Raw genomic sequence first — 57,671 nt, forward strand, 5'->3', positions numbered from 1 at the left:
CTTGGTGACTATATGATGACTCATCTAGAACAGGACATTGCTCGAATTGAGGGTATTGGTGAAGTCGATGTTTTTGGTTCGCAATTTGCCATGCGCATTTGGCTCAACCCACTGAAGTTAAAGCAATATAGCCTTATGCCCAGTGATATCCGTGCGGCTGTTGAATCACAAAATACGCAGGTTGCAGCCGGCGCAGTTGGTGAATTGCCGAGTGTATCGGATCAATATCTCAATGCAAAAGTCACTTCAGGTTCACGTTTAAAGTCAGTTGAAGAATTTGAAAATATTATTGTCAAATCTGCACGAGACGGCAGTTTTGTCTATTTAAAAGACGTTGCACGTGTTGAATTGGGTGCGGAAAATTATTCAGGGGTGAATACCATTAACGGGTATCCATCTTCAGGGATGGGGATCTCATTGGCTTCTGGGGCAAATGCACTTGAAACCTCAGCCTTAATTAAGCAAGAAATTGAACAGTTAGCGAAGCAATTACCTGCCGGTTATAAAATTGTTTATCCACGGGATAACACGCCATTTGTACAAGAATCGATTAAAGAAGTGGTGAAAACATTATTCGAAGCCGTTTTATTGGTAGTTTTGGTGATGTTTATCTTCTTACAAAATTGGCGAGCAACGCTGATTCCTGCGATTACGGTGCCTGTGGTGATTCTTGGGACTTTAGCGATTTTATATGCTTTGGGCATGACCATTAATACGCTCACATTGTTTGCATTGGTACTGGCCATCGGTCTGTTGGTCGATGATGCGATTGTTGTGGTGGAAAACGTCGAACGTTTAATGCATGAACAACAGTTAACAGCAAAACAAGCGGCTATAGAGTCGATGCATGAAATTAGTGGGGCATTAATCGGGATTACTTTGGTATTAACCGCTGTATTTATTCCTATGGCGTTCTTTGGTGGCTCAACGGGCGTGATCTATAGACAATTTTCCATCACACTTGTGGCTGCCATGGGCTTGTCACTGATGGTTGCGCTGATTTTAACTCCTGCATTATGTGCCTTAATTTTAAAACCAAATCCGAAACCACAGCGCTGGGCGATTTGGTTTAATGCCAAATTAGAGATTTTAAAAACCAAATATCTAGCACTTGCACAAGCCACGGTTCGTTATCGCTTATGGACGGTGGTTTTGTTTGCGGGGCTCATTACGGTATTTGCTTTGTTTTATCGTGCTTTGCCGACCAGTTTTATTCCTAGTGAAGACCAAGGTATTTTGAGTGTGCAACTTAAATTACAAGAAGGTGCACCGATGTCGAAAAGTCGTGAGGTCGGTGAACAAATTCGGCAGTACTTTTTAACTGAAGAAAAGCAAAATGTTGATTTGGTGATGATTCGTTATGGACGAAATTTTTCTGGTACGGGTCAAAACTTAGGGCAAGGCTTTATTGCACTGAAGCATTGGGATGAACGTTCAGGACAACAAAATTCAGCGCAAGCGATTCGTGAACGTGCTATGAAACATTTTAAAAAATTTAACAATGCACAAATCAATGTCAGCATGCCGTCCTCTGTCAGTGGCCTTGGGCAAACCGATGGTCTGGAATTTTGGCTACGAGATATGAATGGTGAAGGCCGTGCTTATCTCGATGCGCAATTTAAAAGCTTGCAAGAAAAATCTTCACAATTCAGCAGTTTCGAAAATTTAGACAAACGCTCTAACCCAGACAAAGCTGAACTAAAAGTGGATATTGATCAAAAACAAGCAATGGCCTTGGGGTTAACTCAAAATGCGATTAATAGCACCATGAGTAGCGCATGGAGCGGTAGCTATATCAACGATTTTATCGACCGTGGGCGCATTAAACGCGTCATGATGCAGGCAGATGCCGAATTCCGTTCTAAACCAGAAGATTTAGCTTATTGGCATGTACGTAATGACCAAAATGAAATGATTCCATTTAGTAATTTTTCAACCATTGGTTGGAGTGGTGGTCCAGAAGTTGTTAACCGTTTCATGGGCTATACCGCATTACAAATGGAAGCGGATACAGCCAAAAATGTCTCAAGTGGACAAGCCATGCAGGATGTTAAAGCTTTAGTTGATCAAGTGCCGGGTGTGGACGTGGCATGGAGTGGGTTATCCTTTGAAGAGCAAAAATCAAGTCATCAAGCGTTTTGGCTATATTTAGTCTCGATTGGATTTATTTTCCTCTGTCTTGCTGCCCTATATGAAAGTTGGAGTATTCCAACTGCAGTCATGAGTGCGATTCCACTTGGGATAGGCGGTAATATTTTGTTTAGCTACATGGCCGGTTTTCCAAATGACATCTATTTCCAAATTGCTCTACTGACAACAATTGGTTTGTCCTGTAAAAACGCGATCTTGATTGTAGAGTTTGCAGCGATGGCACAAGAAAAAGGCAAACATGTAATCGAAGCTGCAATGGAAGGCGCAGCACTTCGTTTACGTCCTATTTTGATGACCTCTTTGGCTTTTGGTGCGGGAGTGGTTCCTTTAGTTCTTGCTTTTGGTGCAGGTGCAGCCAGTCGCCAAGAGATTGGGGTGAGCGTACTCGGTGGGGTAATATTCGGTACGGTTTTGGTGCTGATCTTTATTCCGTTTATGTATGTCATGGTTCGTTCCATTTTTAAAATCAAACCGGTGTCTGAGTCTATGAAATAACCGTTAGACAGTATTTAGTTCTACAGAAATCCACCGTTAAAGCTTGGATACTTGACGGTGGTTTTTTATTCTGGAGAATTTTTTAGCGGGGAAGAAATTCCACTGATAACTTTTAAAGATATAGAGATCATATTGAAGTGATTTGAAACTCTTCATTTTATCCTTCAAAATGTGTTTAACAAATAAAGATTAAAATTTGAGTGAGTTGAATGGCGGATTTAATACAAAGACAGCGTGATATTTCCGCTTTATTGCAACAACAAAATTATACAGAGGCCGTTGGTGTTTTACAGCCTCTGAACTATGCTGATCAGGCCCGTTTAATTCAGCAATTTCCAATTGAATATCAAATTGAGTTACTTTCAGGTTTAGCGCATCAAGGTTTGGTTTTTGAGTTTTTCCCTTTTGAGTCACAGCGACAGCTGATTTCGCGTTATCCACTGCGTCTACAAATTGAATTATTTGATGACATGCATTCTGATGATGCAACGGACTTATATAAAAGCTTAACATATGCAGAACAAGATCGAATTTACCAACAACTTGATCAAGATACACAAGAGCATTTAAAGGCGTTATCTGCTTATGCAGAAGAGTCTGCAGGCGCAATCATGAGCTCAGACTATGTCAGTATGCCTGCTGACTTTACCATGCAACAAGCCATAGAGGCCTTGCGCCATGAACCGCATGACCGTGAAACCCTGTATTTAATTTATGTCACCAATGATCAGTCTCAATTAAATGGGGTGATTTCACTGCGGCAAATTTTGCAAGCCGACCGTGATGCACGGATTCAAGAGGTGATGACCAAAGATGTAGTGACTGGTTGGATAGACGAAGACCAAGAAAGTATTGCACGTAAACTGGCTGAATATGATTTTATGGCCTTGCCGATTGTGGATCATGCCAAGCGTTTGATGGGGATTGTCACCTATGATGATGCGATGGATGTGGTACAGGCTGAAACTACCGAAGACTTTTTAAAAGCTAGTGCAGTGAGTACCGAACCAGGTATGAGCATTAAGAAAGCACCGATTTTAAAGTTGTATCAAAAGCGGGTGTTTTGGTTGGTGATATTGGTCTTTGGCAGTTTATTGTCCGGTTTAGGTATTTCCTATTATGAAGATATCATTGCCGCACATATCGTCTTGGTTTTTTTCTTACCCTTATTGGTCGGCAGTGGTGGAAATGCCGGCTCTCAATCTGCAACGCTGATGGTGCGTGCATTGGCAACGGGCGATGTACATTTTAGGGACTGGTTTTACTTGCTGGGACGTGAAAGTTTGGTTGCCCTGTGTCTGGGCGGAACCATGGCCATTGCTGTATCTATTTTAGGCTACTACCGTGGTGATGCAACCGTGGCCTTGGTCTTGGCACTGAGTATGATGGGTATCGTATTGCTCGGTTGTTTAATTGGCATGAGTTTGCCTTTCATACTCAATAAGTTAAAGTTCGATCCTGCAAGTGCTTCTGCACCCTTGGTAACCTCGATTTGTGATGCGACAGGCGTGGTGGTGTATTTGATGATTGCTTCACAATTGCTCAATTTATAGAGATTAGCATTTTGCTAGAGATTGAAGACTTCTAATATGTGTTAATCTCAGTGATTTACACGGTTTTTATTGGATAAAACATGACTGAACCATTAAAACAAAAAATGTCAAAGCAAGAAGTCATTCGTCTCGAACGCGATCTCGCAAAGTTTGCCAATATGATGGACTCCGTGGTTCGGATTCCATTTACTCGACAGGGGGTAGGTGCGGACGCAGCGTTGAGTACCATTCCCGTAGCTGGTGATATCGCAGGATTTGTCTTGACCTGTTATGCCGTCTATAAAGCCAAACAGATTGGCGTACCACAAGCCAAATTAAATGGTGTGATGAAACTCGCAGTTATAGATGCTGTCGTGGGGTTTATTCCTGTTGCAGGGACGATCTTTGATGTGTTTATTCGACCGAGCCGTAAAGCTTTAGATGTTGTACATACGCACATTCGTGAAGAATATCGAATCAGTACAGATCAACATGTGGTACATCCGTTTTTACATGAAAAATTAGAACAGAAACAACAGCAATCTGCTTTTTGGCGCAACCCTGTGGTTGCATGGATATGGATCCATATCCCAGATATACTCGGGATGATTTTCTTATTAGTCTTTATCTTTGCAATTTATATGGGTGGTTCATTGCTTTGGCAATGGTTAAAGGCCAATGGAGTATTGTAGATAGAAATGCCTTGTTGCTTGAACGCGATCACTGAGAGGCTATTCAATTGAAAGATCGTTCAACTGAAAGATTATTGATAAGACAGTAAATGTTTGGAAAAAATTAGACGTAAAAAAGCCTCCATAGGGAGGCTTTTTTACGACATATATTAGATGCTCGATTATGGGCAATCTAATTGTTGTAATGCCGCAACACGTTGTTCAATCGTTGGGTGTGTTTGGAACAAAGCAGCTAAACTGAAACCTTGTTCTTGACCCGCAGAAATTGCAAAGGCTTTCATTTCTTTTGGCATTTGATCTGGCATTTCAGATTCTGCTTGTAAACGTAACAGGGCAGAAATCATCGCTTGTTTACCTGCTAAACGCGCACCAGCTTCATCGGCACGGTATTCACGGTAGCGAGAGAACCACATCACAATGGCAGACGCTGCGATACCAAAAACAATATCTAATACAATCGTAATGACAAAATATGCGATACCCGGTGCTTCACCATCTTCACGACCAAAAACATTACGGTCAATGAAGTCACCTGCTACACGCGCAAAGAACATCACAAAGGCGTTGACTACACCTTGCACCAATGCAAGGGTTACCATATCACCATTGGCTACGTGACCAATTTCGTGAGCGAGTACGGCACGGAGCTCGTCTTTGTTCATACGCTCAAGTAGACCGGTAGAAACTGCTACTAAAGCATCATTTTTATTCCAGCCTGTTGCAAAGGCATTTGACTGGTACGATGGGAAAATACCCACTTCTGGCATTTTGATACCAGAACGTTGTGCTAGTTGCGCAACTTCGTTAAGTAACCATGCTTCAGCTTGGTTACGTGGTGCATTAGGGTCAATCAGCTCTGTACCCGTGGTTTTCTTCGCCATCCATTTTGACATGAATAGTGAGATCATTGAACCCACCATACCGAACACAAAACAGATTACGAGCAAGTTGCCTAAGTTTAAGCCGCCTGCACCATGGTAACTACCGACACCGAAGAGTGACAAGATTATGCCAGCTACAACCAGTACCGCGAGGTTGGTCAGCAAGAACAAACCAATCCGCATCATTGGGTAAATCCTCTTATTATAGAAAAATGATCTGATTTACAAATAAAAATCATTAAACTCAATATGAGGTGAAAGTCTTAAAATTTCAAGGAAAAATTAGTAAAACAGATGCAATTTTACAAAATCAGTGAATTTATTCATTGAAATAAATACGCGCTGAAGCAGACGCATTTGCTGTGGCAAATGAACCTGAAGGTGCGTCGGTAAAACTACCATTGTCTGTTTGAATAATTTGACGTGCCGATGATTTAGCAACCGTAGGGGCAGCAGCATGATAATTATCCGAACTGGCAATAATCCGACCACTATTTGAAGCGATATTGGAATTACTCGAACCTGATACACTTAAACTACCAGCATATAGGTTGTTGTAGCGGCTAGTGACACGGCGGACATAATCTTGTGTTTCGCGAAAAGGTGGGATACCACCATATTTTGCGACATTGCCTTCACCTGCGTTATAACCTGCTAAAGCAAGAGACGTATTGCCATTAAAACGTTTCAGTAGCCAAGATAAATATCGAGCACCAGCCATAATGTTCTGATGAGGATCATAAGCATTTGTTACATTGAAGCGACGTGCTGTGGCAGGCATGAGCTGCATTAAACCTTGAGCCCCAACAGGTGAACGAGCATTAGTGTTAAAGCCTGATTCGGTATGCATCACCGCTTTGATTAGACCTTCGGAAACACCATGTTGGGCCGCTGCTTGTTTAATAATATTGTCAAAGGCATTTTTATTCCTACTATAGCTGGGTAACACAGACGCTTCATTTGAGCCCCAGTTACTATAACTATGGATATTACTGTCCGGATAGTAGGTTTTTTTCTCAACTTTTAGATTGCTATAGCGGCCTTGTTTATTGGTCAGTAACGTTGTGCCATTACTTTCACGCAATTGATAAATCGTTTGGCCAGCAAAAATGTTTGGTGCTGCTAAACTGATAGCCACACTTCCACCTAATAACAGCCCCAAAGTCCAAGTAATGTTTTTCATTTTATTGTGAAGAAAAATTCTGTCCCCAAACAGTTAAAGAGAGTTTATCAAAAAAAAATTAGATGAAAAGGCTTCATAGACTGATTTCTTCTTTACTTTGTAAAAATCAAGTCATTTTGATGATTCAATAATCAAAAAAAATATTTATTTTTTTTTATTGAGCTTAACTTGACACACTTAAGTCATTGATAATTAAATTTTTATAAATTGATCAAAAAATGATCAATTTAAATAAAAGCCTTAAAATAAGGGCGGCTCACCTTGTCAAGTCATTTAGAATCCACAAAGTTATCCACAGCTTTTGTGGACAACTGTGGAAAAGTCCAAAAGATAAGCATTTGGGCTAAATAATGAACTGTACCGTATAGAATATTGCACTGAAGATTACGTGATCATGACAGTATTTCTACTTTTTTCGGAAATTACATTCTTTTGATGCGAGAAGTCTGCGAATCGGATAAAATTGCGCGGTATTTTTTTTTAGGTTTAACTCGTCTATGTTCTCGCCAGTTGAGTCCGAACAAGGATTTAATTTCAAACCAGAACTACCAACTAGCTCTGCGTATTATCGTTTATTGAAAAAGCTACGCCGTCAGGTCGGTCATGCCATTCGTGATTTTAAAATGATCGAAGAGGGTGACAAAGTGATGGTCTGTATTTCAGGCGGTAAGGACAGTTATACCCTGCTCGACATTTTGTTGCAGTTTAAGCGTATTGCGCCGATTAATTTTGATGTGGTTGCGGTCAACCTTGACCAAAAACAGCCGGGTTTCCCTGAAGACGTATTGCCACGTTATTTAGAAGAAAACAAAATTCCGTATTACATCTTAGAAAAAGATACTTACAGCATTACCAAACGTTTAACACCAGAAGGTAAAACGTACTGCGCAGTGTGCTCGCGTCTACGTCGTGGTTCGTTATACGGCTTTGCTCAAGAAATTGGGGCGACGAAAGTGGCTTTAGGTCATCACCGTGATGATATTTTGGCGACGTTCTTTTTGAACTTGTTCCATGGCGGCAGCTTAAAAGCCATGCCACCGAAATTATTGTCTTCTGACAAAAAGAACATTTTGATTCGTCCACTGGCTTATGTGGAAGAAAAAGACATTATCAAATATGCAGAAATGCGTAAGTTCCCAATTATCCCATGTAATTTGTGTGGTTCTCAGGAAAACTTACAACGTGCGATGCTAAATGACATGCTGCGTACTTGGGATAAAGAATTTCCAAAACGTTTACACAGTATTTTTGGTGCTTTGCAAAATGTTTCGCCCTCACAACTGGCTGACCGTGAGTTATTCGACTTTGAAGCCCTAGATGAACAACGCGAATTTGACTTTAAAAATAGCGAAAGTTGTTCAACTGAAGAAGGTGAGTCAGAAAGCAAACGCATTAATATGGTGAACTTAGGGTTTATGGCAGATTAAGTGGAAAACCTCATCACGCAAAAGGCATTCTACGGAATGCCTTTTTTATGCTTATGATTTTTCTCATTTTGTTATTAAACAGTTAAATATTGAACGGTGCGTACAAAAAACTTTAGCCTTTTAACAAATGATCATGCTATAACAAACCTCAAGCAAAATATGCTTGCACTGATGTTGTCCGGAACGGCAACACACACGAACAAAATAAATTGAGGAAAGATCATGCCTGCTTTTTTAACTGATGATTGGTTTTCAACTGTAGAAACTCTGACAGCTCAAGCTGGTGATTTAAACTTACCACCTGCATTGGCTAATCTTGCAATTAACCTTGTGGTTGCTGACGCTGCAGGCAATACTGAATTGTCATTAGACGGTGGTGCAATTAAAAAAGGTTTATCTTCAAACGCGAAAACAACTTTGAACATGGATGCTGAAACTTTACGTAAAGTATTCCTTGAATTTGATATGGCTGCAGCGATGCAAGCGTTTATGACGGGCAAAATAAAAGTACAAGGTGATATGTCACAATTGATGGCATTGCAAACAGCAAAACCAAGTACTGAGCAAAAAGATTTATTCAAAAAAGTACTTGAGCAAACTGCTTAAGTCTAAAACGAAAAAAGCTTACCCGAAGGTAAGCTTTTTTTTGTGCGCTCACATGTAAATGTTAGGTGGACGCATATTAGATATTCACCAGTTGAGGTGTGGTTTTAATATGTTCCAAATAAGCACGAATACGCGTGACATATTGCACAGCTTGACGATAACGACCATTGCTGGCCTTGTTACGGTCTAGATAAGCATATAAATTCACCCACTTATTCGGGTTTTTACCCTGAGATTGGATGCGCTTTTGAATCTGACTTACAGCACCAGGACCCATGTTATAAGCCACTAAGGCATACCAATTACGATCAGGGTACGGAATGTTACTATAACGGTTTAGCATTTGGTCATAGTACTTTGCACCACCTTGAATGCTTTGAGTCGCATCTGTACGGTTGCTCACACCCATGGCTTTTGCTGTACTGTTGGTCAGCATCATAATGCCACGAACACCCGTTGGGGATACCGAGTCAGGTTTGAGGTAAGACTCTTGATAACCAATCGCTGCCAATAAATGCCAGTCTAGATCGTATTGCTTGGCCGTGTTTTTAAAACTTGCCTTATAGATCGGCATACGTTTACTTAAATCACGTTGAATCACATTCCAAGAATCTTGTTTGACCACATTACGGTTGTAGAATGATGCCAACTGTCCAATTGCGCCATTTTGTTTGGCACGGCAAATAAAACCACTCGCGGTTTGGCTTAATGGATCATCTGCATTTTTAAATACCCAGTTTAAGTTGCTGTTTAAACCATTCTTTTTCAAAGAAAGGGTATCACCACAACTGGCTGAAAATGACGTCAAATGCTTGGCTTCAATGGTACTCATTTCGGCAGTGGTCATAGCAAAATTGGCTTGACCTTTGGCAACCATTTTTAAAGCAGTGGCATTGTCATTCACTGTTTTAAAATCTAATTGGACATTTAAACTTTCTGCATAGTTACGTGCAAGGTCGTAACCAAAACCATGTCGATGTTTACCATCCTGAAAAACAATGGCAGGATTGGCAACTGCAACAACAGTGAGTTTATTACTGTTGACGACAGCATCATATTGATGTGCTGTTTTGCTGGCATTAATACTGTGAAAAGGAATTAAGATAGTACTAAGTGCAAGCGCTTTAAATGGGAGAGAGTTAAAAGAGTTAAGGCAAAGCCTCGACCCAGAAGTTGAACTACTGTGCATGTTGTCTCCGCTACAAGTAATTTATGCCCTAAAAAGCAAAGGCAAACAGGCCTCAGACTTTTTCAAGTTTGATAAATTCAATAAGGGTTGGGCAGTCATGACGTCATTCAAAAATGACTAGGGGGTTTCGGGAAATATGTAGAAAATCTACACTGGATAAAAATTAAACAAGCCTAAAAGATGTGCGCATAATAATGAGCAAAAAAATACTTGTCAAATTTTGTACGAAAAAATATTAAAATATGTAACATAAACAATTGATTTTGTTTGGGAATAAATTTTATATACTTTGCCTGTGTAGAAATGGAGGATAAAATAGGCATGTTTTGTAAAAATCAGCACTTGCTCAAGGCCTAAAAATCATCATGAAATCTAACTTAATTACCCGTGGTGGACACGATTTATTGGTCGCTGAACTTCAACATTTATGGCATGAAGAGCGACCTGAAATTACCAAAAAAGTGAACTGGGCGGCTAGTCTTGGAGATCGTTCGGAAAACGCGGATTATCAATATAATAAGCAATTGTTACGCAAAATTGATCGACGTGTACGCTACTTGGGAAAACGTTTGGAAGAGCTTCGTATTATCGATTACTCACCCGAACAAAAAGGGAAAGTTTATTTTGGGGCATGGGTTGATATTGAAAATGAAGACGGCGAACACAAAACGCTAAGAATCGTTGGGGTGGATGAAATCTATGATCATCATCCGCAGCATATCTCAATTGATTCACCTATGGCTAGAGCACTCTTGTCGAAGCAAGTGGATGATGAGGTCGAAGTGCTGACCCCGCTGGGGAAAAAATGTTGGTATATCAATTCAATTCGTTATGAAATGGGCGAAAGCACTGAAAAACAATAAACTGCTTTTATTTTGTTCAATTGGACGTGTTTTTTACAAAATAATTTGCCATTGCTGAATTTTATTTATATGATGGCGGCCATGGAAGCGTGGCAGAGCGGTTTAATGCACCGGTCTTGAAAACCGACGAGGGCGCGAGTCCTCCGTGAGTTCGAATCTCACCGCTTCCGCCATATTCAAAAAACCCTGATGTTTTTTAGCATCAGGGTTTTTTTATGTGTGTAAATCTAGGCAATGCAATTAGTTTTGATCTTAATTCAATACATATTGATTCAGCTTCTATTTTTCTGACCTAAACCAAAATTTTACAATCGACTAAATTTTGTATGAACGATTCGTCAAGTAGTCAAAATAAGGCAAAATAATTTGCCAATCTGAATTTTTATTTATATGATAGCGGCCATGGAAGCGTGGCAGAGCGGTTTAATGCACCGGTCTTGAAAACCGACGAGGGCGCGAGTCCTCCGTGAGTTCGAATCTCACCGCTTCCGCCAAATTCAAAAACCCCAATGTTTTACATTGGGGTTTTTTTATTGCCTAAATTTTTTGAATGATTTTTTCGACAGGCGAACTGATATACAGCATGGATATGACGTGCTATTAATTATTCACAATAAACAGAAAACATAATTAATCGATTTAGAAAAGGAATTCATCCATGCAAAAACCAGAGCTTATTCATGAACTGGAATGGCAAGCGCGTTGTCAATTGGCGGCACTGTATCGCTTGGTGGCTTATTATAAAATGACCGACTTAATTGATACCCATATCAGCCTGCGTTTAGGTCATGAACCTGAGCATTTTTTGATTAATCGCTATGGTGTGACCTTTGACAAAATGACGGCTTCGGATTTGGTCAAAATTGATCATGAAGGTAAAATTGTTGAAGCCTATGATGCAGGGAAGATGGTGAATGTCGCAGGCTTTGTGATTCATTCGGCCTTACATCATGCACGTGCAAATATTAATTGTGTGATTCATACGCATACTGCCGATGGCGTGGCCGTTTCTGCACAGGAACATGGTTTATTACCAATTTCACAACACGCGTTAAAGTTCTATCAGAACATTGCTTATCATGAATATGAAGGTATTGCCTTTTCAACTGAAGAGCGTGAAAGACTGGTACAAGATATGGGCCATTATCGCTGCATGATTTTACGCAATCACGGCTTGCTTGCGACTGGAGATAGTGTGGCACGGGCATTTCATGAAATTTACTTTTTAGAACGGGCTTGTCAAATTCAAGTAAAAGCGTTGTCGAGTGCTACATTGCATTATCCGAGTCCGAAGGTTTGTGAACATACGTTGCAGCAGTTTGAAAATCCGATGGCCGAGCCCATTATTCAAGCGGCTTGGCAGGCGGCCTTGTCTTTAATTGAAGATCAGCAGTCAGATTATTGTCGCTAATATAATTTTCTATCATCTAGCTTATAAAAAAATGGCGCTATGCTTTATGTGCAGAAGAATAGTCATGGCATGAGCAACGCGTTATCATGTTCGTAGTGGAATTATGAGATGAACTATGAAAATCGTTGCAGATGAAAATCTGGCATTTACTGAGTATTTTTTTACCGAATTTGGTGAAATAAAGCAAGCGGCAGGTCGAACATTGACCCATGCAGATGTCAAAGATGCCGATGCATTATTGGTGCGATCGGTGACTCAGGTAAATGCAGAGTTAATTCAACAGACCGCACTCAAATTTGTCGGTAGTGCTACGATTGGAACAGATCATTTAGATATTAATGCTCTAGAAAAGCAGGGCATTGCTTGGTCAAATGCCACAGGTTGTAATGCACAAGCGGTTGCTGAATATGTGATTACTGCATTGCTCTTCGTTAAACCTGAATTATTGAATGCAAATGAACAATTTACCTTGGGTATCGTTGGTTTAGGTAATGTCGGTTCACGTTTGGCTGTCATGGCAGAATTATTCGGTTGGAATGTCATTGGCTATGATCCATTTGTGCAATCTGATCAGGTGAAACAAGTTGAATTTGCAGAACTGTTAAAAAATGCAGATGCGATTAGTATCCATGTGCCACTAACTAAAGTGGGGGAATATCCAACCTGTCATTTAATTAATGCTGCTGCACTTGCCGCTATGAAGCCTTCAGCGATTTTGATTAATTCCGCGCGTGGGCCAGTGGTCGAAGAAGCTGCCTTAATTGCCGATATTCAACAGACTCAGCGTAAAGTGGTCTTAGATGTTTTTGAACATGAGCCAGAGATTTCAGCAGCGTTGTTAGATTTAATTTACGTGGTGACACCGCATATTGCCGGCTATAGCTTGGAAGGTAAAGCACGTGGCACACAGATGATCTATGAAGCATTCTGTCAAACTTTCAATCAAGCTATAAATAAAGCCTTTGAAAGTCAGTTGCCCGTATGTGAGCAGTATTTTACTGGTGCTGACTTTAAGATGGTATTACAGCGATACTTAAAAGATATTTATGACATCGCTCGTGATGATGCCAACTTACGTGCTTGCCTAAAAGACGGCAAGGTGGATCAAAAAGCCTTTGATTATTTACGTAAAACCTATCCTTTACGCCGTGAATGGGCTGCACATGGAGGCCCAGCAGCATGAGTCAAATGAACTTTCAGCCGAGTTGTGAACTCACTGCACTTCGTGCACGTGCCACGATGTATGCTCAAATTCGCCAGTTTTTTGCTGCACGTGATGTGCTTGAAGTGGAAACACCTGTGCTTTCACAAGCGGGTGTCACCGATGTGCATTTAGCATCGGTACAAGCTCAGCGTCATGTGAATGGTCAAAAGCAAACGCATTATTTGCAAACTTCACCTGAATTTGCCATGAAGCGTCTGTTGGCAAGTGGCAGTGGGCCTATCTACCAAATCTGTAAAGTTTTCCGTGATGATGAACATGGACGTAAACACAACAGTGAATTCACCATGTTGGAATGGTACCGTCCGGGTTTTAGCTTAAAAGACTTGATGTTTGAAGTGACGGATTTATTGAATGAAACCTTGAAACAACGCTTTGGTGAAATTCGTCCGACTATTTTGAGCTATAAGCATGCCTTTATGGATCGTTTGGATTTGAACCCGTTACAAGCTTCTTTACAAGATCTAAAAGATTGCTGTCGTCGTGTGGGGCTAAGCTTAGATTTGGGTGAAGACCGTTTAGGCTATATCGATTTATTGTTTTCGCATTATGTTGAGCCGAGCCTCGGTTTTGATACGCCAGTGTTCCTTACAGATTTTCCACCTGAAATGGCTTCTTTGGCGAAAACCCGTGTGGACGAAGATGGGGAGTTGGTTGCAGCACGATTTGAGCTGTATATCGAAGGTTTAGAGTTAGCGAATGCTTATGATGAACTGATTGATGCGGATGTTTTACGCAGTCGTTTTGAGGCAGATAATGCAGAGCGCGCTAAACTTGGGTTGCATGTGATGCCGATTGATGAATATTTGCTTGCTGCATTACCGCATATGAGTGAGTGTGCAGGTATAGCTTTAGGCATTGATCGATTACTAATGGTGGCAACGAATCAGTTAAAACTTGAAAAAGTCATTAGTTTCCCAGCCGATATTTCTTAAAAAATGTCCTCCGGATCGGCTGATGGTAAAATTGGCCGATCAATTTAAATATTTAGTAAAATCCAAACCATATAGGCTTCAAACCCTAAATTATGATAATAGGAATGTGCGGCATATCGTTCTGAACGATTCCCACTATTGAGTAAAATACGTTTTAGATCTTATCGCCGTGCGCTTTGCTCAATGGCTTGCATGAACCATCGCCTTAAACCTTGATCGCGATAACTCACATCAATGACAAAAGCCTAAATCCGAATTATTCATTCCTCAAACTCCTAACTGTATTGTTGGATAAAATCTGCATAATCAATGACGCGGTCATTAGCCGCTATCACTAAGGTTTGATAGTACTTATTCAAATGAATCAACTGCCAATGCTGTTGGAGTCGCTCTAGTGGTATTTCATAACCCAATTGAAGTGTAAGTTGATGAATATTTATGAGATTTTCTTGGAGTTGTGGTGGGCGAATTTGGGGATGCATATTGTCAGCTCGATGGTTTTCCTTAGAGCATAGATGAATGAGCCTTGATGTGAGTGCAGATATTTTTCAAAGCATATCTATATCTGAAAGGGCAAGGTGAAATATTGCAAAAGTTAAAGTTTTAAGAATATAGAAAAGGTAAATTAAAAAAGCACCCGAAGGTGCTCTAATTAAGCTTCGACTGCATATTGACTGGCTTTAAGTGCAGCAATGGCTTGAATACGTCGTTCAATCAACATTTCACCAATATCCGGCCCGGATACATCAGGTGGAAGGTCGGCAGCTTTAATATTACGAACCACTTGCATGGCATCTAAAACGTATTGAGCTTGTGGATAGGCGCGATCCTCTAAACCTAAACGACCACGTGAATCACATTCACAGGCTTGTACAAAGGCCTCTACGCGTTCAGGACGGCGTAGCACATCCATACGTTGTAACAGGCGCCACAAGGTACCCGGTTTTAAACTCAAGGCTTGATGGCATTTTAAATGTTCTTTACAGACTGAGATAGCCAATTGTTTGGTATTGGTGGGAACACGCATACGGTCACAGACATCAGTAACTGGTTTTACACCACGCTCTTCATGCATGATATGGCGCGGTAACTCATCTACTGGAGTAAGTGCTTTGCCTAAGTCGTGTACCAGTACAGCAAAACGAACATCCAAAGAATAATTTGCACGACACGCTTGTTGTAGCGACATCATGGTATGAATGCCACAGTCTATTTCAGGATGATATTCAGGACGCTGTGGAATACCGTATAACGCATCAATTTCAGGGAACAAGACTTTTAAAGCGCCACAGGCTCTTAATACCTCAAAATATTCATCTGCGTGGTCTTCCATTAAGGCACGAGACGTTTCCTTCCATACACGTTCAGGTGTAAGGGTTTCAAGCTCACCCGATTGAGCAAGCTCTTGCATCAGTTCCAGTGTTTCATCAGCCACTTTAAAACCTAAAGCTTTATAACGTGCCGCAAAACGTGCAATACGCAAAACCCTTAATGGATCTTCGACGAAGGCATTAGACACATGACGAAGGATGCGGCGCTCTAAATCTTGTTGACCATGGTAGGGATCATAAATTTGGCCAGCATCATCCATAGCAATCGCATTGATCGTGAGGTCACGTCGAATGAGATCTTGTTCGAGTGTGACATTGACGTCGGTATAAAATTCAAAGCCATGATACCCATGTCCAGACTTACGTTCTGTACGGGCTAAGGCATATTCGTCTTTGGTCTCTGGATGAAGAAAAACAGGGAAATCTTTACCCACAGGTTGATAACCTTGAGCAAGTAATTGTTCCGGCGTTGCACCGACAACGACATAATCTTTTTCGTGATAGGGGTGCCCGAGCAAGTGATCTCGAACTGCACCGCCTACTAAATAAACTTGCATGAAAAAACCTCTATTCTTAGAGCAATCATGCTACAGAACAGAGGTTTTCTCAAGTCACAAAGTGTGTTCAGGTCAACTAAATTAGAGTGCTAGTTTTTCGTTTTCTTGAATCTCTGCAACTGTTAATGCAGTCATATTCACTAAACGGCGAGTTGTCGCTGTTGGTGTTAAAATATGAACAGGTTTTGCAGCACCCAAAAGAATTGGGCCAATCGTCACGTTACTGCCAGATGTTGATTTCAGCAAGTTGAACGAAATGTTCGCTGCATCCAGATTAGGCATAATCAGCAAGTTTGCAGAACCTTTAAAACGTGAGTTCGGGTATGCGAAATGACGAATATTTTCATCCAGTGCGGCATCACCATGCATTTCACCTTCAACTTCAAGTTCTGGTGCAATTTCTGACAAAATATCATAAACCTTCCGCATTTTTTGTGCGCTAGGATCATTTTGGTCAGAACCGAAACTTGAGTGAGAAAGCAATGCTACACGCGGTGTAATACCAAAACGGCGTACTTCTTCAGCCGCTAAAATAGTCATTTCAGCAAGTTGTTCAGCTGTTGGATTACGGTTAATGTAAGTATCAGCAATAAACAAGTTACGATCTTCAAGCATCAATGCATTCAGCGTGAAGAAGTTATTGCGGCCTTCTTTTAGTCCAATCACATTGCTGACAAAGTCTAAGTGAATGTCATAGCTAGAATAAGTACCACATAACATACCGTCAGCTACACCATGACGAACCAGCATTGCCGCGATAAGTGTTGAGCGACGACGTGCTTCACGCTGAGCGTATTCAGGCGTTACACCTTTACGCTGCATGATGCTGTAGTAATCATCTGCAAACTTATCGTAATCAGGATTTTTCTCTTGATCGACGATAGTGATGTTCACGCCGTCTTCAAGGCGAAGGCCTAATTTCTTGATGTTTGCTTCAATGACTGCAGGACGACCGACAAGAATTGGTTTTGCCAAACCTTCATCAACAGCAATTTGTACTGCGCGAAGTACACGTAAATCTTCACCTTCAGCATAGGCAATGCGTTTTGGATCAGTTTTTGCTTGCGCAAAAATTGGTTTCATCATGAATGCAGAGTTATAAACAAACTCAGACAAACGTTGACGATACGCAGAGAAGTCTTGAATTGGACGAGTTGCAACACCTGAATCCATTGCTGCTTGTGCAATTGCGGGTGCAATCTCAAGAATCAAACGTTGATCTAATGGGCGCGGAATGAGGTAATCACGACCAAATGAAGCAGATTTTTCACCATACGATGCAGCGTCTGCTTCAACATGCGCCATGCGAGCAATCGCATGCACACAAGCGATCTTCATCTCTTCATTAATTGTTGTAGCACCAACATCGAGTGCACCACGGAAGATATAAGGGAAGCAAAGCGCATTGTTCACTTGGTTTGGATAGTCTGAACGACCAGTTGCCATAATCACGTCTGGACGTGCTTCATGTGCGTGTTCAGGAAGAATTTCAGGGTCAGGGTTAGCAAGGGCAAAGATGATCGGATCTTTCGCCATGACTTTAACCATTTCTTTGGTCAAAATACCTGCTGCAGAAAGACCAAGGAACATGTCCGCACCTTCCATTACATCAGCAAGCTGAGAGCCTTCGATGTCTTGAACGTATGCCTTTTTCGACTCATCCAAGCCTTCACGTTTAGTCGTCAATAAACCGCGTGAATCTGCCACAACGATGTTTTCTTTTTTCACGCCAAGTGCGCAAAGTAAGTTCAAACATGAAAGGGCAGCAGCACCTGCGCCAGAAGCGACAATTTTGATTTCTTCAATTTTTTTGCCATTGAGTTGAAGTGCATTCAGTAATGCCGAACCCACAATGATCGATGTACCGTGTTGGTCATCATGGAACACAGGAATATTCATGCGTTCACGAAGTTTTTGCTCGATGTAGAAACACTCTGGGGCCTTGATGTCTTCAAGGTTGATACCACCGAAAGTTGGTTCTAATGCTGCAACGATATCTACGATTTTGTCTGGATCGTTTTCAGCAATTTCAATGTCAAAAACATCAACACCAGCGAATTTTTTGAATAGAACGCCTTTACCTTCCATAACAGGTTTTGACGCTAAAGGACCAATGTTACCTAAGCCCAGTACGGCTGTACCGTTACTGACTACAGCAACAAGATTACCGCGCGCTGTGTAAAGTGCAGCAGTAGATGGGTCGCGTTCAATTTCTAAACAAGGTGCAGCGACACCTGGCGAGTATGCGAGGGCTAAATCGTGTTGGTTGACCAATTGTTTGCTTGGTGTAACGCTGATTTTCCCCGGAGTTGGAAATTCGTGATAATACAAAGCCTGCTGTTTTAAAGATTGATCGTCCATCTGTATCTCGATTGTGTTTTGTTTATCCAATATAAAGCTGCAATGCTTGCTTTATCCGCTTGAATATAACATTAGTTGCACAGTTGGGACAGTCGAAGTCGCGTCTTTTTCAGACAATCTTATAGCTCAGGCATAGTGACTTATATTAAGTAAGTATAAGCAGGCGAAGAGATATTATTTTCAAGGAACACGGTTGCCTCTTCTTGTGGCAATGGTTTAGAGAAAAAATAGCCTTGAGCAATGTCACATTCTAAGTCTTGTAGATACTGTAACTGCTGTTCAGTTTCAATCCCTTCAGCGACTACCGTCATGCCCATCGCTTTACCCATGGCAATCATGGCACTAACGATGGCCAATTGTTTATTTTCACCAATTTTAGAGATAAAACTGCGGTCTATTTTTAAGATATCAATTGGAAAATCAGCTAGATAGGATAGAGAAGAATAGCCCGTACCAAAGTCATCAAGTGAAATATTGATCTTACGTTTTTTTATTTCATTTAACAGTTCACGTACTGAATCTAGATTTTCGACCAAAGAAGATTCTGTAATTTCTAGTTCCAGACTGGCACCATCAATTTGATTGGCATCTATCGCTTCATCTAGATCATTTAATAATTGTCCACGGCGCAGTTGCTGCGCAACAATATTGACGGATACACAAATATTTTGATAACCCAAATTGTTCCAAAAACGAATTTGCTGTGCAGTTTTTTGCAAGACAAAACGCCCGATATCCGAAATTAAACTGGTTTGTTCTGCTAAAGGAATAAATAAGCCTGGTGGTATTAAGCCTTTTTCAGGGTGATTCCAACGCACCAAGGCTTCAAAACCATAAATATTTTTATCACGGAAATTGATCTTCGGTTGGTAATACACCACCAGCTCATTATTTTGAATGGCTTTACGCAAGTCGCGTTCCAAGAAGATTCCTTGCTCTAATAATGCGGTATTTTCATTGGAATAATAACGAGTGGTGTTGCCACCCAAATTTTTTGCTTCGCTCAGCGCTTGTTCTGCGCAATTATTTAGATAATCTAGCTGACGGCCATGCTCAGGGTAGAACGCGACGCCCATCGATAAAGTGATGACATGATCTTGGCCAAAAATATTAAATGGAATGCTAAAGGCTTTATTGATGCGTTCACAATGCTCTTGCACAGAAGGGCGGATGTGTGAAATTTCATACACAATCGCAAAATCATCGCCATTTAAGTGTGCAACAAAAAGAGCTTCGGCATTGGTCAGACGCAAACGCTGTGCGACTTGGCGTAACAGTTCGTCACCACCATTGTTGCTGAGATATTCATTTAATGGGCGGAAACGGTCGATGTTTAAACGAATGACAGCCAACTGTTTAATCGAATCTTGCTGTGAAACTAAATATTGATGCAGTTGATAGTTGTAATAAAAACGGTTCGGTAAATCCGTTAAGGTGTCATAATTTTCTAAATAAGATAAACGTTGTTCTTGCAATTTACGTTCGGTCAGGTCTGAGACAATCCCGATATAATGTGTGACGCGGTTTTGATCATCAGTAATAGCATTAATATGCATCCACAGCGTCAGTTCTTTACCTGAAAGAAATTTTTCGTGCAATTCACCATCATATTCACCAATTTTCAGCACTTGTTTAATGATCGAGTAGTGCATACTGCGTTGAATTGATTTGTAATTTGCTGTGATATCAAATAGATGTTTGCCAATAATTTGGTCGTAGTTAAATCCGGTCAATTGTTCGTAAAACGGATTGACTTCGATATAGCACAGCTCTTCATTTAAAATGAAAATCCCTTCAGCGGCTTGTTCGAGTACGCTGGCTGCAAGTTTTAAACGTTCTTGAGACGTCCGTTCCTGATGAATGTCACGACGAATACCGACCATGCGCAAGGGCTTACGGTTATCTGGATCGCGTTGAATGACGCGCCCAATGTCATGTACCCAACTCCATTTTCCTTGACTGTTTTGAATCCGATAGGTGGCCTCATAACGGTCTTTAAATCCACGTAGATGTTGAATCATCGCTGATTTAAAATGTGGGATATCATCAGGATGGATCACATGTTGTAACTGTTGCTGATGCTCTTTCGAATGTCTAAGGGTTTTTTCTTGCTTATAGTTGGTGACAACGATTTTACGGTCTTTGATATTCCAATCCCAAGGACGTAAACCGGCAATTTCATGCGCAAGGACTAAATTGGCTTGTTGGTTTTCTAAATCCTTGTTCATTTGTTCAATGTCGAAGGTCCGCTCTTTGACTTTCTGTTCAAGGATTTGGTTACCTAGCTGTAGTTGTAATTCGATGTCTCTTGATTTGTTGACTTCTTCTTGGAGCTGCTGACACAGTTCATCAGTCCATTTGACTTGTTGCTTGGCACTATCGACCAATAGGTTGTTTTTAGCATGTAAAGTCGATACACGACGATGAATGCGATATGACGTCATGGCGCACATTAGAATCACAATAAGCCCAAAATTAATACTCAGGCTAAATAAGTGATTTGAACCATCTAAGAAAAAAAACTGTGCAATCAGATAGGGCACAATAGATGGAATAAATGCCAAACAAAAATAATTGAGTTTTTGCGTTAAATAGGTCAAACCAAAGGTTTGTGTCACGATCAAGAGTAGGGCAGAGAGCGTCAGGGCTTGAATTGGTTCAAAGCTTTGATTGGTCGCAGGCAAATAATAAAAAATTAAAAAAATACCGCTCGCAATCAGTGTGCCGACAGAAAAACACTGAAATTGTAGCCAACGATGCGCAATCATCAGTGAATATTGTTCGGGTTTAAAATAAACGGTGCTCATCAGCCAGCATAAACTGACAAAAACTTCGGTAAAAATAAACCAAATATTGAAATACAAAGATGGCGATTTATAAAAAATTTGATATATCGAAAAAATATATAAGCAAATAATCAGAATACTGACTAAAAAATAGCGGCTATGGCGAATCGTGTTCGCAATTTGAGCAGTATGATTGTACTGCTTGATATATTCATCTTGTTTATACGTCATGAATATAAAAACCCTGCCTTAACTTAATCTAGATCGTTGTATTTGTATTGTTCCTGAGAGTATTTGTTTATTCTTGGTAACAAATCATTTGTTTTTATTGACTCTAGGGTAATTGCGTTACAAATAAAAAGCAATATCAAGGATGCCATCATTGATGCTTTCAGATGAACTATCGAGTAAAAATTAAATAAATTTATAATTTAAAATTGAAAGTGCAACTACAGGTGCAGTTTCTGTGCGAAGGACACGTTCACCGATACACCAGTTCACGAAACCTTTCTCATTTGCTGCGCTGATCTCTGCTTCGCTCAAGCCACCTTCAGGGCCAATCAGTAAGGCAACGTGCGGGTCAGCATCAGCTAATACATCAACTTCATCTTTATTGGGTGCGAGCACCAATTTTGTTGTCGGTAGGTCACTTTCCAACCATTTTTCAAGGGAAAGAGGCGGAAGTACTTTAGGAACAATGTTGAGTCCACACTGTTCGCAAGCAGCAATAGCGATGCCTTGCCAATGGTCAAGTTTCTTTTGATCACGATCGTACTTCAAACGCATCTCACAACGTTCTGAAGTGAGTAGTTGAATTTCAGAAACACCGAGTTCCACCGCTTTTTGAATCGCATAATCCATGCGGTCGCCTTTGCTCATCACTTGACCCAATAGTGTCGTAAAATGTGGTGTGCGATTGCTTGGATTGAATTGCAAAACTTGGACGGCAGCCGACTTTTTAGCGATTTCAACCAATTCAACATGGTATTCGCCACCTTGCCCATTGAACAAAGTGGCGGTTTCGCCCACTTGAGCACGTAAAACTTTTACCCAGTGATGAAACACTGTTTCCGTTAATTCAACAGTCTTATCAACAGTTAAATCAGCTTCAATATAAAAACGTGGCATTAAAGTTTTACTCTCAAAAAGGTCGAAATGTCTTATGCAAGACCAAGGTCTTTCACAAGTTGACGTGTAGGGTCAGTGGTGTTCATGGTGTAGAAGTGCAGGCTTGGCGCACCACCAGCAATCAGGCGTTCGCAAAGTTTTACAATCACTTCATGACCAAAGGCTTTGATTGACGCTGTATCGTCGCCATAAGTCGCAAGCTGTTTGCGAATCCAACGTGGAATTTCTGCACCTGTACCATCAGCAAAGCGAATTAAATTACTTGCATTGGTAATAGGCATGATGCCTGGAGCGACAGGAATGTTCACGCCTTCTTTTTGAATGCGCTCTACAAAGTAGAAGTAGGCATCTGGGTTAAAGAAGAACTGTGTCAAAGCTGCATTTGCGCCCGCATTGGCTTTATCGCAGAAACGTTTGATGTCGAGATCAAAACTGTCTGCTTGCGGGTGCATTTCTGGGTATGCTGCAACTTCAATTTTGAAATGATCACCAGTGTGCTCACGAATGAAACGTACCAAGTCCGTTGCATAAGGTAATTCGCCTAAACCCACCTGACCTGAAGGCAAGTCACCGCGAAGCGCAACAATACGGTCAATACCTTGTGATTTATATAAATCCAGCAATTCAGCAATACGTGCTTTGCTATCACCAATACAAGACAGGTGAGGGGCAACCGGTGTGCCTTTACCGTTGAAATCATTCAATGTAGACAAAGTGCGTTCACGGGTAGAACCGCCTGCACCATATGTTACAGAGAAAAATTCAGGATTTAATAATTGAAGTTCTTGGTGTACAACTTTAAGTTTTTCCGCGCCCGCATCAGTTTTGGTCGGGAAGAACTCAAAGGAAATAGGAATCTGTTTTGACATGTTCAAATCCTTTTTTATAAATACTTTTATTTAAAAAAATCCCCTCATCCTAACCTTCTCCCAGAGGGAGAAGGGACTTCCATTATGAAAGTAATAGTGATTTGGAGTTAACATCAAATTTGCTTTCACAATGAAGAGTTCCCTCTCCTTTTAGGAGAGGGTTAGGGAGAGGTATTTATAAAACTTAGTATTTATAAGCCTCAGCTTTGAACGGGCCTTCAACTTGAACACCGAGGTAATCCGCTTGTTCTTGAGTCAAAGTCGTTAATACGCCACCGAAACCTGCAACCATTGCAGCAGCAACTTCTTCGTCTAATTTCTTAGGAATAAGTTCTACGCGGATCGCAGCTTGTTTTTGATCTTCAGGAAGATCAGCAAATTTTTCAGCGAACAAGTGCATTTGCCCCAACACTTGGTTAGCAAAAGAACCATCCATAATACGTGAAGGGTGACCGGTTGCATTACCAAGGTTCACCAAACGGCCTTCTGAAAGAAGAATAAGGTAATCATTTTCATTTTCTGAACGATACACTTGGTGAACTTGTGGCTTAACTTCAACCCACTTATAACCACGTAAGTAATTTGTGTCGATTTCAGTATCGAAATGACCGATGTTACAAACTACAGCGCCAGCTTTTAATGAATCAAGCATTGCAGCGTCACATACGTGGTAGTTACCAGTTGTTGTTACGATCAAGTCAGTATTTTGAAGAAGATCAAGGTTGATGTCTTCTTTCTTACCCGTTTGAATGCCATTTTTATACGGAGCAACAACTTCGAAACCGTCCATGCATGCTTGCATTGCACAGATAGGGTCAACTTCAGTGACACGTACAATCATGCCTTCTTGACGAAGTGATTGAGCAGAACCTTTACCTACGTCACCATAACCGATTACAAGTGCACGGCGGCCAGATAAAAGCATATCTGTACCACGTTTGATGGCATCGTTTAGTGAATGACGGCAGCCGTATTTGTTGTCGTTTTTAGACTTAGTGACAGAGTCATTTACGTTAATCGCTGGAACTTTTAAAGTACCGTCGCGGTGCATTTCGTAAAGACGTTGAACACCTGTAGTGGTTTCTTCTGTAATACCGTGGATTTTAGCAATCACTTCAGGATATTTTTCGTGAACAAGCGCAGTTAAGTCACCGCCATCATCCAGAATCATGTTGGCATCCCAAGGTGTACCGTTCACATTGATTTGCTGTTCAAGACACCACATGTATTCTTCTTCAGTTTCGCCTTTCCAAGCAAATACAGGAATACCCGCAGCAGCGATTGCAGCAGCAGCGTGGTCTTGAGTAGAGAAGATGTTGCATGAAGTCCAGCGAACTTCTGCACCTAATTCAACTAGAGTTTCAATTAAAACTGCAGTTTGAATGGTCATGTGGATACAGCCAAGGATTTTCGCGCCAGCAAGCGGTTTAGCCGCTGCATAGCGTTTGCGAAGACCCATTAGGGCTGGCATTTCTGCTTCTGCGAGTTTGATTTCTTTACGGCCGTAGTCAGCTAGTGAAATATCGGCAACTTTGTAATCTGTAAATGAAGCATTAACCGCGTTCATCACGATCTCCTTAATAAAAACAATTGATCATTCAGTTCGCGGATGCCGTTGTTGATTGGAACGAGTGTCCAACCGAATCGTCGAGCCTAGCGATCTTATATTTAGTGCCTATAAGAAAGTCGCAGCATCCCTCGACTAGGGCAGTATTGTACTTGGAAATAGAGTGAGTTCCAATCAAAAATTGGTTAATATGTAGATGAATAATCTGATAATAAAAAGATAATAACGTACATATCATGAATATATTAAAATTTAATATTTTCCTAGCTTTACTCGTATCTTCACAAGCTGTCTCAGCAAGGCGAGGCGACTTTTCACCACAAGATATTTTTTTTCTGCCTTTAATTTTGATTGGGGTTTTATCCTTATTTAAATTTTCAGGCTTTATTGAAAATTATACGAAAGGCTTAAATTTAACCCTTAGAGTAGTCATAAAAGCAGTGAGTTTTATTATTTTGATTGGCATCATTGCCCTTATAATTATCGGGATAGGGCTAATTTCTGAGTATATTCCTGAAAAATGGTCGATGATATTCTAGTGCAATTTTAAATATAAAAAATTGGAAGCTAATAATGAAAAAATTAACTGCATTCATATGCTTGTGTTTTTCAGCACTAACATATGCCAACGATTCAACAGGCTATGTGGCAACGGGAGGGGTGCAGTACCTTAAAAATAAAGACATTCAAATGTTCAGTGAAGACCTATTTATTAGTAAAAAAATGATCAAGGTCGATTATCAGTTTAAAAATCTGAGCAATAAAGACGTGACTGAAACCATACTCTTTCCACTGCCAAAAGTTGAAAACTTCTTTGAATCTGATTTTGCCAATACTGAAAAATTGCTAAAAAGTTTTAAAGTTCAGGTGAATGGAAAAATGATTCAGCCTGAAATGCATGTGCGCACTTTTATTCAAAAAGATGAAAAAACAGCCCCGATTGATATGACGGAGAGTTTTAAGCAATGCGGGTTTACGGAAAAAGACATGCTGAATCCGTGGAGCAGGCAAGATGATGAATATGAAACACTCGAGACAAAGCTTAGAAACTGTAAAAATGCAGCGCTGCAAAAAGTATTGCCCAATGATTCGAGTGAAGAAATTTCATGGTCATCTCAGGTGATTTACAGCTGGAAGCAAACCTTTAAAGCCAATGCGCTCACACGTGTACAGCATCAATATGCACCGCTGGTGGGCGGGTCTGTGGCTTTATATCCTGATGAATATAATCAAAGTTATTGTATGGATCAAAAGTTTAAGGCAGGACTCAGAAAGGCCAAATCACAGCATGCACCATTTCAAGCACTGGGCTATATCTTAAAAACTGGCGCCAATTGGGCAAAGCCTATTCAAGATTTTAAACTGACTATTGAGCGGGATGCTAACGAACTGGTTTCATTTTGCTGGGCAGGTAAAGTGAAGAAAATCAGCGCTACGCAGTTTCAAATGGTTGAAAAGAATTTTGTACCGAAACAAGATTTGGACATTATTTTTGTGAGTAAACGTCCGTCATAAGACACAATCCAGCAAGAGATATAACCAAAGTAATGAGCCTAGAAAAATTTAAATCATATGTTGCATATTTCTTGGGAATGTGTGCCTGTTTATATGGTTGTTATACTTTTTTCTATGAAAATGACAAATGGCATTTGTTGCTGTTTTCAATAATGTTGTACGGCTTGCTGTATGCAGTATTTAGATTTATCAGCAAAAAATCATGGAGCTGGTTGTGTCATGGCCTCAGTTTTATTGTTTTGTATAGCACTGTTTTAGCCATATTTTTTAGTTCAAGTTTTTTACAAATTAAAGAATTTCAACTGACTCATCCCAACTGGATTTTGGCAGATCAGGTTCATATTAATCAAGTTGAAATTGATGATTATAGGCAAAGGCGTTCACTGCAATATGCGTATACGCGAGTGCAATACCAATACATGCTGAATGAGCAAATAAGTACAGGTGTTGCAGATAAACTTGACCCGCAATATATGCTTTGGTTTCTTGAAACGTCGCAGGATTTAAAAAGTCAGAGCAGCACTCAAACTTAGCATGCAATACATCAGCAGCAGTATTCAGTGTATGTAAATACTCAAAATCCGAATCAATCACGATTTTTTCTTAACCAAGACTATTTTGAACTTCGTAATTCAGGGTTTGCATGGCTGATTTACGGCCTTCAAATGCTGTCCTTGGTTTTAGTTCTTATCGTTGTCATTTTGCTGTGGGATGCCTTTTCTGATTCGAAAGAATCTAAGACCGCTAAAAAAAGTAAGACTAAGCCTAAGGCAAAGGTGTAAAAAGCTAAACCTGATATAGAGTAAACATCTTCGTCCTAAAAAACTTCTGCACTAGGGATAAATTTTTTTTGATGCGGCATAACTATGTTTATAAAAATTGCCGTACAAATCGCGCTGATTTGTTTATTATCACTGCAGATTTAAGTTGTGAGTTCTTATTATGTCTTTGGAAATGCCTGAAGAATTAGCCAATCTTGAAGCCAATGGCGGCATTTTTGCAGTATGGATGCTGTTGCAGCATTTAGGCATTGATGCGGATGTTCAACAGTTGGTCGAAGTCTGCGGCTATGAGGCAGAGCATGGCACAACCACCATTGGTTTAGCTGTAGGACTGAGAAAGTTTGGCTTTCAAGTAAAGTTTTACACAGAGCATGATCCTGAGTTGCAAGACAGTGAAAAACGCAGCTATGCGGAAGCTGACCAATTGGAACTGCCTATTATATTGCCTGCAATTGGCTATGCACAAATTCAGCAGGCTTTTGAACAAAATCAGTTTGTGATTGTGTATTACGATACTCTAGAGGGCGTGGGGAATCATTCTTTGGTGTATGACATTGACGAAACTGAAATTAGTTTCTTTGACAGTTTTGATGCCATGCCAGCAGAGGTATTTGAACAGCAACGTGGGGCAGAGGGCATTTGCCGACAAGTGATTACTGTAGACGTAAATAATTATGTGGCGAGCTGAGCCATTTTGTTAAAAGCAAAAAGCCCATCATGAGATGGGCCTTTTTCTTTGTGATTTAAGCTTTGGGCTGTTCGGCCGCATTGGCTTTTTCATTCCAAAAATCTGCTTTTTCTTCATCAGCGTCGATGCCTAATCCATTAGCATAAATAAAAGCCAAATCACGCATAGCTTGAACTTCACCTAATTTTGCAGATTGTTCAACTAGTTCAATGGATTTAGCGACATCTTTTTCCACCACATCGCCGCGACGGTAAAAAGTGGCGAGTTCTAAAATTGCAGCAGGATGGTCATGTTTTGACGCTTGTTCTAACCAGCGGTGCGCATGCTCAAAATAGGTTTTAGATTCTTCAGGATCTTCTTCGAGCATGTCTTTGGCATAGACTGCATAGCCTTCACCCAGCCAATACATTGCTTCTACATGACCTAACTGAGCTGCTTTGAGTGCCCATTCTTCAGCAAGTTCAACATGCTCATCATTTTCACATTGCATATAAATTTCAGCCAGTTCAAATTGAGCATCTTTATTGCCTGCCATAGCGCGGTTATATAAAGCAGGAGAGATTGAAAGTTCAGACATGTGTAATCCAAAAGAGCAGAATAGGCATAGCCTAATCGGTTGGCATGAAAAAAGCCAATCCGAAGATTGGCTTTCAATGTTTAGAGATCGTTGTCTAAAGAATTAAAATTTCAATAACACTGCAGACAATACAAATATGATAACTAATGCACCAATAATTTTCCAAAAATACTCAGCGATATAACTAATACATAGCCCGACAAATAAAGCCGCAATGGTCAGCGCGCCAAACCAATAACTGATGTTATTGCTCGGCGTGCCAAGTGAGAGGCAAAGTAGTAAGGCGATGATCAATAGCGCCCAACCGACTAGCGTGGCTAATCGTGTTTGGCCCACACTTAACTCTTTGCTGTGAAACTGCTTTTGATGTTTAGACATGCTGCATGCCAAGGCAAAAAAACCTAAGCTACTCAGTGCCCAAATCAGAAGAAAGAACATCATGCTTCAACCTCCTTTGTGCCACGTACTTTTTTAACAGGCAGTCCTTTATGCTTTTTCACTTTGTAAAATGAATAGGCAAACAAGATAGCCAAAAGCCACATTGCAAGATCAAAGGATGCAATCATCCATTGGCCATTTGCCATGGTATTCCAAAGCGCTTGACCACCAGTCATGAAGTTTACAATCGGCAGTAAAGCAAAAATTGCTGTGGCAAAAGCTAAAAGTTCTAGCCACGCTTGACGATGCGTACGGAACATCGCATAAACGAGCGTCAGTAGCCAAACAATAAAGAAACTACGAATTTCTAATTCCGAACGGTTTTCAAGCTGTGTGGGAATAAAACGGTTGGCATAGAAAAATGCTGCACAGGCAATGGGTAAACCAATAATCGCTGCAATATTGGTCACTTCAACCGTGCGGTAGCCAAATGATTTAAAGCCTTGTTTTTGCTGTTGCGGCGCACGTTTTACACACCACAGAATGAGACCTGTAGCGACCATCAGGGTGCCTACAATCCCTGAAATAAACAGCAGCCAACGTAGAGCTAAGTCTACACCACGTGCTTCATGTAGCGTGGTGACTACATTGTAAATACCCATCGGTACAGAAGGGTGCTTTAATTTGGCACTTTCGTCAGTTAAGTCTTTGCCTGTTACGCCATCAAATTGTTTGCTTGCATAGACATTTCGATATGCAACACTTTCACCATGTAATGCGCGTAGCTCAATTTTAGCTTGGTCTGTATTCGGTGCAATGATGCTAACGGTACTAATAGGATTAGTTCTCAATTCAGCCTGAACCGCAGTTACTATTGGCGCTAAGTTGGTCAGCGGCGCAGCAACAACAGGTTGCTCTTCACGTTTAGAGCGACGATCTCCTCGACCTTCACCACGGCCCTCAGCACGATTTTTGCCTTGGTTTTGTGCAGAATTGGCACGGGCTTGCTGTGGGCGTTCGCCACGTTCTTGAGCAGATTCACGTCCTTCAGGTTTATTTTCCTGAACTAAGGCACGATTTTGTTCTTGTAAAAATTGTCCACGGTTTTCATAAATACGCTCAATCCCCCAAGGCATGATCGTAAATAACAGCAGCAACAGGCCACTAAAGGTGATCATGATGTGGAAGGGAAGCGCAAATACTGCGGTTGCATTATGTGCATCGAGCCAAGAACGTTGTCCTTTACCTGAACGGAAGGTAAAGAAATCTTTAAAGATTTTTTTATGAGTAATTACACCACTAATGATGGCAACTAACATAAACAGTGTCGCTATCCCGACAAACCATCGCGTCCACATACGTGGCATGCCATACAGTTCGAAATGGAAACGATAGAGAAAATTACCACCACGCGTATCGCGCGGCTCAAGCACTTCACCTGTAGCACTATCAATGTAGATTTGTTTACCACCACGGCGTGCGCGAGGGTCTTCACCTTGTTCACGTACGATAATTAAGGTGGCATTTTGACGCGTATTCGGCAGTAAAATATTCCAAGCACCTGCATTTGGATGATTTTGTTGTAAATAATTCAGTGCAACTTGAGTTTGTTGGACTTGTGAACTGGCTGGAACAGATTGATGCAGCTCAGGAGTCATCCAGACATTGATTTCATTTTTAAAGAAGCTTAGGGTTCCGGTCAGGAAAATAGCATACAGCAACCAACCTAAGATTAGGCTAGCCCATGTATGCAGCCAAGACATGGACTGGCGAGGCCCCTCTACTTTTGCATCAACACGCATTTTAGCTTCCCATCATCATGTAAATGGCATACAAACACACCGCAGGGATCACAATGCCTAAAGTTGCTTTGAGGGTTTTATTCACCATAAAGACCCAAATAAATGCACAGCTCCACAGGATAAATGAAATTAAAGTTGCACTCATGGCTGCACTTCCACGGTCTTCGCTAAATACATCTGCAATTACGATGGCAGATAGCATTGCGACAACATATCCGCCCACTAAAGCGAGGGCAAAGCGATAGAAAATCATCAAGCGATAGGTCAATAGAGAAGGAGTGTCTTTACGCGTTTTAGGCAGCGCAGATGTGAGGGGTGTCACAAGTGCCTCAGGTGGTGAGCTATTCATAAAATACTTAAGCGCTTGGAAATTGTATTAAAGTTAATCTAAATGATAACAATTATTATTAATAATTAGAATAATGTATTCACAAAATTATTGATATTTCAGCATGCTGAGTAGAAATTGATTTAAAAAGAGGGGAAATAAAGGCAAAAAAATAGCGACCGAAGTCGCTATTTTAGAATGCAAGAATGCTTATGTGTCTACATTATTGCTCTTGTTGAATGCCTGCAACTAACCAGTCTTGATCAGAACCCGCAGGTTTAACAAAATGCCATACTTCAGCAAAAGGCTGTGGCAGGCTATTTAAGTCTTCACTTACAGTACCTGTAAAACGCACACTTACAACGTATTGACCATTTTCGTTAGCAGAATCGACCACCATAGCATTTAAGTTAGAAAACTCAGCAACGTCTTCATCTTTATTCGCCATAATGTCGTTATACATAGACTGGTAAAGATCAGGCGTTAAGTAACGCTGAATTTCAGAAATGTTGCTTGCCGTATTCATCGATTGAATGTGGTTAAAACGCTGACGTGCAACACGTAAAAATGTTGCTGGTTCTGTACCATCAGGCAATTGATTGCCGCTGTTGGTATAGGCAGCACCAAAAGGCGCATTCGTTGCAGCAGCTGCACCAAATGGAGCATTTGAAGCTGCTGAATTACCGCCTACAGAATTACCAAAAATATTCGTATTGTCATTACCTGCACGAGGTGCGGCATTTTGCTGGCCAAACGGTGCATTGTTTGCACCGCTGTTTGGCGCATACGGATTGTTAGTGGCTAGTTTTTTTTTTGCGCCCATCTTACGGAAAATGAAGAAGGCAACAGCAGCGGCAAGTAAAATCCAGATCCAGCCTGGAATACCACCTTTCTCTTCCTGTTGTTGAGCTTGCGCTTCAGAAGCTGCTTGACCGTTATTGTCATCGGCCATCGCATTTGCAGCGACAGCACCAATTGCAGCACCAGCCACACCTGCAGCAACCATTCCGCCCACATTCGAGCCAGATTTTGCTGGAGCGCCAGCAGTTGCAGGCTGTTGAACAGGAGCAGATTGACGAGGTTGCTGATAAGACTGAGTTGGAGCAGCTTGACGGCTCATACCATGGCTTTTACCACCACCGGCACGTTTCGCTTCTGCAATCGGCGCTACCAAAAGGGCTGCTGTTAAAAGAGCAGTCATCAAACCACGCTGTCGAACTTCCATCAAATTTTCCTATATCTATATAAAATTAAAATAGCCATCTAGTTATGCCGCCATTTGTACTGAATTTCAATAGAACATCGGTAAAAAATTGAAAATTCATTCAAAATAAACGATTCAACGTAACTAAGACTCATCGGTCAGCGTAATTGCCTGACTCAACGCCTCATGTAAACGTGCGACAGAAATAATTTCTACACCTGAAATGGGTTTTTGCGGTGCATTCCCACGCGGTAAAATAATGGTTTTAAAACCATGCTTAATGGCTTCTTTAAGTCGTTCCTGTCCATTGGGTACAGGACGGATTTCGCCTGAAAGTCCGACTTCCCCAAATACTGCCAAATGTTGTGGCAGGGCTTTAGCTCTTAAGCTAGAGGCACAAGCTAAAAGTACCGCAAGGTCAGAACCTGTTTCTGTGATTTTTAAACCACCCACGACATTGACATAGACATCTTGTCCAGCGGTTTGTACGCCACCATGACGGTGCATAACGGCTAAAAGCATGTTTAAACGGTTTTGTTCTAAACCTAAGGCCACGCGTCGAGGTTGTCCATGCGCATCATCCACCAAAGCCTGAACTTCAACTAAAAGTGGGCGTGTACCTTCACGGCTAATCATGACAATGGAACCCGGAATGGCTTGATCATAACGACTCAGGAAAATAGCGGAAGGGTTTGATACCTCGCGCAGACCTTTATCAGTCATGCCAAATACACCAAGCTCGTTGACCGCACCAAAACGGTTTTTGACCGCACGAATCATACGGAAGCGAGAGTCAGACTGACCTTCAAAATACAAAACACAATCGACCATGTGCTCAAGCACGCGAGGGCCTGCCAAAGAACCTTCTTTCGTTACGTGACCGACAATAAACAGTGCAGTGCCACTATTTTTGGCAAAGCGAGTCAGGAGTGCAGCCGATTCACGAATTTGGGAAACACCGCCCGGCGCAGACTGGAGTGTCTCGGTGTATAGGGTTTGGATCGAATCTAAAATGGCAACGGCAGGGCGTTCATGTGCCAAAACTTCACAAATACGCTCGACACAGGTTTCGGCCATGACTTTGAGTTGATCGGTCGGCAAATCTAGGCGCTGGGCACGTAGAGCCACTTGAGACAAAGATTCCTCACCAGTGACATATAAGGCAGAACTTTTACTCGCCGCCATATAGGTTGCGGTTTGTAGCAAAATAGTGGATTTACCAATGCCGGGGTCACCACCGATGAGTACAACTGAACCTGTGACCAGTCCACCACCGAGCACACGGTCAAATTCACCAATACCTGTTGCCATTCGAGTTTCATGCGAAACGGAAACTTGATTTAAGGTAGTCACAGCAGCGGCTTGACCTGCATAGCCACCGCCCATTTTAGGCTGCGCACGGTGTGTAACAGCGGGTGCAATACTGACTTCGACTAATGAATTCCATTCACCACATTCGGTACATTGACCGGCCCATTTGGGATGATCAGCACCACATTGTTCACATCGATAGACACTTTTTGCTTTCGCCATAATATTTACTGTGCACAAACTCAAATTGAGTCACAGCATAGCGGTGAATACATCGAAAAACCAAGTTTTTATCGCATGAAATGACTGATGAAGGTCAATTGATGTCGTTTTATTTTCTATAGCTGCACTTTTACATAGTAAGCACTTTATAATAGCGCATTATATTTTTTGAAATGGGTCACAACATGACTGAACTATTACGACATATCGATGCCATCGCACGTGAAAAAAATCGTGATGTGTTATTTGTGCATTTTGAAGAATATGATCATCAACATCCTGAAAAAAATACGGTGCGTAATGATGTTATGCACTGGTTTGACCTGCAAAATATCGACTATTTCCCTTGTATGGGGCTAGAAGGTGAGTCTTTAATCGATAGCTATACAGGTGATTTATACCTTGACGTACCTTTTGATGAAAGCAGCCCTGCATATAAAACTCTCAGTGAATATCTTGAAGATGAACAAGGGAACATGAAAATTCAGGGGGTATTGTTCTTTTCTTTATCCTTGGAAATTGCCCTAGAAATCGAAGCTGATCTGATGGAAGTTAGTGCTGTAGATTCTGAATATGCTGAAAATGAGTTTGGTGACCAATTTGGTGAAGGCTTTATTGAAGATGCTGAAGCAGATCCAAAAGATGAAGCAGCCAATGAAAGCAACACGAAAAACGACAAATTTGATGATGGTCAAATTGGTACGATTCAATAAGTAAATATTGATTTTCAGTCCGAATAAAAAAGCCACGTGAATTCACGTGGCTTTTTGTTGAGCAGGATGGAGGTATTAGTACAACTCACCTGATTTACGACGTTCAATAAAATCTTTCGATTCTTTCACAATGATGCCTGAGAGCAATAACAGTGCAATACAGTTTGGTGCAGCCATCAAACCGTTAAAGGTATCGGCAAATAACCAAACGAGATCAAGTGTTACGACACAGCCGACAAAGACTGATGCGATGTAAATAATTCGATAAATCAGTACTGACTTTTCACCTAAGAGGTATGTACAGCATTTTTCACCATAATAGCTCCAACCCAGAATGGTTGAATAAGCGAAGAAAATAATACCGAAAGTCACGACCCAACCACCGAAGCCTGGCAGTAGTTTGTCAAAAACACTAATCGTCAGTACGGCACCCGTTTGATCACCAAAGCTTTGTCCCGCCATGATGAAGCCCATCACCAGTACGATACCTGTAATTGAGCAAACAATGATGGTGTCTAAGAACGTACCTGTCATAGAGACAAGACCTTGACGTGCTGGATGGTCAGTTTTTGCAGCCGCAGCGGCAATGGGTGCTGAGCCCATACCTGCTTCATTAGAGAATACACCACGTGCCACACCATAACGAATCGCGGCACCAATCGCACCACCCACAGCAGCTTCGCCCGTAAATGCATAGCTAAAGATCATTTTTAGTGCAGGAATCACCAATTCAAGGTTGTTGAAAATAATGATTAAGCCACCCAATACATAACCTACCGCCATAATTGGAACAATAAATGAAGAGGCTTTTGAAATGGATTTGATGCCGCCTAAAATAACGAGGGCAGAGAATATGGTGATGACGATTGCAGTGGTGAGTGTGCTGATCCCTAAGCTGTTTTCCACAGCAAGCGCGACAGTGTTGGACTGTACTGAGCTACCAATACCAAAGGATGCCAAAGTACCAAATAGGGCAAATACCACTGCCAACCATTTCCACTTAGGTCCAAGTCCACGTTCGATGTAATACATTGGACCACCGTTCATTTCGCCATTTTCATTTTTATGACGAAACTTCACAGCGAGTACACCTTCACCATATTTGGTTGCCATACCAAAGAGCGCGGTTATCCACATCCAAAACACTGCGCCCGGACCACCGAGCACACAAGCGGTGGCTACACCGGCAATATTACCTGTACCAATGGTGGCAGAAAGTGCGGTCATAAGTGAGGCGAAATGAGAAATATCGCCATCATGTTGATTGGCTTTAGGATGCTTGCCAAAGACTTGTTTGAATGCGAAAGGCAACATGCGAAATTGCCAGAAAAGTAGTCGGAAGGTGAGGAATACACCTGTTCCGACAATGAGGACCAACATGTACGGGCCCCAGACCCATCCACTGAGTGTTTCCATGATATTTTGAATTTCTTGCATAGTATCTTCTTCTTATCGGCCCTGAGTGAGTGAATGCTACATTTTTGATATCTGTAGCAATTGATATGCCATTGTTAGAAACTTCCATGATTTTTGGCATAAATTTTTATCGTTGGTAAAATATTTTTTGCATAAAATTTAAGTTATTACAAGTAAATTGTTGTTTTATTAGTCGCTTTAAAATGTGAACTGGCGCTAAGATTTTTATATATAAGAAAAATAAATTAACTTTGTCACTTAATCCGAAAATATAGATGATGAGAAATAATTTTGTATTTTCTGAAATTTTTACGTTAATTTGTCGCAATTGGAACGCGAAGTTGAATTAAATAATGTCAAATGAAATTCATGGATCGCACGCTGATAGCGGCGATTTGAAACGAAGCTTGTCCAACCGACACCTGCAATTGATTGCGATTGGTGGTGCGATTGGTACAGGTTTATTTATGGGGTCAGGAAAGACCATCAGTTTAGCTGGTCCGTCCATCCTTATTATCTATATGATTATTGGTTTTATGGTTTTCCTCGTCATGCGTGCATTAGGCGAGTTATTACTATCAAATCTTGAATATAAATCTTTTATCGATTTTGCAACCCACTTAATTGGCCCGTGGGCAGGCTATTTTGTGGGTTGGACCTATTGGCTGTGCTGGATCACTATAGGGATTGCTGATTTATCGGCCATCATTTATTACCTGCAATTCTTTAATGGAGGTAACCCGTTCTCGCCCGAAGAAGGGGTGATGATCAGTGTTGCCGCCATTGTCTTTATCATGGGGTTAAACCTTGTTACGGTTAAACTTTTTGGTGAATTAGAGTTCTGGTTTGCACTGATTAAGATTATTGCAATCGTGGTGCTTATTGGTGTCGGTCTTTGGATGATCTTTACCGGTTTTACCTCATCGACAGGTGAAATCGCATCATTCACACATTTATGGTCACATGGTGGTCTATTCCCAACAGGAGTAACTGGCTTCTTGGCAGGTTTCCAGATCGCCATTTTTGCCTTTGTCGGCGTAGAACTCGTTGGTACTACGGCAGCAGAAACCAAAGATCCAGAACACAACTTGCCTAAAGCTGTGAACTCGATTCCGATTCGTATCATTATTTTCTATGTGCTTGCACTTGTGATTGTGATGTCTGTTACGCCATGGAATGCCATTGACCCAAGCATTTCACCATTCGTGAACTTGTTTAGCCAAGCCGGTATTGCTGCTGCTGCGATTATTATGAACTTGGTGGTGTTGTCATCAGTTATGTCATCGATGAATAGTGGTGTGTTCTCGACTTCACGTATGTTGTTTGGTTTATCTCGTGAAGAGCAAGGTCCAAAAGCGTTTGGCCGTCTAAACTCACGTGCAGTTCCGGCAAATGCGTTATATTTCTCGGCAGTTTGTTTGCTGTTGGGTGCTGCATTACAGTATTTCGTTCCGAACACGGTTGAAGCCTTCACTTTAGCAACCACACTTTCGACGATTTTATTTATCTGTGTATGGCTCATGATTATCTGGAGCTATATCGTTTACTATAAAACTCGTCCTGAGTTACATGCGAAGTCAACCTTTAAATTACCAGGTGGCTTATATACTTGCTGGCTCGTGATTATCTTCTTCATCGGCATGATTTATGTTTTGTCATTAGAAGCAGATACCATGAAAGCGCTCATGGTGAGCCCAATTTGGTTCATCATTTTGATTATTGGTTATTTCGGTTTTTATAAGACAAAGCACCATTAATTTACATTTTTGAAATGATGTAAAAACATAAAAAGCTGCTCCTGAGGGGGCAGCTTTTTTATTTGAATATGGATTTATTTTAAGTTAAAACAGACTGTTTATTAGCGTTTCGATTTGTATTAAACAGCATTCAAATTGATAAGCTATTTCAGTGAAATCAATAGCCTGATCGAGCTAGAAATAAAGACAAATAAGGATTGAAAACAGCACCATCAAATTTTGCTTAAATTTAGTGCAGAATGGCAAAAAGCTCACTTGGAATTACAGGGCTTTTCTTTTATCCGCGGGTTGATCACGTTATACTCGGAAAAATCTTTTCATTAGGTACGTTTATGTATCGTTTTATGAATTATAAAATTATTGTATTAGCAAGTGCTGTGCTGCTGACCGCTTGTGGTCAGTCTGGTGCATTGCATTTACCTTCAGATGCAAATGCAGATAAGCGCGCTAAATATCTGATTTATCCAGATACGCCTGCACAGCAAAAGCAGGAAAAACAAGCGGCTCCTGTTGCCACTGAATTGGAATCATCAAATTCTAACCCTACACCTTAATGCTTTTATAGAAAGGATACTTTCATGAGTTTCACCCGTACGAATGGGGTATTGCATGCAGAGCAATGTTCTTTACAACAGCTTGCACAGCAATATGGCACACCGCTTTATGTTTATTCAAAAGCTACTTTTGAAAAGCATTATTCAGATATGGATCGTGCATTTAGCTTTATCGACCATCAAATTTGTTTTGCGGTAAAGTCAAACTCTAATCTTGCGGTGTTAAACGTACTTGCCAAGCAAGGCGCTGGTTTTGATATCGTGACGGGTGGTGAACTCGCACGTGTATTAAAAGCCGGTGGTGAAGCTTCTAAAATTGTATTCTCAGGTTTGGGTAAAACTGAAGCCGATATCCAAAAAGCATTGGACGTGGGTATTGCATGTTTTAACGTTGAATCACATGCAGAGTTGGATCGAATCCAAAAAGTTGCTGCGGCAATGGGTAAGAAAGCACCGATTTCATTGCGTGTAAATCCAGATGTGGATGCTAAAACCCATCCTTATATCTCTACGGGTTTAAAAGAAAATAAATTCGGTATTCCTTCAGACAGTGTTTTTGAAACTTATGCTTATGCGGCATCATTGCCAAATCTTGAGATTATCGGGATTGATTGTCATATCGGCTCACAGTTGACTGAAACTCAGCCTTTTGTTGATGCACTTGATCGTGTCATTGTGATGATCAATCAACTGAAAGAGATGGGTATTCATCTAAAACACATCGATATTGGTGGTGGTTTAGGCGTAACGTACAAAGACGAAGTTCCGCCAACCGTTGAAGAATATGCTCAGGCAATGCGTCCGGCATTAGAAAAATTAGGCCTTAAGGTATATATGGAGCCGGGGCGTAGTATTTCTGCAAATGCAGGTGTGTTGTTAACTAAAGTTGATTTGCTCAAACCGACCAATCATCGTAATTTTGCCATTATTGATGCTGCTATGAACGACTTAATCCGTCCTGCTTTATATGAAGCATGGATGGATATTCAGGAAGTAACGCCTCGTACTGATACAGATAAGAAAGACTGGGATGTTGTTGGCGCGATTTGCGAAACCGGTGATTTCCTTGGTAAGCAACGTCAGTTGGCGATTCAAGAAAATGACGTGCTTGCAGTATTGGGTGCGGGTGCTTATGGTTTTGTCATGAGCTCAAACTACAACAGCCGCGGACGTGCTGCTGAAGTGATGGTTGATGGTGATCAGTCTCATTTGATTCGTGAGCGTGAAACCATTGAATCATTATGGGAACGTGAACGTTTATTGCCTTAAGGAGAAATTCGAGATGTTATTAGAATTTACCAAAATGCATGGCCTTGGCAATGACTTTATGGTGGTCGATCTAATTAGCCAACGGGCTTATTTAGATACAGTGACGATTCAGCGTTTGGCCGACCGTCATTTTGGTATTGGTTTTGATCAGCTTTTGATTGTAGAGCCACCTGATTTACCCAATGTCGATTTTAAATATCGTATTTTTAATGCAGATGGTTCGGAAGTTGAACAATGTGGTAATGGCGTACGTTGTTTTGCACGCTTTGTGCATGAACGTAAGTTGACCAGCAAAACCAAAATCAAAGTACAAACCAAGTCAGGTATCGTAGAGCCTGAATTAGGTGCGAATGGTTGGGTGCGCGTTAATATGGGTTATCCACGCTTTTTGCCGGATGAAATACCATTTATTGCTGAAGAGCCTGAAAACTTATACGACATTGCATTAGCGAATAATGAACAACTCACCATTGATGTGGTGAGTATGGGTAATCCGCATGCAGTGACGATCGTTCCTGATGTCATTACCGCAGACGTTGCTAAAATTGGTCCACAAGTCGAATCGCATGAGCGTTTTCCACAGCGAGTAAATGCTGGCTTTATGCAAATTTTGGATGAGAAACATGCACGCTTACGTGTATTTGAACGTGGTGTCGGTGAAACTATGGCCTGTGGTACAGGTGCTTGTGCAGCGGCAGTATCAGGTATGCGTCGTGGTTTATTAGCCAATTCGGTCGAAATAGAGTTGGCAGGTGGTAAGCTGCAAATTGAGTGGCAAGAAGGTGGTGTGGTCTGGATGACCGGACCAACCGCAACAGTTTACGAAGGACGCTTAGATTTAAGTTACTTCCAAGGTTAAACTCCAAGCCCTGATTCATTCAGGGCTTTTTTCATAAAATAAAAAGTGAATAAAAAATTATAATTCAATGGGATTGGAATCAACATGGAACAAATAAACGAAGAAATAAAAGAAGAAATCTTAGAGCAACTTTTTCATAAAGCTTTACATGAACCTGCGTATCGACCCGAATTTTTAGCTCAATTATTAGCGGCCAATGTGTATTGTGTGGGAACAACAGGGGGACGTGATTCACGTATTGCCGAAGCTTTGATCTTGGATGAAGGCGACAGCGTTCAATTGAAATCATGGGAAGATGAGACTTATTATTGCGCCATCCCGTTTTTTACGTCCTTGGAAAAAATGCGGTTGGCAATATCTGAAGAGGAGTCGTATATCCGGCTACCAACCAAGGCATTATTTGAAATGACCATTGGGGCAAGGCTTGTATTGAATCCACAATCATCTGATGCGACGAAGGACTTTGTACCAGAAGAAATTCAACATTTGCTGAACGGGCAGTATATTCAGCCCTCAGAAAACTATGAAGTTACGGAAGATACGGAAGTTTTAATTGGTCAGCCGGTGGAATATCCGCAGTTTATGATTGATCAATTAAGCATTTTTTTGGGTACAGAGCGTGTGGTAAAAGCTGCTTATTTGGCGCAAATGCTGAATGAAGCTCGAGATGATTCACCAACTTTGTTGATCGGACTAGATTTAGAAGCAGGGTTATCTGAACAACAAATTCAAAATTTGCACAGTAAAATTGGTCGTATCACACAGGATAGTTTAAAAGAGCAATGCCCAGTGGATTTAATCCATGTCAATCCACACAGTGTGGATGGTGTAGAAGGGTATTTGCTTAATGAAACGCAAGCTTTTTACCAACGTGTTGATGGTAAGCCTAAGGGGTTCTTTGCTAGACTCTTTTCATAAAATAGATATGTAAAATCGCTTTAGTGAACGTACTGCAACGCTAAAGCACATGTTGAAATGGGAGAAGACAGATGACGATGGATCAGAGTCAACTACTGACTATGTGGTTGAAGGAACGTGAAATTCAAAATCAGTCTAAACATACATTGCAAGCGTATGAGCGTGATGTCAGTGATTTTCTCCAATTTTGTACAATACGCAACTTGCCACTGCATGATGTTGAAAAGTCAGATCTGCGTGAATTTGTTGCTCATAAAGTGGAACAGTTTCAGCTCAGTCCAAGTAGTTTGCAGCGCATGTTATCTTCGATACGCCAATTTATGAAATGGGCAGAACAAGGAAATTATCTCAATTTTAATCCTGCAGATGATTTTCAGCTCAAACGCCAATCACGTCCTTTACCTGGATTGGTCGATATTGAAACCATTAAACAAATCATGGAACAGCCTGAGCCAGAAAGTGAAACTCAACGGCAGCTTTGGATACGTGATAAAGCGATTTTGGAGCTGCTATATTCAAGTGGTTTACGTTTGGCTGAAGTGCAGGGCTTAACCATTCGAGATATTGATTTTAATCGCCAACTGTTACGTATTACGGGTAAAGGGAATAAAACGCGCATTGTACCTTTCGGTTCTAAAGCCAAAGAGGCTGTGATGCATTGGTTGCAATTATATCCTGCATGGCATGGTGATTTTGTCCCAGAAGCCCAAGTTTTTATCACTCAAAAAGGCAATCCACTAGGGGTAAGACAAATAGAAAATCGAGTTAAATTTCAAGCTCGACGTGCAGGTGTAAATGTCGATTTACATCCGCATTTATTACGACATTGCTTCGCTAGCCATATGTTGTCCAATAGCGGTGACTTGCGTGCTGTACAAGAAATGTTGGGGCATAGTAATTTAACCACTACACAAATTTATACCCATGTGGATTTTGATCGATTGGCACAAGTTTATGATCAGGCCCATCCAAGGGCACAGCATAAAGATTCGTAACAATTGCAAAAACGACTTTGGTACTCAGTGGTCTAAATTTTGCTTAAATTTACAGGCTAGATTTTACATTTTGTATCCTAAAGTGGTCTACTTCATGAAAATTAAATAAGGATGTGAAAAAATATTGGTAAAATTGACCGACATTTTGAACTATTGTCGCATTATAAAAATTCAAATTATCGGGTATAAAAATTGTCCATTATTGAATTGACGTAAGTGCTGAAGTGAAATTCGCCATTTACTAAATTGCTGTACCGTTAAAAATATATAGGCCATACCATGATTTCAGATATTCAAGAAAAATATGACCAGTTAAATGGTCAGCAAAAAGAAATTTTTGCAGGATACGGCTTACGCCAGATCAAACACTTTGTTGAAATCAGTTTGCCTGAAGTAGAAGCTGTATTGCCTGAAGGTGCGCAGCTACAAGGGATTAATGCCGATGGTAAAGTTCAGGCGTTTAATGCGGCGACGGGCCAATACTTTATTTGGATTTCGGATAAACAATGGCAGCTTACCAATAAAGCAACTGCTAAATTTGACAGTAAAGAAGATGCCCTCACCATTTGGCGTATTTTTGATTTGGCAAAGTATGAACTTATTGACCTAAGCCACATCCATCGTGACTTTTTGGAAAAACAGCCAGCCTAAACCATTGGTCAAATAAACAACTCATGGGCTATCTTCATTGGTTTTGGATGTTTAGCCCTTATATCACCCGCACCATGACATGTTGTGATGCTTATGAGCAGAGCGTTAAAGTGTCTACCTCGTTTAGTTTTAAGCTTTCAAATGAACATTTGAGATAAGCTAGTGGACGTCTTTGCAAAACTTATGATGCTAAACAAAATCTCTAAATGTAAACCCATTTTGCTGTTCAGTAATCAATTCGCTCAGTTTTGATAGCGAGAGCCTGTAAATCCAATCAGTCGTATTCTTGTTTAAGAAATTAATCTCAAAGGTTCCTTAGATTGTGTTCGTTCATTTGCCGCAAATCATTATTTTTCTTTGCTTAAAATATAAGTAAATACCGCATAGCTAGGTATTTGCATTCGAGGCTGTGAATAACTGCGTTACTACATTGCCAAGCTTGTATTATCAGCCTCGTCGTTTCTAATGATTGAGTTGTTCCTTGGCAGACCAATTTCTGTTTATAAATCTTCTAGCGGTAACTGGAAGCTTTGTTTGATGATTTGGCTTGGTAAATCAGTCTTTACACTGGTGATGCCATTTTTCTTGGTTAAGTGAGTAGACTGAAATTTACGGTAACTTTCTAGGTCAGGCACCACTACTTTGAGCATTGCATCGCACTCACCCAAAATAATGTAGCACTCCATGACTTGAGGAAGTTCTTTCATCGCTTCGATAAAAGTATCGATGGTTTCAGCATCTTGCCCAGTCAGCCAAATACGAGAGAATAAAATCAATTGAAAGCCAATCTTTTGTGGATCGACCACGGTGGTGTAATTCTGAATCACACCTGCTTCTTCGAGTAATTTGACCCGACGTAAACAAGAAGAAGGCGAGAGTCCAATTTCCTTGGCTAAGTCATTATTTTGCATGCGGCCATTATTTTGAAGTGCGCGAATGATATTTTTATCAATACGATCTAGTTTAACTAGAATTGACTTAGAAGATGTCTTCATAAAATAGAATATAATTCTAAAAATAATATCTATTATAGAATATTTGATATCCTATTTTAAAGCGATTCAAACATACTAATTTCACTTTCAGGACATAGAAAGGGAAAATTGAAATGTCTGTATTTGCTTTGTTTGCCTTAACGGTAATTCCCCTTATTTTCACACCAGGACCCGATATGCTTTTTATCCTGTCACAAGTGATGGGTAAGGATGCAAAAGCAGGCATGATGGCAACAGTGGGGGTGTGCTCAGGTTATTTGGTTCACTCGATTTTAGTGGCATTGGGTATTGCTGCGATTATCGTGTCATTTCCACTACTGTTTGAAACAATCCGCTGGTTGGGGATTGCTTATCTTTTATATTTGGCAACACATTTGCTGCGTTCAGTATTTAGCAGTAAAAAATTAAGTATTGAGAAAAAGTCAGCGTCCAACCCGATTAAAAAAGGCTTTTTTACGGCTTTACTGAACCCAAAAGGAATGTTGATATATTTTGCAATTTTGCCGCAATTTATCGATAAATCAGCGAATACCGTGAGTCAAGGTTTGATTTTGTCCTTCATTTTTATTGGGCTGATTTTTGTGGTGTATTGTAGTTTAAGTGTGGTCTTTGCACGTATTACACAAAAAACTCAAATTGATGAACGCAAACAAAAGTGGATCGATGGTACATCAGGCGGTTTATTGGCTCTTGCTGCGACGTGGTTAATTGCCAATTAAAAACAGCAAATGTAAATAGAAATAATTGCCTTAACTAAAACCTTCGTGAAGGCGGAGGTTTTTTTATATGTGGTGAATATCGACACATATTAAGAATAAGAAAGAGAGAAAAACCCACCAATTAGCTTCGGAAAAGTGAAATGAACGCTAAATTCATTATGCTTCTATCTTAAATGACAAGTTTAGATATGTTGCCGAATGTGTAGAGGGAAAGCTCTATTTCAGAAAGATTGATCGAAAATTGATATTAAATCAGATCTTTTGATGAGCTAAATCAAGTAAAAAAATAATAAAAATCAATGCTTAAAAAATAACTGAATAATGCGTTTTTTTAGATAACTGAACCATTCTCTAAAAAATGTGAACGATAAGTTCAAGGAAATTACGCTTTTTTACAGGTCTTTCGATAATTGTGACTTGACCGAAATGCCGTACACATTGCAAGATAGGGCACCTAAAAAATTTAAAGTGAAGAGTTAATATAACTTTTCTCAACATTTACATTTGCTAAAACAGCCGAGGATTACATGAAGGCTCTTGTTGCTGTAAAACGTGTGGTTGATGCCAACGTTAAAGTTCGCGTTAAGCCGGACAACAGTGGTGTTGACTTAACGAACGTTAAAATGTCAATTAACCCATTCTGTGAAATCGCAGTGGAAGAAGCGGTTCGTTTAAAAGAAAAAGGAACTGTTTCAGAAATCGTTGTTGTTTCTATTGGTCCTAAAGAAGCTCAAGAACAAATCCGTTCTTCTATGGCGCTTGGTGCAGACCGCGGTATCCTTGTTGAAGCTGACGACAGCCAGTTAGGTGCACTTGAAGTTGCAAAAATCCTAAAAGGTGTTGTAGACGCTGAACAACCTCAATTGATCCTTCTTGGTAAACAAGCAATTGATGATGACTCTAACCAAGTTGGTCAGATGCTTGGCGCGCTTTTAGGTGCTGGCCAAGGTACTTTCGCTTCAGAAGTTAAAGTTGAAGGCGACAAAGTACAAGTGACTCGTGAAATTGACGGTGGTTTACAAACTGTTGAACTTGCACTTCCTGCAATTATCACTACTGACTTGCGTTTGAATGAGCCACGTTATGCTGCTCTTCCAAACATCATGAAAGCGCGTAAAAAACCGCTTGATACTAAGTCACCTGCTGATTATGGCGTTTCACCTGCGACTAAGCTTAAAACTGTTAAAGTTGAAGCTCCTGCAGAACGTAAAGCGGGCGTACAAGTGAAGTCTGTAGACGAGCTTGTAGATAAATTGAAAAACGAAGCGAAAGTGATCTAATACAGAAGGATAAAAATCATGAGTATTTTAGTTATCGCTGAGCACGACAACAAAGCACTAAATGGTGCAACTCTTAACGTTGTTGCTGCAGCGCAAAAAATCGGTGGTGATATCACTGTATTAGTAGTTGGTTCAGGCGCTCAAGCAGTTGCTGACCAAGCTGCTAAAGTTGCTGGTGTGAGCAAAGTATTGCTTGCTGATGATGCAGCTTATGCAAATCAATTGGCTGAAAACGTTGCTAAACTAGTTGCTTCTATCGGTGCGGGTTACACTCACATCCTTGCTGCTTCTACGACAACGGGCAAAAACGTACTTCCACGTGCTGCTGCGCTACTTGACGTAAGCATGATCACTGACATCATTGCTGTTGAAGGTCCTAAAACTTTCAAACGTCCAATCTATGCAGGCAACGCGATTGCAACTGTAGAGTCTGGCGAGTCTGTTGTAGTTGCGACTGTTCGTGGTACTGCATTTGATGCTGTAGCAGCTGAAGGCGGTTCTGCTGCAGTTGAAGCTGTTGCATCTACTGGTGATGCTGGTATTTCTAAGTTCGTTTCTGAAGAAATCGTGAAATCTGAACGTCCAGAATTAACAGCTGCGCGTATTGTTGTTTCAGGCGGCCGCGGTGTTGGTTCAGGTGAAAACTATCACACTGTTCTTGATCCATTAGCGGACAAGCTTGGTGCTGCGCAAGGCGCATCTCGTGCAGCAGTTGATGCTGGTTTCGTACCAAACGATATGCAAGTGGGTCAAACAGGTAAAATCGTTGCTCCTGACTTGTACATCGCTGTTGGTATCTCTGGTGCGATTCAGCACTTGGCAGGTATGAAAGAATCTAAAGTGATCGTTGCGATCAACAAAGATGAAGAAGCGCCAATTAACTCAGTAGCTGACTACTGGTTAGTGGGTGATTTGAACACTGTAGTTCCAGAATTAGTATCTAAAATCTAATTTCTGAACGCAGTTCAAAACGCTCCTAAGCTTATGGTTTAGGGGCGTTTTTATTGTTTGAAGAATTAGTAGGTCTTCTTGGTTATGTTTAATCGATTAATTATACGTAAATGTAAATATATAAATTTGCACTTAGATGTTTCATGCTTATGAGGGTAGTGGATTCTTAGTTTAGTAGTTCAAAATTCATATAGTGTTTCTTATTATTGGTATTAGACACTACTGTAGCGCAAGCTAAACGTATGTTGAAACTTAAATGGTAAGTAAGCAGGCGCAATCGCTTGGTAATAGGATAGAGATTAATAAATTATAAAAAATACAAAGATTTAAAATAAAATAATAAAAATTTATCCTTCAAGTTTGAATCTTAAACTTAAAGCAAGCTTAAAGGATTGTGTATTTTGTGTTCACATTGCTTTTTTATTGAACTTGCCCTTTAGGCGGAGTCTCCCTTTGAAATTTGATTTTCAGTTACCAGTCAGTGTATTGGTGCTGATGATCTGCTGTTTACTTTTTCCTGTTTTACAAAGTATCTCTTTTCCTTTATTTGATGGAATGACTGTTACAGCAGTTGAATCGGTCCAAGCATTGTTATTGCTGTTTTTTGCGATTTATACTTTTTTCTATATTCGACCACTTGAAATGCAAGATGGAAAGAAACAATTTTGGTTGTGGGCTGTCGCATGGTGGTTGTTGCTATTTGGTCGCAGTATTAGTTGGGGGCGTGACTATTTTCCTGATGTGCCTAAACCGTATTTTCGTTTAATTTCGGTATTCATGATTGCACCAGTCGTCTTTATGCTGTTTTCGCCTTATTTGCGTCAAGAAATTGTACATAAACTAAAAACCTTGGCTTTGCCAATTTGGCCATTCGGCTTGGTGATATTGGGCTTATTTATTTCTGATGCAGTTGAGCATAGTCGAAGTCTTAGTTTTATATTTTTGTACGATTTGGCTTATAAAGATTTCATCGAAGAAGTTTATGAATTTCCGCTTATTTTCGGTTTGTTTCTAACAGCATACCCATGGTTGCAGCATGATCATGTGCCTCAAGAATTAGAGGTCATGCAATATCATAAAGAGTGATTTTTATCACATTTATGGGTCTAAATTTGAAGGTTCGAGAAGAAATATTTTGAACATTAAACAACCTCTATTCGTAGAGGTTTTTTTCACAGCAAATAAAATCAAAATGCTTAAAATAAATACAAAAAATCATGGTTCTAGTGCAAGATGATTGGCACAAAAATCAGGGTTTTTATGCTATACTGTCCGACTTGATTTTTGATATTGGTTCAGTATTTTTTGAACTAATTTTTACAGATTTACGATATATAAATGCGGGCAGAATTCTGCTTGTATAACAAGGAGTATGCATGAGCGTATCGGAAATTAGACCGATTGCCATTGAGGATGAACTGAAGAGCTCATATCTCGATTATGCAATGAGTGTGATTGTGTCACGCGCGTTGCCAGATGTCCGAGATGGTCTCAAACCTGTTCACCGTCGTGTGCTTTTTGCAATGCACGAATTGGGCAATGACTACAACAAAGCTTACAAAAAGTCTGCCCGTGTAGTCGGTGACGTCATCGGTAAATATCACCCACATGGTGACTTAGCTGTATACGAAACCATTGTTCGTATGGCTCAAGATTTCAGTTTACGCTATCAATTGGTTGATGGTCAGGGTAACTTCGGTTCTGTCGATGGTGACAGTGCAGCAGCAATGCGTTATACCGAAGTTCGTATGCGTAAATTAACCCACGAACTTTTAGCGGATCTTGAGAAAGATACCGTAGAGTGGGAAGACAACTACGACGGTTCTGAACGTATTCCACAAGTCATGCCAACACGTGTGCCTAACTTGTTGATTAACGGTGTAGCTGGTATTGCTGTAGGTATGGCAACCAATATGGCTCCGCATAACATGACAGAAGTCATTAATGCATGTCTTGCTTATGCCAACGATCCGCACATCAGCATTGAAGGGTTAATGGAACATATTTCTGGTCCAGACTTCCCTACAGGCGGTATCATTTACGGTAAATCAGGCATTGTCGATGCGTACCGTACTGGTAAAGGCCGTTTGCACATCCGTGGTAAATATCACATTGAAGAAGACCAAAAATCGGGCCGTAGCACGATTGTCTTCACTGAAATTCCTTATCAAGTTAACAAAGCAAAAACCATTGAACGTATTGCTGAGTTGGTCAAAGAGAAAAAACTTGAAGGTATTTCTGAACTTCGTGATGAATCAGATAAAGAAGGGATGCGTATTGCAATTGACTTGAAGCGTGGTGAAAACGCTGAAGTGATTGTAAATAACTTATTCCAAAATACCCAATTAGAAAATTCATTCAGCATTAACATGGTCTGCCTCGATAATGGTCAGCCTAAGTTAATGAACTTGAAAGATATTATTGCAGCGTTTATCCGTCACCGTCAGGAAGTGGTTACACGCCGTACCATGTTCGAATTGCGTAAAGCACGTGAACGTGGACATATCTTAGAAGGTTTGACGGTTGCTCTGGCAAATATCGATGCGATCATTGAAACCATCAAAACATCTGCAAATCCAAGCGAAGCGCGCGAACGTTTACAAGCGGGCGAGTGGGCAGGCGGTGGTGTCGTTGCATTGCTTGAAAAAGCGGGTGCGGTATCTGTCCGTCCAGATGAAATTGAAGGCGAAGATCCAGCACGTCCATTTGGTTTAACAGGTGATATTTATCGTCTGTCTCCAACCCAAGTAGGTGCGATCTTAGAACTTCGTTTACATCGCTTAACCGGTCTAGAACAAGACAAGTTACAAGCTGAATATACAGAAATTCTTGGTCAAATTGCTGAATACACGGCAATTTTGAACGATTTCAACTTATTGATGAACGTGATTAAAGAAGAATTGGCTTTAATCCTTCAACAATATGGCGATGCACGTCGTACCGATATCGTGGAATCACGTATCGACTTCTCTCGTGAAGATTTAATCCCTGAAGAGCAAATGGTACTAACTGTTTCTAAATCAGGCTATGCAAAAACTCAACCATTGTCAGACTACGCTGCACAGCGTCGTGGTGGACGTGGTAAGTCTGCAACTTCAATGAAAGAAGACGATTACATCCAGCATTTGATCGTGACTTCAAACCACGCAACAGTGCTTTGCTTTACCAATGTGGGTAAAGTTTATCGTTTGAAAGTGTATGAAGTACCTCAAGCATCTCGTGGTGCGAAAGGTCGTCCGATGGTGAACTTATTGCCATTAGATGAAAACGAAACCATCACCGCTATTTTACCTGTGGTTGATGCGCCGAAGAAATTTAAAGAACGTTTGGCTGACTTTAAAGCATTTGTAAAAGCCAATAGTGCACAGCTACAAACCAATGAAGTGATTAATAGTCATTTTGCTCGCTTAGAAGCTGCGCTTGCTGAGACTGAAGACGGCGCAGATGATTTATCTGACGCACTTCGTATTCAGTTGAAACAATTGGGTCTAGAGTTATCTACGACTGATCTTGATGATGAAATCATCAATGACTTCGCACAGCAAGCGGAAGCCGTTCGTAAAAACTTCTACGTATTTATGGCAACAGAATACGGTACGATTAAACGTGTTGAGTTAGAACAATTCTCGAATGTTCGTTCAAACGGTCTACGCGCGATTGAACTCAATGGTGATGACACCTTAATCGGTGTTGCCATTACCGACGGCGAACAACAAATCATGTTGTTCTCAAACGAAGGTAAAGCCATTCGTTTTGCCGAAACTGACGTGCGTTCAATGGGTCGTTCTGCCAAAGGTGTTCGTGGTATGCGCGTGACCATTGGTGCAGCAGCTCAAGCTGAAGACGCTGAAGATGCGGATGTAGAGTCTGATGATGAAGATACCTCTGATTCAGCTTTCATTAGCCGTATAGTGTCATTGGTGGTTGTTCCGGAAACTGGTGAAGTACTTTGTGCTTCAGCTAATGGTTATGGTAAACGTACACCAGTAGATGACTTCCCAACCAAGAAACGTGGCGGTAAAGGTGTTATTGCAATTAAAACATCTGAACGTAACGGTGAACTTGTTGGTGCGGTAGCGATTGATGCGTCTAAAGAGCTAATGTTAATTTCAGATGGCGGTACGTTGGTTCGTACACGTGCGTCTGAAGTGGCACAAACAGGTCGTAATGCTCAAGGTGTTCGTTTGATCCGTTTAGGTGAAAGCGAAATTTTAGTCGGTGTTGTGGCGATCGAAGCAGTTGAAGAAGACGAAACTTTTGAAGAAGTGGAAGCAATCGAAACTGAGCAACTTGTAGATGACTCAACGATTATTGATCAAAATGACAATGAATCAGATCTCAATGAGCCTGAAGAAGACTAATTGAAGATTGAGAAAAGAGGGCGCTACGGCGTCCTTTTTTATAGACAGATAATTTTAGATTGATGAGTACAATATGAAATTAAAATATTTTGCAATGGTTTCACTTATTGGGCTTGGCGGTTGTGACCAAATTGGCCAAAAAGCCTTAAATGCAATCCCAGACCCAAGTGCTGAACAGACTGAAGTTGCCCAAGCTGCCTATGATCAATTACGTGAAGGCAATTTTGAAAAGTTGTATACCTACTTTGAACCAGAACTCAAAGCCAAGTTTGAACAGAATGAAAAAGAGCTGCGTAAATTTGCACGAGGTATTCCGAAACAAGATTACTCACGCAAAAATATAGTGGCTAAGCACATTGAAAAATCGACTGAAAAACCGTCTTTATATACGGTCACTTATGAGTACGGTTATACCAATAAAAACCTTGTACAGTATGATGTAAGTTTTGATAAACCCGCAGGAAGTAACAAAATTCGAGATTTTAATATTTCAGTTTTTGGCGAAAAAAATAAATAAAGTTTGGAAAAATAAAACAAAGCTGTAAAAAAGGACGCCGAAGCGTCCTTTTTTATGACATAAAATTAAGCGGCATCTTTTAGATTAGCGGCATAATTTTTTTGTTTTTCAGTATCAAATTGGCCTTCCCATTTACTGATCACCAGTACCGCAAGCGCGTTACCAATCACATTTAGTACAGTACGTGCCATATCTAAAATACGGTCAATACCAGCAATGAATGCTAGACCTTCAAGTGGAATACCGACACTGCCGAGAGTCGCTAGCAAGACCACGAAAGAAACGCCTGGTACACCTGCAATCCCTTTAGAGGTAATCATCAAGGTCAGTACTAGAATCACTTGTTGAGTGATTGTCAGATCGATCCCGTAAAGCTGAGCAATAAAGATAGCCGCAATACTTTGATATAGGGTCGAACCATCGAGGTTAAATGAATAGCCAATTGGAATCACGAAACTGGTAATCGGTTTCGGAGCACCATAAGCTTCCATTTTTTCCATAATACGGGGGAGGACGGTTTCAGAACTTGCAGTTGAATACGCGAGAATCAATTCATCTTTTAAGATCTTGATAATGGCCCAAACACTGAAGCCACAGAATTTAGCAACTGCACCTAATACAATGAAAATAAAGAAGAAAATTGCACCATAAACTAAAACTGCGAGTTTAAGCAGTGGCACAAGAGAGCTGAAGCCGAAATTTGCAACAGTCGCTGCAATCAAGCCGAATACACCAATAGGTGCAAACATCATGATCATGTGCGTAACTTTAAACATCGTTTCAGAAACAGCGGTCAACACTTTAATTAAAGGTTGTTTTACTTCCTGATCAAGCGCACCTAAACCTACACCAAACATCACAGAGAAAAAGATGATTGGGAGCATTTGACCACTCGTCAAAGCTGCAAAAAAGTTAGATGGAATAAGTGAAAGTATTGTTTGAATCAAACCATGAGAATGTTCACTGACTTCATGTGTTGTTTCTTGATACTTTGAAATATCGACTTGCGTCAATGCAGACATATCAATGCCGGCACCAGGTTGGAATACGTTGGCTGCAACTAAACCGACTAAAATAGCAACGGTGGTAATGATTTCAAAATAAATAATTGTTTTGAAACCAAGTTTACCTAAGTTACTACCGTGACTTGTATTGGCAATACCTAAAATAAGCATCGACACAACAAGCGGAATAACGATCATCTTAATGAGGTTAATAAAAATTGAGCCCAAAGGAGTCAAAAAGTTATTAACTAAAGCATCACGATATTCAGGAGAATAGTGTAGGAAAGCACCAACAAGTATACCTAGAATGAGAGCAATCACGATTTGCCAGGCAAGGCTCACCTTAATCTTTTTCATACATCAGCTCTTATGTCAGATTTGGGAGAAAAAAGCCCACAGTCATCCACGAACAAATGTTGCAGACAGACTGAATCCGCCATGACAAAAAGTTCTGAATAATTTGGGAGATAAATACGATAATATTTTGCAGTTTATATGAGAATACAGCCAACGATTTTGATCAAAACCAAACTGTTTGATCGATAAATTATCATTTTTAGTTGTATAAGCGATTTGATTATTAAGTTTAATTTATAGAACGAATAAAATTGAGTTATTAATGAACACTTCACAAAATCTCTGATTTGCCTAGAAAGATCGAAAAACTAATTGTGAGCCTGTATTTTTCATTTTTATATAGAAGTTTGCTTTATACTTGTGAGGCAGATAAATCAGTGAAAATTCTATAAATCACACAGATTATCCTAACTAAATTTTAACTTTATATATTTTAATAATAACCAGAGGGCTTGTACGGTGTTGAAAAAATTAGTCGTCATCATTGCTTTAATCTTACCTATAACGGCTTGTGAAAAAATTGGCGATTTCTTGATTGCAAAATTCGAATCAACCCTACCAAGTGAGACAAGCTCACAGCGTATCAAGTCAGAAAAATTATTCGCAGCACTACACCAACCCCATCAAGATAGCTTTTTGGCATTGGTTGAAGAAAATGTTCGTGATGCGATGCTGGCAGATCCGGAGCTGTTCTCGCGTATGAAAAAGCTGATTCCAGCAGGTCAACCTAGCGCTGAGGCGGAAGTGATTCAGCGAATGGCAAATACTCGGCTGGGAGAAGGGGAGACCACAACGATTGTGTATAAATATGATTATCCGCAAAAAAAACTATATATGAGTGTGGTCTTTGCAGGTCATGATGGGGACGATAAAGTGAAAGGATTCTGGCTTGAAAACGCTGCAGAAAAAGAGTCAGATGATTTGGTTACTGAGATCACCTCAGATGTAGATGATTTTGATATTCAAGTGGATGAAGCATCGACTGTCAGGCCAAATGCATACAGCTAATAGATGACAGCAAGAATTTAAATTTGAGACATGATTAGAAGCAAAGCGTTCGAGTCCATGATGAATAGGTTTGAACGCATTTCGCTTGATCTAGACATGTTTAACAGCGCAAACAGCATTATCGTTTGGAAAGCTTTAAACGCCAGACAGTAAGACATAAAAAAATCAGTCCAATACTTGTGAGGTAAAGCAGTTTTGGGATGACGATTACTGTAGGCACACCCATCTGATTGAGTTGAAGGAACATTTGAATGCCTTGGGTCGAAGGTAATGCTTGAGCGAGTATTTGCATCCATTCAGGCATAGCTGCATGCGGCCATGCCGTTCCCGAAAGTAGAAATAGCGGAATAGAACTAAAAACGATGACATGTCCTGCACGTTCTGGCAGGTCAAGAAAAGTGGCGAGATAGAGGGTCATTGCAATAATACAACTGAGGAAAATGGGTACAGCAATGAACATACCCCAAAAATTTCCACCTCGTGGATAATCATTCAGCCAAAAAGTAAAACCAAATAAATAGAAGCACCCTAAAGTCCCGATAGTCAAAATACACAAGAAGATGCCAGCTAATTGTGAATAGCTCGGACGCCAAGTGGTGTTTTGTCGATAGGTCGCAATCAGCATGGATAGACCCAATAAAATCGTCTGATGAATAATTAAGGGAGCAACCGCTGGGAAAATATAGCTGCCATAGCCTGAAAGTGGATTAAATAATGGAATCTTATGGATAGACAAAGCCGGGCTAAAATCTGTTATGTTCTGGAATTTTTCTGCATATTCGACTAGGGCATTTTCCATAGAACTGGCTAAACCTAAGCCAATTTTTTGAGTCTTTAGAAAATTTGCAGCACTGAGATATAAACCAATTCCACCGGTTTCACCACGGCGAATGCTATTTGAAAGATTACTCGGCAGCAGTAAAATCCCGTCAGCTTGCTGACTTCGGAGCATATTTTCAGCTTCAGAAAAATTACCAGTCACAGCTCGAATTTCTACATTGGGACTATTGGCTACAGCACCAATAATCGTATTGGTGAGTATGCTTTGTTCCTCATCTACCACAATGATGGGGAGCGATTCTGCGTGTTCCGCTTGATAAGCAATGGGATAAAAAAAACTATAAAGAAAAACAGAAAGCACCAAAGTGGTAAAAATCGAACTGTGCTTCACAATATCTTTAAAGGTTTGAACATAGTATCTGAGCAAAGCTGTTAAAAATAACACGATTTTATTCATATGATTTGCTCCTTCAGTACTTTCCGTAAAAAAAAGCTGGCAAGAACAAAATAGAACAGACAGTAAATGATCAGGGTGACAAGCGGTGTGATTGAAATAGAGATTGGGCTACCAATGACCCATTGTTCTGTTTGTAATTTGGCATAAGGCGTATAGGGAATAATATTGGCCCAGAACTTTGTAAACATTGGCGCATTATTCAGCGGCAATGTTACCCCTGCAAAACTCAGTGATGAGCCACCATATACCGCTATAAAACCAAAGGACTTGGTGAGATCACGTGTCGCCAAAACTACAGTAGAGCTGATAAAGGCATAGGCTGTATAAAAAAACAATTGCCCGAGCAAAATTAGCAATAATGAACCCTGAACAAACCAACCTCGAAACGCGATTAGCCACAACATCCACGCCCATGTCCAAGCGGTAAAAATGAAAACATAACTGAGATTTTTAGCGATTAAAGCTTGAAAGATAGAACTTGGATTCACCCATTGATTTACAGTGCCATATTTGATTTCTTGACCGACTGAAAATGCGACACAGCAACAAAGTAATAAATGCAGAATCGCAGGAATCATATAAGGCTCTAAATAGAACTCATAATTTAAACCCGGATTATATAAGGGTGAAATTTTGACATTGGGTGTCGGTGCATCGAGGTAGGGGATAGTATTTTCTAAATACTGATGACCACTAAAATCGGCCATGGCTTGCAGTGTACTCAGTAACATGGCTGATGAAATACTATTGCCGACACTAAAATAGCTTTGGTTATAGGCAATGCTGATTTCTGCATCTTTTGCTTGAACCAGTCGTTGCTCTGCGCCAGCAGGAATATGAATATAGCCCCAAATTTGAGTCTGATTTAAAAGCTTTTCAGCATCGTCCATACTGGGTGTAATGGTGGCTACATTTAAAGTATGGTTGAGCTGCGCAAAATGAGTAATGTTACGGCTTAAATTGCTTTGATCTTGGTCTATGATCGCGATAGGTAAATGATCTGGTTTGCCTTGAGCAAACATATTAGTAAAGAGCAAAATCACAAGGGCAGGGGCAAGTGTGACCATAGACAAGTCCCATTTATGCTGCATCAAATAGCGAAACTCACGCAGAATGCCCCTAAACATTATTTACGCTCTTCAATTTTAAACAACACGCTCATACCCACTTTTAAGTCAGCAATCGGCTGAGCGGGTTTCAGTTGGACTTTAAAACTACGAATGTCATAGCCGCCCGTTTGCCGCGTGGTTTTAATCGTTGCAAATTCACCTTCGGCTTCGATGTGATCAATTTTAAAATCGGCAGATTTGTTCAGTGCGGGTATAAATCCATGCATGGTCTTGAGTTGATACACTTGAGCATACTGGTCTTCACGGACATTTAAGCTAATCCATAAGCTATCATCTTGAATCAGGCTTACAACGGGCACACCCATCGCAACTAATTCTGAAACTTTGCCATAGGTTTTTGAAATGGTGCCATTGGACGGTGCAAATAACTTTGTTTCAGCCTCAAGTGCATTGGCTTCAGCCAACGCGGCTTGCGCAATCTTGACTTGGGCATCTGCCGAGCTTTGTTGTTGTGGTGTACTGCCACGTTTTGCACGCGCATATTGTTGATAAGACGCTTCTGTCATTTGTGCAGCAGACACTGCGGCAGCTTGCATTTCATCACGGCGTTGTCGTGAAATGACACCTTCTTTATAAAGGTTTTGACCACGTTGGTAGGTGGTTTGCGCCAATTGTTGCTGTGCTTTTAGACTTTGCCAATTGGCATATAAACTATCAATATTTTCTTGTTGAGAGCCACGTTCAGCTGTGGATTGCAGTGCTTGCGCAGATTGGAGAGCAGCTAAAGCCTGTTGTTTCTTTGCATCGACTTCAGGGCTGGTTAAACGAACCAGTGCTTGACCTGCTTGTACTTTTTCACCGTCATGCACATATATTTCTTCGATACGACTGGGTACTTTGGTACTAATGTGGATGGTTTCAGCCTCAACTCGACCTTGTAATTCAACCTGCTTGGGCTGATAACTTTTCCATAAGCCAAATGCAATCAATGCTAAAAGTAGTATCAATATAATGCCAACGGCAATTTTTATCAGTATAGATTTCTTA

General features: G+C 40.6%; 50 protein-coding genes and 2 tRNA genes (2 of these 52 running past the window's edge). 29 read left to right on the plus strand and 23 right to left on the minus strand.

Annotation, left to right across the window (positions count from 1 at the left end):
- From LXF01_RS04840 to LXF01_RS04850, 3 genes are all read left to right on the plus strand, one after another.
- Window positions 1-2,646, plus strand: partial view of a multidrug efflux RND transporter permease subunit gene (locus tag LXF01_RS04840; protein WP_233945098.1) — the 3' portion only. Its footprint begins 462 nt before the window's first position; 2,646 of the gene's 3,108 nt are visible here — the last part of the coding sequence; its start codon lies off the left edge, out of view; it ends in the stop codon at window positions 2,644-2,646.
- A gap of 209 nt (window positions 2,647-2,855) precedes the next feature.
- Window positions 2,856-4,199, plus strand: coding sequence for a magnesium transporter (gene mgtE, locus LXF01_RS04845; RefSeq protein WP_180171255.1), 1,344 nt, complete (start codon window positions 2,856-2,858; stop codon window positions 4,197-4,199).
- Window positions 4,200-4,279: 80 nt separating this feature from the next.
- A complete protein-coding gene (locus tag LXF01_RS04850; protein ID WP_233945099.1) occupies window positions 4,280-4,870 on the plus strand; it encodes a DUF4112 domain-containing protein in 591 nt (196 codons plus the stop codon).
- A gap of 161 nt (window positions 4,871-5,031) precedes the next feature.
- On the opposite strand, the gene htpX is transcribed toward LXF01_RS04850, so the two are convergent.
- Window positions 5,032-5,937 (minus strand): protease HtpX, encoded by a 906-nt coding sequence (gene htpX, locus LXF01_RS04855; RefSeq protein ID WP_078192146.1) that lies wholly within the window; start codon window positions 5,935-5,937, stop codon window positions 5,032-5,034.
- 133 nt (window positions 5,938-6,070) lie between these two features.
- Window positions 6,071-6,934 (minus strand): lytic transglycosylase domain-containing protein, encoded by an 864-nt coding sequence (locus tag LXF01_RS04860; RefSeq protein WP_180023271.1) that lies wholly within the window; start codon window positions 6,932-6,934, stop codon window positions 6,071-6,073.
- Between the two features lie 497 nt (window positions 6,935-7,431).
- Between LXF01_RS04860 and ttcA the strand changes: the two genes are divergently transcribed.
- Together ttcA and LXF01_RS04870 are read left to right on the plus strand one after the other, a co-directional pair.
- On the plus strand, window positions 7,432-8,361 hold the full coding sequence (gene ttcA, locus LXF01_RS04865) for a tRNA 2-thiocytidine(32) synthetase TtcA (protein WP_078192144.1): 930 nt from the start codon (window positions 7,432-7,434) through the stop codon (window positions 8,359-8,361).
- Between the two features lie 222 nt (window positions 8,362-8,583).
- Complete coding sequence (locus tag LXF01_RS04870) at window positions 8,584-8,967, plus strand: SCP2 sterol-binding domain-containing protein (protein ID WP_078190434.1); 384 nt, start codon at window positions 8,584-8,586, stop codon at window positions 8,965-8,967.
- Window positions 8,968-9,043: 76 nt separating this feature from the next.
- On the opposite strand, the gene LXF01_RS04875 is transcribed toward LXF01_RS04870, so the two are convergent.
- On the minus strand, window positions 9,044-10,156 hold the full coding sequence (locus LXF01_RS04875) for a transglycosylase SLT domain-containing protein (protein WP_233945100.1): 1,113 nt from the start codon (window positions 10,154-10,156) through the stop codon (window positions 9,044-9,046).
- Between the two features lie 365 nt (window positions 10,157-10,521).
- Here LXF01_RS04875 and greB point away from each other — a divergent pair, with 365 nt between their 5' ends.
- The 6 genes from greB (at window position 10,522) to epmA (ending at window position 14,587) form a co-directional block, all read left to right on the plus strand.
- Window positions 10,522-11,019 carry a transcription elongation factor GreB gene (greB, locus tag LXF01_RS04880; protein WP_180076767.1) on the plus strand — a complete coding sequence of 166 codons (498 nt, stop codon included), beginning with the start codon at window positions 10,522-10,524 and terminating at the stop codon, window positions 11,017-11,019.
- Window positions 11,020-11,102: 83 nt separating this feature from the next.
- Window positions 11,103-11,192, plus strand: a tRNA-Ser gene (locus LXF01_RS04885).
- A 231-nt stretch (window positions 11,193-11,423) separates the two neighbouring features.
- A tRNA-Ser gene (locus LXF01_RS04890) sits at window positions 11,424-11,513 on the plus strand.
- Between the two features lie 164 nt (window positions 11,514-11,677).
- The gene (locus tag LXF01_RS04895; RefSeq protein ID WP_233945101.1) at window positions 11,678-12,430 is read left to right on the plus strand and encodes a class II aldolase/adducin family protein; all 753 of its coding nucleotides are present in this window, start codon (window positions 11,678-11,680) and stop codon (window positions 12,428-12,430) included.
- Window positions 12,431-12,545: 115 nt separating this feature from the next.
- A complete protein-coding gene (locus LXF01_RS04900; protein ID WP_233945102.1) occupies window positions 12,546-13,613 on the plus strand; it encodes a 4-phosphoerythronate dehydrogenase in 1,068 nt (355 codons plus the stop codon).
- A 5-nt stretch (window positions 13,614-13,618) separates the two neighbouring features.
- Window positions 13,619-14,587, plus strand: a complete 969-nt coding sequence (gene epmA / locus LXF01_RS04905) for an EF-P lysine aminoacylase EpmA (RefSeq protein ID WP_427988648.1) — start codon at window positions 13,619-13,621, stop codon at window positions 14,585-14,587.
- A gap of 275 nt (window positions 14,588-14,862) precedes the next feature.
- Here the strand turns inward: epmA and LXF01_RS04910 are convergent, their stop codons facing one another.
- From LXF01_RS04910 to ahcY, 7 genes are all read right to left on the minus strand, one after another.
- On the minus strand, window positions 14,863-15,069 hold the full coding sequence (locus LXF01_RS04910) for a hypothetical protein (RefSeq protein ID WP_233945104.1): 207 nt from the start codon (window positions 15,067-15,069) through the stop codon (window positions 14,863-14,865).
- 170 nt (window positions 15,070-15,239) lie between these two features.
- Window positions 15,240-16,475 carry a multifunctional CCA addition/repair protein gene (locus LXF01_RS04915; protein WP_233945105.1) on the minus strand — a complete coding sequence of 412 codons (1,236 nt, stop codon included), beginning with the start codon at window positions 16,473-16,475 and terminating at the stop codon, window positions 15,240-15,242.
- Window positions 16,476-16,556: 81 nt separating this feature from the next.
- Window positions 16,557-18,836 carry an NADP-dependent malic enzyme gene (locus LXF01_RS04920; protein ID WP_078192090.1) on the minus strand — a complete coding sequence of 760 codons (2,280 nt, stop codon included), beginning with the start codon at window positions 18,834-18,836 and terminating at the stop codon, window positions 16,557-16,559.
- A 140-nt stretch (window positions 18,837-18,976) separates the two neighbouring features.
- Window positions 18,977-21,853, minus strand: a complete 2,877-nt coding sequence (locus LXF01_RS04925; RefSeq protein ID WP_233945106.1) for a bifunctional diguanylate cyclase/phosphodiesterase — start codon at window positions 21,851-21,853, stop codon at window positions 18,977-18,979.
- Window positions 21,854-22,036: 183 nt separating this feature from the next.
- On the minus strand, window positions 22,037-22,750 hold the full coding sequence (locus LXF01_RS04930) for a 16S rRNA (uracil(1498)-N(3))-methyltransferase (protein ID WP_233945107.1): 714 nt from the start codon (window positions 22,748-22,750) through the stop codon (window positions 22,037-22,039).
- Window positions 22,751-22,782: 32 nt separating this feature from the next.
- Entirely contained in the window at window positions 22,783-23,619 is an 837-nt protein-coding gene (gene metF / locus LXF01_RS04935; protein ID WP_180008362.1) for a methylenetetrahydrofolate reductase [NAD(P)H], read from the minus strand.
- A gap of 184 nt (window positions 23,620-23,803) precedes the next feature.
- Window positions 23,804-25,186, minus strand: coding sequence for an adenosylhomocysteinase (gene ahcY, locus LXF01_RS04940; protein WP_078192086.1), 1,383 nt, complete (start codon window positions 25,184-25,186; stop codon window positions 23,804-23,806).
- A gap of 236 nt (window positions 25,187-25,422) precedes the next feature.
- Here ahcY and LXF01_RS04945 point away from each other — a divergent pair, with 236 nt between their 5' ends.
- Window positions 25,423-25,725 (plus strand): hypothetical protein, encoded by a 303-nt coding sequence (locus LXF01_RS04945; protein WP_233945108.1) that lies wholly within the window; start codon window positions 25,423-25,425, stop codon window positions 25,723-25,725.
- A gap of 34 nt (window positions 25,726-25,759) precedes the next feature.
- Window positions 25,760-26,701, plus strand: a complete 942-nt coding sequence (locus LXF01_RS04950) for a DUF4424 family protein (RefSeq protein WP_233945109.1) — start codon at window positions 25,760-25,762, stop codon at window positions 26,699-26,701.
- 342 nt (window positions 26,702-27,043) lie between these two features.
- Here LXF01_RS04950 and LXF01_RS04955 read toward each other — a convergent pair whose 3' ends face one another.
- On the minus strand, window positions 27,044-27,295 hold the full coding sequence (locus tag LXF01_RS04955) for a hypothetical protein (protein WP_233945110.1): 252 nt from the start codon (window positions 27,293-27,295) through the stop codon (window positions 27,044-27,046).
- A gap of 348 nt (window positions 27,296-27,643) precedes the next feature.
- On the opposite strand from LXF01_RS04955, the gene LXF01_RS04960 reads away from it, so the two are divergent.
- Window positions 27,644-28,171: a cysteine peptidase family C39 domain-containing protein gene (locus LXF01_RS04960; protein ID WP_233945111.1), complete on the plus strand. Its 528-nt coding sequence runs from the start codon at window positions 27,644-27,646 to the stop codon at window positions 28,169-28,171.
- A 55-nt stretch (window positions 28,172-28,226) separates the two neighbouring features.
- Here the strand turns inward: LXF01_RS04960 and LXF01_RS04965 are convergent, their stop codons facing one another.
- The 6 genes from LXF01_RS04965 to radA all read right to left on the minus strand — a co-directional run bounded on the left by LXF01_RS04965 (window position 28,227) and on the right by radA (window position 33,993).
- Window positions 28,227-28,748: a tetratricopeptide repeat protein gene (locus LXF01_RS04965; protein WP_233945112.1), complete on the minus strand. Its 522-nt coding sequence runs from the start codon at window positions 28,746-28,748 to the stop codon at window positions 28,227-28,229.
- 102 nt (window positions 28,749-28,850) lie between these two features.
- Complete coding sequence (locus LXF01_RS04970) at window positions 28,851-29,189, minus strand: DUF3325 domain-containing protein (RefSeq protein WP_233945113.1); 339 nt, start codon at window positions 29,187-29,189, stop codon at window positions 28,851-28,853.
- Window positions 29,186-30,928 (minus strand): PepSY-associated TM helix domain-containing protein, encoded by a 1,743-nt coding sequence (locus LXF01_RS04975; protein ID WP_233945114.1) that lies wholly within the window; start codon window positions 30,926-30,928, stop codon window positions 29,186-29,188. Before LXF01_RS04975 ends, LXF01_RS04970 begins: the two co-directional genes overlap by 4 nt.
- 1 nt (window position 30,929) lies before the next feature.
- Window positions 30,930-31,277 (minus strand): hypothetical protein, encoded by a 348-nt coding sequence (locus LXF01_RS04980; protein WP_180003354.1) that lies wholly within the window; start codon window positions 31,275-31,277, stop codon window positions 30,930-30,932.
- A 202-nt stretch (window positions 31,278-31,479) separates the two neighbouring features.
- Entirely contained in the window at window positions 31,480-32,481 is a 1,002-nt protein-coding gene (locus LXF01_RS04985) for a Tim44 domain-containing protein (RefSeq protein ID WP_180020733.1), read from the minus strand.
- Between the two features lie 123 nt (window positions 32,482-32,604).
- Window positions 32,605-33,993, minus strand: a complete 1,389-nt coding sequence (gene radA / locus LXF01_RS04990) for a DNA repair protein RadA (protein ID WP_233945115.1) — start codon at window positions 33,991-33,993, stop codon at window positions 32,605-32,607.
- A 185-nt stretch (window positions 33,994-34,178) separates the two neighbouring features.
- Between radA and LXF01_RS04995 the strand changes: the two genes are divergently transcribed.
- Entirely contained in the window at window positions 34,179-34,706 is a 528-nt protein-coding gene (locus LXF01_RS04995) for a hypothetical protein (RefSeq protein WP_326489499.1), read from the plus strand.
- A 75-nt stretch (window positions 34,707-34,781) separates the two neighbouring features.
- Here the strand turns inward: LXF01_RS04995 and LXF01_RS05000 are convergent, their stop codons facing one another.
- Complete coding sequence (locus tag LXF01_RS05000) at window positions 34,782-36,143, minus strand: alanine/glycine:cation symporter family protein (protein ID WP_233945116.1); 1,362 nt, start codon at window positions 36,141-36,143, stop codon at window positions 34,782-34,784.
- Between the two features lie 332 nt (window positions 36,144-36,475).
- On the opposite strand from LXF01_RS05000, the gene LXF01_RS05005 reads away from it, so the two are divergent.
- The 7 genes from LXF01_RS05005 to LXF01_RS05035 all read left to right on the plus strand — a co-directional run bounded on the left by LXF01_RS05005 (window position 36,476) and on the right by LXF01_RS05035 (window position 43,125).
- Entirely contained in the window at window positions 36,476-37,879 is a 1,404-nt protein-coding gene (locus LXF01_RS05005; RefSeq protein ID WP_233945117.1) for an amino acid permease, read from the plus strand.
- A 344-nt stretch (window positions 37,880-38,223) separates the two neighbouring features.
- Window positions 38,224-38,433 (plus strand): LPS translocon maturation chaperone LptM, encoded by a 210-nt coding sequence (gene lptM, locus LXF01_RS05010; RefSeq protein ID WP_373684687.1) that lies wholly within the window; start codon window positions 38,224-38,226, stop codon window positions 38,431-38,433.
- A 24-nt stretch (window positions 38,434-38,457) separates the two neighbouring features.
- A complete protein-coding gene (gene lysA / locus LXF01_RS05015; RefSeq protein ID WP_233945118.1) occupies window positions 38,458-39,702 on the plus strand; it encodes a diaminopimelate decarboxylase in 1,245 nt (414 codons plus the stop codon).
- Between the two features lie 13 nt (window positions 39,703-39,715).
- On the plus strand, window positions 39,716-40,561 hold the full coding sequence (gene dapF, locus LXF01_RS05020) for a diaminopimelate epimerase (protein ID WP_233945119.1): 846 nt from the start codon (window positions 39,716-39,718) through the stop codon (window positions 40,559-40,561).
- A gap of 84 nt (window positions 40,562-40,645) precedes the next feature.
- Entirely contained in the window at window positions 40,646-41,479 is an 834-nt protein-coding gene (locus tag LXF01_RS05025; protein ID WP_233945120.1) for an enhanced serine sensitivity protein SseB C-terminal domain-containing protein, read from the plus strand.
- Between the two features lie 71 nt (window positions 41,480-41,550).
- Window positions 41,551-42,474 carry a tyrosine recombinase XerC gene (locus LXF01_RS05030; RefSeq protein ID WP_180003344.1) on the plus strand — a complete coding sequence of 308 codons (924 nt, stop codon included), beginning with the start codon at window positions 41,551-41,553 and terminating at the stop codon, window positions 42,472-42,474.
- A gap of 279 nt (window positions 42,475-42,753) precedes the next feature.
- Window positions 42,754-43,125, plus strand: coding sequence for a hypothetical protein (locus LXF01_RS05035; protein ID WP_218948070.1), 372 nt, complete (start codon window positions 42,754-42,756; stop codon window positions 43,123-43,125).
- Window positions 43,126-43,625: 500 nt separating this feature from the next.
- On the opposite strand, the gene LXF01_RS05040 is transcribed toward LXF01_RS05035, so the two are convergent.
- The gene (locus tag LXF01_RS05040) at window positions 43,626-44,120 is read right to left on the minus strand and encodes an Lrp/AsnC family transcriptional regulator (RefSeq protein ID WP_078190405.1); all 495 of its coding nucleotides are present in this window, start codon (window positions 44,118-44,120) and stop codon (window positions 43,626-43,628) included.
- Window positions 44,121-44,233: 113 nt separating this feature from the next.
- On the opposite strand from LXF01_RS05040, the gene LXF01_RS05045 reads away from it, so the two are divergent.
- The 6 genes from LXF01_RS05045 to LXF01_RS05070 all read left to right on the plus strand — a co-directional run bounded on the left by LXF01_RS05045 (window position 44,234) and on the right by LXF01_RS05070 (window position 51,948).
- Window positions 44,234-44,839, plus strand: a complete 606-nt coding sequence (locus LXF01_RS05045; RefSeq protein ID WP_180023307.1) for a LysE family translocator — start codon at window positions 44,234-44,236, stop codon at window positions 44,837-44,839.
- 527 nt (window positions 44,840-45,366) lie between these two features.
- Window positions 45,367-46,119, plus strand: coding sequence for an electron transfer flavoprotein subunit beta/FixA family protein (locus tag LXF01_RS05050; protein ID WP_078192067.1), 753 nt, complete (start codon window positions 45,367-45,369; stop codon window positions 46,117-46,119).
- An 18-nt stretch (window positions 46,120-46,137) separates the two neighbouring features.
- Window positions 46,138-47,070 carry an electron transfer flavoprotein subunit alpha/FixB family protein gene (locus tag LXF01_RS05055; protein WP_233945121.1) on the plus strand — a complete coding sequence of 311 codons (933 nt, stop codon included), beginning with the start codon at window positions 46,138-46,140 and terminating at the stop codon, window positions 47,068-47,070.
- A gap of 453 nt (window positions 47,071-47,523) precedes the next feature.
- Complete coding sequence (locus tag LXF01_RS05060) at window positions 47,524-48,156, plus strand: hypothetical protein (RefSeq protein ID WP_233945122.1); 633 nt, start codon at window positions 47,524-47,526, stop codon at window positions 48,154-48,156.
- Window positions 48,157-48,446: 290 nt separating this feature from the next.
- Window positions 48,447-51,431 carry a DNA gyrase subunit A gene (gene gyrA, locus LXF01_RS05065; RefSeq protein WP_233945123.1) on the plus strand — a complete coding sequence of 995 codons (2,985 nt, stop codon included), beginning with the start codon at window positions 48,447-48,449 and terminating at the stop codon, window positions 51,429-51,431.
- A gap of 73 nt (window positions 51,432-51,504) precedes the next feature.
- Entirely contained in the window at window positions 51,505-51,948 is a 444-nt protein-coding gene (locus LXF01_RS05070; RefSeq protein WP_233945124.1) for a DUF3887 domain-containing protein, read from the plus strand.
- Between the two features lie 65 nt (window positions 51,949-52,013).
- Here LXF01_RS05070 and gltP read toward each other — a convergent pair whose 3' ends face one another.
- A complete protein-coding gene (gene gltP, locus LXF01_RS05075) occupies window positions 52,014-53,309 on the minus strand; it encodes a glutamate/aspartate:proton symporter GltP (RefSeq protein ID WP_078190399.1) in 1,296 nt (431 codons plus the stop codon).
- Window positions 53,310-53,768: 459 nt separating this feature from the next.
- Here gltP and LXF01_RS05080 point away from each other — a divergent pair, with 459 nt between their 5' ends.
- On the plus strand, window positions 53,769-54,317 hold the full coding sequence (locus LXF01_RS05080) for a hypothetical protein (RefSeq protein WP_233945125.1): 549 nt from the start codon (window positions 53,769-53,771) through the stop codon (window positions 54,315-54,317).
- A gap of 118 nt (window positions 54,318-54,435) precedes the next feature.
- Here LXF01_RS05080 and LXF01_RS05085 read toward each other — a convergent pair whose 3' ends face one another.
- The 3 genes in view from LXF01_RS05085 to LXF01_RS05095 are tightly spaced (each overlapping or abutting the next) and all read right to left on the minus strand, a layout consistent with a single transcriptional unit that may run on beyond the window.
- Window positions 54,436-55,554 (minus strand): ABC transporter permease, encoded by a 1,119-nt coding sequence (locus LXF01_RS05085; protein WP_233945126.1) that lies wholly within the window; start codon window positions 55,552-55,554, stop codon window positions 54,436-54,438.
- Complete coding sequence (locus LXF01_RS05090) at window positions 55,551-56,681, minus strand: ABC transporter permease (RefSeq protein ID WP_233945127.1); 1,131 nt, start codon at window positions 56,679-56,681, stop codon at window positions 55,551-55,553. The genes LXF01_RS05085 and LXF01_RS05090 overlap by 4 nt, the downstream gene beginning before the upstream one ends.
- Window positions 56,681-57,671 carry the 3' portion of an HlyD family secretion protein gene (locus LXF01_RS05095; RefSeq protein WP_373684050.1) on the minus strand. 209 nt of this gene lie beyond the right edge of the window, so 991 of the gene's 1,200 nt are visible here — the last part of the coding sequence; its start codon lies off the right edge, out of view; it ends in the stop codon at window positions 56,681-56,683. The genes LXF01_RS05090 and LXF01_RS05095 overlap by 1 nt, the downstream gene beginning before the upstream one ends.

It is taken from the genome of Acinetobacter sp. SH20PTE14 (assembly GCF_021391555.1).
GTDB lineage: Bacteria > Pseudomonadota > Gammaproteobacteria > Pseudomonadales > Moraxellaceae > Acinetobacter > Acinetobacter amyesii.

Bases quoted from the DNA above. Each gene is read 5' to 3' on its own strand.
- mgtE (WP_180171255.1), top strand. From the start codon at position 2,856: ATGGCGGATTTAATACAAAGACAGCGTGATATTTCCGCTTTATTGCAA.
- LXF01_RS04850 (WP_233945099.1), top strand. From the start codon at position 4,280: ATGACTGAACCATTAAAACAAAAAATGTCAAAGCAAGAAGTCATTCGT.
- htpX (WP_078192146.1), bottom strand. From the start codon at position 5,937: ATGATGCGGATTGGTTTGTTCTTGCTGACCAACCTCGCGGTACTGGTT.
- LXF01_RS04860 (WP_180023271.1), bottom strand. From the start codon at position 6,934: ATGAAAAACATTACTTGGACTTTGGGGCTGTTATTAGGTGGAAGTGTG.
- ttcA (WP_078192144.1), top strand. From the start codon at position 7,432: ATGTTCTCGCCAGTTGAGTCCGAACAAGGATTTAATTTCAAACCAGAA.
- LXF01_RS04870 (WP_078190434.1), top strand. From the start codon at position 8,584: ATGCCTGCTTTTTTAACTGATGATTGGTTTTCAACTGTAGAAACTCTG.
- LXF01_RS04875 (WP_233945100.1), bottom strand. From the start codon at position 10,156: ATGCACAGTAGTTCAACTTCTGGGTCGAGGCTTTGCCTTAACTCTTTT.
- greB (WP_180076767.1), top strand. From the start codon at position 10,522: ATGAAATCTAACTTAATTACCCGTGGTGGACACGATTTATTGGTCGCT.
- LXF01_RS04895 (WP_233945101.1), top strand. From the start codon at position 11,678: ATGCAAAAACCAGAGCTTATTCATGAACTGGAATGGCAAGCGCGTTGT.
- LXF01_RS04900 (WP_233945102.1), top strand. From the start codon at position 12,546: ATGAAAATCGTTGCAGATGAAAATCTGGCATTTACTGAGTATTTTTTT.
- epmA (WP_427988648.1), top strand. From the start codon at position 13,619: ATGAACTTTCAGCCGAGTTGTGAACTCACTGCACTTCGTGCACGTGCC.
- LXF01_RS04910 (WP_233945104.1), bottom strand. From the start codon at position 15,069: ATGCATCCCCAAATTCGCCCACCACAACTCCAAGAAAATCTCATAAAT.
- LXF01_RS04915 (WP_233945105.1), bottom strand. From the start codon at position 16,475: ATGCAAGTTTATTTAGTAGGCGGTGCAGTTCGAGATCACTTGCTCGGG.
- LXF01_RS04920 (WP_078192090.1), bottom strand. From the start codon at position 18,836: ATGGACGATCAATCTTTAAAACAGCAGGCTTTGTATTATCACGAATTT.
- LXF01_RS04925 (WP_233945106.1), bottom strand. From the start codon at position 21,853: ATGACGTATAAACAAGATGAATATATCAAGCAGTACAATCATACTGCT.
- LXF01_RS04930 (WP_233945107.1), bottom strand. From the start codon at position 22,750: ATGCCACGTTTTTATATTGAAGCTGATTTAACTGTTGATAAGACTGTT.
- metF (WP_180008362.1), bottom strand. From the start codon at position 23,619: ATGTCAAAACAGATTCCTATTTCCTTTGAGTTCTTCCCGACCAAAACT.
- ahcY (WP_078192086.1), bottom strand. From the start codon at position 25,186: ATGAACGCGGTTAATGCTTCATTTACAGATTACAAAGTTGCCGATATT.
- LXF01_RS04945 (WP_233945108.1), top strand. From the start codon at position 25,423: ATGAATATATTAAAATTTAATATTTTCCTAGCTTTACTCGTATCTTCA.
- LXF01_RS04950 (WP_233945109.1), top strand. From the start codon at position 25,760: ATGAAAAAATTAACTGCATTCATATGCTTGTGTTTTTCAGCACTAACA.
- LXF01_RS04960 (WP_233945111.1), top strand. From the start codon at position 27,644: ATGTCTTTGGAAATGCCTGAAGAATTAGCCAATCTTGAAGCCAATGGC.
- LXF01_RS04965 (WP_233945112.1), bottom strand. From the start codon at position 28,748: ATGTCTGAACTTTCAATCTCTCCTGCTTTATATAACCGCGCTATGGCA.
- LXF01_RS04970 (WP_233945113.1), bottom strand. From the start codon at position 29,189: ATGATGTTCTTTCTTCTGATTTGGGCACTGAGTAGCTTAGGTTTTTTT.
- LXF01_RS04975 (WP_233945114.1), bottom strand. From the start codon at position 30,928: ATGCGTGTTGATGCAAAAGTAGAGGGGCCTCGCCAGTCCATGTCTTGG.
- LXF01_RS04980 (WP_180003354.1), bottom strand. From the start codon at position 31,277: ATGAATAGCTCACCACCTGAGGCACTTGTGACACCCCTCACATCTGCG.
- LXF01_RS04985 (WP_180020733.1), bottom strand. From the start codon at position 32,481: ATGGAAGTTCGACAGCGTGGTTTGATGACTGCTCTTTTAACAGCAGCC.
- radA (WP_233945115.1), bottom strand. From the start codon at position 33,993: ATGGCGAAAGCAAAAAGTGTCTATCGATGTGAACAATGTGGTGCTGAT.
- LXF01_RS04995 (WP_326489499.1), top strand. From the start codon at position 34,179: ATGACTGAACTATTACGACATATCGATGCCATCGCACGTGAAAAAAAT.
- LXF01_RS05000 (WP_233945116.1), bottom strand. From the start codon at position 36,143: ATGCAAGAAATTCAAAATATCATGGAAACACTCAGTGGATGGGTCTGG.
- LXF01_RS05005 (WP_233945117.1), top strand. From the start codon at position 36,476: ATGTCAAATGAAATTCATGGATCGCACGCTGATAGCGGCGATTTGAAA.
- lptM (WP_373684687.1), top strand. From the start codon at position 38,224: ATGAATTATAAAATTATTGTATTAGCAAGTGCTGTGCTGCTGACCGCT.
- lysA (WP_233945118.1), top strand. From the start codon at position 38,458: ATGAGTTTCACCCGTACGAATGGGGTATTGCATGCAGAGCAATGTTCT.
- dapF (WP_233945119.1), top strand. From the start codon at position 39,716: ATGTTATTAGAATTTACCAAAATGCATGGCCTTGGCAATGACTTTATG.
- LXF01_RS05025 (WP_233945120.1), top strand. From the start codon at position 40,646: ATGGAACAAATAAACGAAGAAATAAAAGAAGAAATCTTAGAGCAACTT.
- LXF01_RS05030 (WP_180003344.1), top strand. From the start codon at position 41,551: ATGACGATGGATCAGAGTCAACTACTGACTATGTGGTTGAAGGAACGT.
- LXF01_RS05035 (WP_218948070.1), top strand. From the start codon at position 42,754: ATGATTTCAGATATTCAAGAAAAATATGACCAGTTAAATGGTCAGCAA.
- LXF01_RS05040 (WP_078190405.1), bottom strand. From the start codon at position 44,120: ATGAAGACATCTTCTAAGTCAATTCTAGTTAAACTAGATCGTATTGAT.
- LXF01_RS05045 (WP_180023307.1), top strand. From the start codon at position 44,234: ATGTCTGTATTTGCTTTGTTTGCCTTAACGGTAATTCCCCTTATTTTC.
- LXF01_RS05050 (WP_078192067.1), top strand. From the start codon at position 45,367: ATGAAGGCTCTTGTTGCTGTAAAACGTGTGGTTGATGCCAACGTTAAA.
- LXF01_RS05055 (WP_233945121.1), top strand. From the start codon at position 46,138: ATGAGTATTTTAGTTATCGCTGAGCACGACAACAAAGCACTAAATGGT.
- gyrA (WP_233945123.1), top strand. From the start codon at position 48,447: ATGAGCGTATCGGAAATTAGACCGATTGCCATTGAGGATGAACTGAAG.
- LXF01_RS05070 (WP_233945124.1), top strand. From the start codon at position 51,505: ATGAAATTAAAATATTTTGCAATGGTTTCACTTATTGGGCTTGGCGGT.
- gltP (WP_078190399.1), bottom strand. From the start codon at position 53,309: ATGAAAAAGATTAAGGTGAGCCTTGCCTGGCAAATCGTGATTGCTCTC.
- LXF01_RS05085 (WP_233945126.1), bottom strand. From the start codon at position 55,554: ATGAATAAAATCGTGTTATTTTTAACAGCTTTGCTCAGATACTATGTT.
- LXF01_RS05090 (WP_233945127.1), bottom strand. From the start codon at position 56,681: ATGTTTAGGGGCATTCTGCGTGAGTTTCGCTATTTGATGCAGCATAAA.